Origin of the sequence: Methanobrevibacter boviskoreani JH1, assembly GCF_000320505.1 — an archaeon.
Taxonomy (GTDB): domain Archaea; phylum Methanobacteriota; class Methanobacteria; order Methanobacteriales; family Methanobacteriaceae; genus Methanarmilla; species Methanarmilla boviskoreani.
Genome location: NZ_BAGX02000010.1, coordinates 1 through 57,671, shown reverse-complemented (window position 1 = coordinate 57,671; position 57,671 = coordinate 1). Strand labels below are relative to the sequence as shown.

The 57,671-nt window shown below is 28.5% G+C and carries 50 protein-coding genes, 1 tRNA gene and 1 riboswitch; of the genes, 10 read left to right on the top strand and 41 right to left on the bottom strand.

The window, feature by feature from the left end:
- Positions 1–147: 147 nt before the first annotated feature.
- A complete protein-coding gene (gene aksF / locus ON24_RS01970; RefSeq protein WP_040681756.1) occupies positions 148–1,161 on the top strand; it encodes a homoisocitrate dehydrogenase in 1,014 nt (337 codons plus the stop codon).
- A 356-nt stretch (positions 1,162–1,517) separates the two neighbouring features.
- Positions 1,518–2,945 (top strand): class I adenylate-forming enzyme family protein, encoded by a 1,428-nt coding sequence (locus ON24_RS01965; protein ID WP_338093120.1) that lies wholly within the window; start codon positions 1,518–1,520, stop codon positions 2,943–2,945.
- A gap of 542 nt (positions 2,946–3,487) precedes the next feature.
- Here ON24_RS01965 and argB read toward each other — a convergent pair.
- On the bottom strand, positions 3,488–4,369 hold the full coding sequence (gene argB, locus ON24_RS01960; RefSeq protein ID WP_016358591.1) for an acetylglutamate kinase: 882 nt from the start codon (positions 4,367–4,369) through the stop codon (positions 3,488–3,490).
- Positions 4,370–4,714: 345 nt separating this feature from the next.
- Here argB and dptG (ON24_RS01955) point away from each other — a divergent pair, with 345 nt between their 5' ends.
- Complete coding sequence (gene dptG, locus ON24_RS01955; RefSeq protein WP_040681755.1) at positions 4,715–6,124, top strand: DNA phosphorothioation-dependent restriction protein DptG; 1,410 nt, start codon at positions 4,715–4,717, stop codon at positions 6,122–6,124.
- A 47-nt stretch (positions 6,125–6,171) separates the two neighbouring features.
- Here the strand turns inward: dptG (ON24_RS01955) and dptH are convergent, their stop codons facing one another.
- From dptH to ON24_RS01925, 6 genes are all read right to left on the bottom strand, one after another.
- Positions 6,172–12,105: a DNA phosphorothioation-dependent restriction protein DptH gene (gene dptH / locus ON24_RS01950; RefSeq protein ID WP_050553523.1), complete on the bottom strand. Its 5,934-nt coding sequence runs from the start codon at positions 12,103–12,105 to the stop codon at positions 6,172–6,174.
- The gene (dptG, locus tag ON24_RS01945) at positions 12,086–13,489 is read right to left on the bottom strand and encodes a DNA phosphorothioation-dependent restriction protein DptG (protein WP_040681754.1); all 1,404 of its coding nucleotides are present in this window, start codon (positions 13,487–13,489) and stop codon (positions 12,086–12,088) included. Before dptG (ON24_RS01945) ends, dptH begins: the two co-directional genes overlap by 20 nt.
- A 1-nt stretch (position 13,490) precedes the next feature.
- Positions 13,491–15,980, bottom strand: coding sequence for a DNA phosphorothioation-dependent restriction protein DptF (gene dptF, locus ON24_RS01940; RefSeq protein WP_040681753.1), 2,490 nt, complete (start codon positions 15,978–15,980; stop codon positions 13,491–13,493).
- Positions 15,981–16,413: 433 nt separating this feature from the next.
- Positions 16,414–17,433 carry an alcohol dehydrogenase catalytic domain-containing protein gene (locus tag ON24_RS01935; protein ID WP_016358592.1) on the bottom strand — a complete coding sequence of 340 codons (1,020 nt, stop codon included), beginning with the start codon at positions 17,431–17,433 and terminating at the stop codon, positions 16,414–16,416.
- A 218-nt stretch (positions 17,434–17,651) separates the two neighbouring features.
- Positions 17,652–18,368: an IspD/TarI family cytidylyltransferase gene (locus tag ON24_RS01930; RefSeq protein WP_016358593.1), complete on the bottom strand. Its 717-nt coding sequence runs from the start codon at positions 18,366–18,368 to the stop codon at positions 17,652–17,654.
- Between the two features lie 122 nt (positions 18,369–18,490).
- Positions 18,491–19,693, bottom strand: coding sequence for an AAA family ATPase (locus ON24_RS01925; RefSeq protein WP_040681752.1), 1,203 nt, complete (start codon positions 19,691–19,693; stop codon positions 18,491–18,493).
- Between the two features lie 264 nt (positions 19,694–19,957).
- A riboswitch (Fluoride riboswitch) is annotated at positions 19,958–20,025 on the top strand.
- Positions 20,026–20,212: 187 nt separating this feature from the next.
- Here ON24_RS01925 and ON24_RS01920 point away from each other — a divergent pair.
- Positions 20,213–21,301 carry a cation:proton antiporter gene (locus tag ON24_RS01920; protein ID WP_236254913.1) on the top strand — a complete coding sequence of 363 codons (1,089 nt, stop codon included), beginning with the start codon at positions 20,213–20,215 and terminating at the stop codon, positions 21,299–21,301.
- A 156-nt stretch (positions 21,302–21,457) separates the two neighbouring features.
- Here the strand turns inward: ON24_RS01920 and ON24_RS01915 are convergent, their stop codons facing one another.
- Positions 21,458–21,775 carry a zinc ribbon domain-containing protein gene (locus ON24_RS01915; RefSeq protein WP_016358596.1) on the bottom strand — a complete coding sequence of 106 codons (318 nt, stop codon included), beginning with the start codon at positions 21,773–21,775 and terminating at the stop codon, positions 21,458–21,460.
- Between the two features lie 113 nt (positions 21,776–21,888).
- On the opposite strand from ON24_RS01915, the gene ON24_RS01910 reads away from it, so the two are divergent.
- Both ON24_RS01910 and ON24_RS01905 read left to right on the top strand, forming a co-directional pair.
- A tRNA-Lys gene (locus tag ON24_RS01910) sits at positions 21,889–21,963 on the top strand.
- A gap of 845 nt (positions 21,964–22,808) precedes the next feature.
- A complete protein-coding gene (locus ON24_RS01905; RefSeq protein WP_040681750.1) occupies positions 22,809–23,069 on the top strand; it encodes a hypothetical protein in 261 nt (86 codons plus the stop codon).
- Positions 23,070–23,512: 443 nt separating this feature from the next.
- Here the strand turns inward: ON24_RS01905 and argJ are convergent, their stop codons facing one another.
- Together argJ and ON24_RS01895 are read right to left on the bottom strand one after the other, a co-directional pair.
- The gene (argJ, locus tag ON24_RS01900) at positions 23,513–24,769 is read right to left on the bottom strand and encodes a bifunctional ornithine acetyltransferase/N-acetylglutamate synthase (RefSeq protein WP_016358599.1); all 1,257 of its coding nucleotides are present in this window, start codon (positions 24,767–24,769) and stop codon (positions 23,513–23,515) included.
- Positions 24,770–25,057: 288 nt separating this feature from the next.
- Positions 25,058–25,375 carry a hypothetical protein gene (locus ON24_RS01895; protein ID WP_040681749.1) on the bottom strand — a complete coding sequence of 106 codons (318 nt, stop codon included), beginning with the start codon at positions 25,373–25,375 and terminating at the stop codon, positions 25,058–25,060.
- Positions 25,376–26,113: 738 nt separating this feature from the next.
- Between ON24_RS01895 and ON24_RS01890 the strand changes: the two genes are divergently transcribed.
- Positions 26,114–26,311 (top strand): hypothetical protein, encoded by a 198-nt coding sequence (locus tag ON24_RS01890; RefSeq protein ID WP_016358601.1) that lies wholly within the window; start codon positions 26,114–26,116, stop codon positions 26,309–26,311.
- A gap of 497 nt (positions 26,312–26,808) precedes the next feature.
- Here ON24_RS01890 and ON24_RS01885 read toward each other — a convergent pair whose 3' ends face one another.
- The 5 genes from ON24_RS01885 to tgtA all read right to left on the bottom strand — a co-directional run bounded on the left by ON24_RS01885 (position 26,809) and on the right by tgtA (position 32,763).
- Complete coding sequence (locus ON24_RS01885) at positions 26,809–28,020, bottom strand: hypothetical protein (RefSeq protein WP_152411881.1); 1,212 nt, start codon at positions 28,018–28,020, stop codon at positions 26,809–26,811.
- Positions 28,010–29,041 (bottom strand): NYN domain-containing protein, encoded by a 1,032-nt coding sequence (locus tag ON24_RS01880; RefSeq protein ID WP_016358604.1) that lies wholly within the window; start codon positions 29,039–29,041, stop codon positions 28,010–28,012. The genes ON24_RS01885 and ON24_RS01880 overlap by 11 nt, the downstream gene beginning before the upstream one ends.
- Positions 29,042–29,509: 468 nt before the next feature.
- Entirely contained in the window at positions 29,510–30,265 is a 756-nt protein-coding gene (locus ON24_RS01875; protein ID WP_016358607.1) for a metallophosphoesterase family protein, read from the bottom strand.
- 15 nt (positions 30,266–30,280) lie between these two features.
- Positions 30,281–30,631, bottom strand: coding sequence for a nascent polypeptide-associated complex protein (locus ON24_RS01870; RefSeq protein WP_016358608.1), 351 nt, complete (start codon positions 30,629–30,631; stop codon positions 30,281–30,283).
- 152 nt (positions 30,632–30,783) lie between these two features.
- Positions 30,784–32,763, bottom strand: a complete 1,980-nt coding sequence (gene tgtA, locus ON24_RS01865) for a tRNA guanosine(15) transglycosylase TgtA (RefSeq protein WP_040681748.1) — start codon at positions 32,761–32,763, stop codon at positions 30,784–30,786.
- A 597-nt stretch (positions 32,764–33,360) separates the two neighbouring features.
- Between tgtA and ON24_RS01860 the strand changes: the two genes are divergently transcribed.
- Entirely contained in the window at positions 33,361–33,717 is a 357-nt protein-coding gene (locus tag ON24_RS01860; protein ID WP_152411879.1) for a hypothetical protein, read from the top strand.
- A 320-nt stretch (positions 33,718–34,037) separates the two neighbouring features.
- Here the strand turns inward: ON24_RS01860 and ON24_RS01855 are convergent, their stop codons facing one another.
- From ON24_RS01855 to ON24_RS01830, 6 genes are all read right to left on the bottom strand, one after another.
- Entirely contained in the window at positions 34,038–34,358 is a 321-nt protein-coding gene (locus ON24_RS01855) for a transcription factor S (protein ID WP_040681746.1), read from the bottom strand.
- Positions 34,359–34,501: 143 nt separating this feature from the next.
- Positions 34,502–34,741 (bottom strand): hypothetical protein, encoded by a 240-nt coding sequence (locus ON24_RS01850; protein ID WP_040681745.1) that lies wholly within the window; start codon positions 34,739–34,741, stop codon positions 34,502–34,504.
- A gap of 165 nt (positions 34,742–34,906) precedes the next feature.
- Positions 34,907–36,133 carry an MnmC family methyltransferase gene (locus tag ON24_RS01845; RefSeq protein WP_040681744.1) on the bottom strand — a complete coding sequence of 409 codons (1,227 nt, stop codon included), beginning with the start codon at positions 36,131–36,133 and terminating at the stop codon, positions 34,907–34,909.
- Between the two features lie 78 nt (positions 36,134–36,211).
- A complete protein-coding gene (locus tag ON24_RS01840; RefSeq protein WP_040681743.1) occupies positions 36,212–36,856 on the bottom strand; it encodes an HAD family hydrolase in 645 nt (214 codons plus the stop codon).
- 143 nt (positions 36,857–36,999) lie between these two features.
- The gene (locus ON24_RS01835) at positions 37,000–39,921 is read right to left on the bottom strand and encodes a DEAD/DEAH box helicase (protein WP_040681742.1); all 2,922 of its coding nucleotides are present in this window, start codon (positions 39,919–39,921) and stop codon (positions 37,000–37,002) included.
- A gap of 15 nt (positions 39,922–39,936) precedes the next feature.
- Positions 39,937–40,320 (bottom strand): (deoxy)nucleoside triphosphate pyrophosphohydrolase, encoded by a 384-nt coding sequence (locus ON24_RS01830; RefSeq protein ID WP_040681741.1) that lies wholly within the window; start codon positions 40,318–40,320, stop codon positions 39,937–39,939.
- A 128-nt stretch (positions 40,321–40,448) separates the two neighbouring features.
- Between ON24_RS01830 and ON24_RS01825 the strand changes: the two genes are divergently transcribed.
- A complete protein-coding gene (locus ON24_RS01825) occupies positions 40,449–40,778 on the top strand; it encodes a hypothetical protein (RefSeq protein WP_040681740.1) in 330 nt (109 codons plus the stop codon).
- A 79-nt stretch (positions 40,779–40,857) separates the two neighbouring features.
- On the opposite strand, the gene ON24_RS01820 is transcribed toward ON24_RS01825, so the two are convergent.
- The 14 genes from ON24_RS01820 to ON24_RS01760 all read right to left on the bottom strand — a co-directional run bounded on the left by ON24_RS01820 (position 40,858) and on the right by ON24_RS01760 (position 50,068).
- A complete protein-coding gene (locus ON24_RS01820; protein ID WP_040681739.1) occupies positions 40,858–41,346 on the bottom strand; it encodes a flavodoxin in 489 nt (162 codons plus the stop codon).
- Between the two features lie 517 nt (positions 41,347–41,863).
- Positions 41,864–41,989 (bottom strand): hypothetical protein, encoded by a 126-nt coding sequence (locus ON24_RS09485; RefSeq protein WP_268869981.1) that lies wholly within the window; start codon positions 41,987–41,989, stop codon positions 41,864–41,866.
- A gap of 187 nt (positions 41,990–42,176) precedes the next feature.
- Positions 42,177–42,695: a hypothetical protein gene (locus tag ON24_RS01815; RefSeq protein ID WP_016358621.1), complete on the bottom strand. Its 519-nt coding sequence runs from the start codon at positions 42,693–42,695 to the stop codon at positions 42,177–42,179.
- A gap of 4 nt (positions 42,696–42,699) precedes the next feature.
- Positions 42,700–43,428, bottom strand: coding sequence for an ImmA/IrrE family metallo-endopeptidase (locus ON24_RS01810; protein WP_016358622.1), 729 nt, complete (start codon positions 43,426–43,428; stop codon positions 42,700–42,702).
- Position 43,429: 1 nt separating this feature from the next.
- Positions 43,430–43,777 (bottom strand): helix-turn-helix domain-containing protein, encoded by a 348-nt coding sequence (locus ON24_RS01805; RefSeq protein WP_232216514.1) that lies wholly within the window; start codon positions 43,775–43,777, stop codon positions 43,430–43,432.
- Positions 43,778–44,155: 378 nt separating this feature from the next.
- Entirely contained in the window at positions 44,156–44,527 is a 372-nt protein-coding gene (locus tag ON24_RS01800) for a hypothetical protein (RefSeq protein ID WP_016358624.1), read from the bottom strand.
- A gap of 364 nt (positions 44,528–44,891) precedes the next feature.
- Positions 44,892–45,767, bottom strand: coding sequence for an N-acyl homoserine lactonase family protein (locus ON24_RS01795; protein WP_050553522.1), 876 nt, complete (start codon positions 45,765–45,767; stop codon positions 44,892–44,894).
- Positions 45,768–45,946: 179 nt separating this feature from the next.
- Positions 45,947–46,453, bottom strand: coding sequence for a hypothetical protein (locus tag ON24_RS01790; protein ID WP_016358626.1), 507 nt, complete (start codon positions 46,451–46,453; stop codon positions 45,947–45,949).
- 270 nt (positions 46,454–46,723) lie between these two features.
- Positions 46,724–47,338: an HAD family hydrolase gene (locus ON24_RS01785; RefSeq protein WP_016358627.1), complete on the bottom strand. Its 615-nt coding sequence runs from the start codon at positions 47,336–47,338 to the stop codon at positions 46,724–46,726.
- A gap of 65 nt (positions 47,339–47,403) precedes the next feature.
- The gene (locus ON24_RS01780) at positions 47,404–47,790 is read right to left on the bottom strand and encodes a hypothetical protein (protein ID WP_040681738.1); all 387 of its coding nucleotides are present in this window, start codon (positions 47,788–47,790) and stop codon (positions 47,404–47,406) included.
- A 60-nt stretch (positions 47,791–47,850) separates the two neighbouring features.
- Entirely contained in the window at positions 47,851–48,207 is a 357-nt protein-coding gene (locus ON24_RS01775) for a hypothetical protein (protein WP_040681737.1), read from the bottom strand.
- A gap of 27 nt (positions 48,208–48,234) precedes the next feature.
- Positions 48,235–48,504 carry a hypothetical protein gene (locus ON24_RS01770; protein WP_016358630.1) on the bottom strand — a complete coding sequence of 90 codons (270 nt, stop codon included), beginning with the start codon at positions 48,502–48,504 and terminating at the stop codon, positions 48,235–48,237.
- 111 nt (positions 48,505–48,615) lie between these two features.
- Positions 48,616–49,254: an HAD family hydrolase gene (locus ON24_RS01765; RefSeq protein WP_040681736.1), complete on the bottom strand. Its 639-nt coding sequence runs from the start codon at positions 49,252–49,254 to the stop codon at positions 48,616–48,618.
- Positions 49,255–49,438: 184 nt separating this feature from the next.
- Positions 49,439–50,068 (bottom strand): HAD family hydrolase, encoded by a 630-nt coding sequence (locus ON24_RS01760; RefSeq protein ID WP_016358632.1) that lies wholly within the window; start codon positions 50,066–50,068, stop codon positions 49,439–49,441.
- Positions 50,069–50,477: 409 nt separating this feature from the next.
- Here ON24_RS01760 and ON24_RS01755 point away from each other — a divergent pair, with 409 nt between their 5' ends.
- Positions 50,478–51,434 (top strand): SseB family protein, encoded by a 957-nt coding sequence (locus ON24_RS01755; protein ID WP_040681734.1) that lies wholly within the window; start codon positions 50,478–50,480, stop codon positions 51,432–51,434.
- Positions 51,435–51,754: 320 nt separating this feature from the next.
- Here the strand turns inward: ON24_RS01755 and glf are convergent, their stop codons facing one another.
- The 6 genes from glf to ON24_RS01725 form a co-directional block, all read right to left on the bottom strand.
- Complete coding sequence (glf, locus tag ON24_RS01750) at positions 51,755–52,855, bottom strand: UDP-galactopyranose mutase (protein ID WP_040681733.1); 1,101 nt, start codon at positions 52,853–52,855, stop codon at positions 51,755–51,757.
- A 310-nt stretch (positions 52,856–53,165) separates the two neighbouring features.
- The gene (locus ON24_RS01745) at positions 53,166–53,543 is read right to left on the bottom strand and encodes a hypothetical protein (RefSeq protein ID WP_016358635.1); all 378 of its coding nucleotides are present in this window, start codon (positions 53,541–53,543) and stop codon (positions 53,166–53,168) included.
- A 254-nt stretch (positions 53,544–53,797) separates the two neighbouring features.
- Positions 53,798–55,369: an MBL fold metallo-hydrolase gene (locus tag ON24_RS01740; protein WP_040681731.1), complete on the bottom strand. Its 1,572-nt coding sequence runs from the start codon at positions 55,367–55,369 to the stop codon at positions 53,798–53,800.
- Positions 55,370–55,841: 472 nt separating this feature from the next.
- Positions 55,842–56,195 (bottom strand): hypothetical protein, encoded by a 354-nt coding sequence (locus ON24_RS01735; protein ID WP_016358637.1) that lies wholly within the window; start codon positions 56,193–56,195, stop codon positions 55,842–55,844.
- A 701-nt stretch (positions 56,196–56,896) separates the two neighbouring features.
- Positions 56,897–57,265, bottom strand: a complete 369-nt coding sequence (locus ON24_RS01730) for a hypothetical protein (protein WP_040681730.1) — start codon at positions 57,263–57,265, stop codon at positions 56,897–56,899.
- Positions 57,266–57,269: 4 nt separating this feature from the next.
- On the bottom strand, positions 57,270–57,539 hold the full coding sequence (locus ON24_RS01725) for a hypothetical protein (RefSeq protein WP_016358639.1): 270 nt from the start codon (positions 57,537–57,539) through the stop codon (positions 57,270–57,272).
- Between the last annotated feature and the right edge of the window lie 132 nt (positions 57,540–57,671).

The window sequence follows — 57,671 nt, the reverse complement described above, 5'->3', positions numbered from 1 at the left end:
TTAATTATATAAAATGAATTATAAAAAATTATATTCGTAACATATAATACTTATATCCAAATTATATTAAAGCAATTAATATATAATTATATAATATTATATAAATATGTTTCGATAACATACGAACAAATTTTTAGAGATTATAAAATGATTAACATTGCAACAATACCTGGTGATGGAATAGGTAAGGAAGTGTTGAAGGCCGGATTATATGTACTTGACTATTTTGATTTGAACTTCGAGTATACACCTGCACCTGCAGGTAGGGAATGCTTCAACAAAACAGGAGAGACGATTCCTGAGGAGACAATCAAGATAGCCAAGAATGCTGATGCAACATTGTTCGGAGCCATCACATCAACCCCAGGTGAAAAGAGTCCGATAGTAACCTTAAGAAAAGAACTAGATACATATGGAAATATTAGGCCAATAAAATCCTTTAAAGGTGTGGATTGCATATATGATGATTTAGACTTTGTGATTGTACGTGAAAATACCGAGGGATTATATTCACAGTCCGAGGAAATCATCGAAGAGGACGAGTATGTAATCGCAAACAAGATCATTACAAAAAAAGCGTCAGAAAGGATTTGTAAACTTGCATTTAATCTTGCCGTTAAGGAAGGAAGAAAAAGCGTGGTGGCATCCCATAAAGCGAATGTTTTAAGAAAAACCGACGGTCTGTTTAGGGACACCTTCTATGAAGTGGCAGAGGATTATCCGAATATAGAGACCAACGATTACTACGTGGATGCAACGAGCATGTTTCTTGTAACACAGCCACAGAACTTTGATGTGATCGTTGCGGGAAACCTTTATGGGGACATACTATCAGACGAGTCTGCAGGTCTTGTAGGTGGTCTTGGTCTTGCACCAAGCGGAAATATAGGAGACAAGCATGGCCTGTTTGAACCGGTACATGGTTCAGCACCGGACATTGCAGGTAAAGACATATCAAACCCGATAGCCATGCTGCTTTCAACAAGCATGATGTTGGACTACCTTAGCTTTGACTATGAGGCGGACCTACTTAAAAGGGCATGTGAGGAAGTCTTAAGAAAGGGTAATGTGCTAACACCTGATTTAGGCGGTACCGCCAAAACATATGAAATGGCGGATGCTGTTGTATGTAACATACGTGAACTAGAAAAATCAGATTAATTTTCCCTTAAATTTGAAGATTTGAAGTTAATTATAAATCCCGTTATATAGTTTTTCTTAGAATTTGAAAATCTGAAGTTAATTATAAATCCTATCATATAGTTATAATAATTATATATTGATTTTAAATTTATTCAATTTTAGAAATGACTTAATACAGTTTCAAACCTATTGAAACTTAAGTAAATTTAAATTAATCTAAAAGAAATTAAACATATCAATTAAAAAAANAAAAAAAAAATAAGGAGGGTTTTATATACTAAATGTAACTACTTTTTTTAGATGCAAATAGTAAAAGATTATCTAAGGATGTCTTTTATTCACCAGAACGTAACACAAGATATTCATCTAGTGAAATATTATCAATCATATCTGAGTTTGGAAGAATATTAAAAAGCAAGGGAATTGAAAAGGGGGATAGAGTTTTAATATACCTAAACAATAGTCCGGAATATTTATTCTCAATACTTGGACTATGGAGAATTGGAGCTATTGCAATACCTACCAATAGAATATTAACCAAGGATGAACTTCAATACATGATTAACAACTCTGAGGCCAAACTTATTATAAGTGATGATGAAGCAAAAGAGACCATTGAAAAATTAAACATCGATTCATTTATTCCACATCCTGAAGAGACCGAATCATATAGGGAAGCCGATCTTTTACCTGCCGAGACAACCGACTGGGATGATGTGTGTCAACTTCAATATACCTCAGGTACAACAGGTAAACCTAAGGGAACAATGTTGACACATGGTAACTGGTTTGCTGCCATCCATAATGAATGTGACGTGCTTCAATTAAGACAGAATGATGTGGCATTAATCATCTATCCAATGGCACATGTAGGTCTTTCATGGGCAATATCCGCACTCAGCAGTGGTGCGCTATACATCATGATGAGCCAATACAATATTGAAGATTACAGATACCTATGTGAAGAGGAAAGGGTAACGGTACTTGGTGGAATGCCACCAATCATACATACCCTTACAACACATCCAGAATATGTAAAACAGTTCAACTCAGTCCGTGAGATCATATCCGGTGGGGGACCACTCCATAAGAAGATATGGAAACAATTCCAGCACCTTTACGGAATACCTGTAATCAACTCATATGGTTTAAGTGAAACCATTGTAATCGGAACAGGAACAGTCATCAGACCTGAGGATTACTGGAGCGCAGACAGATATGAGAGTGTAGGCCATCCGGTATGTTTCTCCGAGGTGAAGATAGTGGACCCGAACGATGCAAGCAAAGAATTGCCTCTATATGAAAATGGTGAGATTGCATTGAGGGGACCGGCTGTGGCTAAAGGTTATTGGAACATGGAAAAGGAAACCAGGGAAACGTTCCTTGAGGACGGATGGTTCTTAACTGGGGATATCGGATATATAGACCAGGACAATCGTCTATTTATTACAGACCGTAAGAAAGATATGATTGTAATGAGCGGATGGAAGATTTATCCAACCGAGGTAGAGGAAATCTTGATTAAACATCCGGCAGTCGAAGACCTTGCTGTTTTCTCAATTGACGATTGTCATAAGGGCGAGCTTCCTGTTGTGGCAGTCATATGGAAGGACGATATCCTGACAGAGGACAATGAAGAGGAGTTAAAAGCAGACCTTGACAAGTATGCACGTGAACGCCTTGCAAGATACAAGGTTCCACATAAGATATTTACAACAAACAAGCTTCCAAGGGTAAACAATTGGAAACTACTTAGAAGGGAATTAAAGGAAGAATATAACATCTATGCAGACATGGATTAATTCTTCCCCACTTTTTTTATTTTTACTAGTTTTAATATTAACCTCATTTGAAAAATAATTTTTTTATAGATAGCTATTTTTATTAACAATTTCAAGATTATGATTTCTAAACTAGATTCATATTAACCTTATTTGAGAAATCATTTCCTACAAAAAACATGCAGTTTAATAACTTGATGTATATCATATAGTACAAAATCACTAATTTTATACTATCAATTTTTTTAATTGATTTTAAGCATGATAAGAATAGGTGAAAATACCACATTATGTTTTAATCATAAAAATTACTATAAAAATTAGATAATTTTCATATCACATCAACAGGTTGTAAAAATTATATCTAAAACAAAAATATTATAGATAAAAAAAAATAGTTAAAACAAAAAAGTAAAAAAAAAATTCATCAATTAATACTCCAACATAAAATAAAACATCACAGACTTTATGTTATGTAAATTTTCCTAATAAATTTATTATAAAAATAGTTATTATAAAATGTTTTAATTAAATTATAATAAAAAGATAAAAAATAAAGATATCTATTTTGTAACCATAGTTCCGATACCCTCTTTTGTAAAGATTTCAAGAAGGATTGTATGAGGAACCCTACCATCAAGAATGTGGGCTGATTTTACCCCACCCTTAACCGCGTCCACACAGGTTTCGATTTTAGGAATCATACCACCTGATATGATACCATCTTCAATTAACTGTGGGACCTCATCCACACGGATTCTTTGGATTAAAGTTGAAGGGTCATCAGGATCCCTTAAAACACCTGGAACATCGGTTAAGATAATGAGTTTTTCGGCTTTGACACTTTGTCCGATTTCACCTGCCGCGGTATCCGCATTAATGTTTAAGGTTGAACCATTATCAGCCATTCCGATAGGTGCAATTACAGGTATATAATCGTTTTCAGTGAACATGTCAAGGATACCATGGTTTACGGATACAACCTCACCTACCAAACCTAAATCAACCTTCTGAGATTCACCAGTATCTGAATCAGTGAATACTTGAAGAGGTCTTTTTTTAGCCCTAATAAGTTCACTGTCCTTACCAGAAATACCTATACCCTTTCCACCATGTAGATTAATCTGAGATACAATATTGGTACTGATCTTACCAACAAGAACCATCTTAATAATTTCCATGGTTTCCTCATCGGTTACACGAAGACCATTTACAAAATTAGCTTCCTTACCAAGTTTCTCCATAGACCTTGAAATCTCAGGCCCTCCACCATGAACTACTATAGGTTCCATACCTACGTATTTAAGTAAAACGGTGTCTCTTGCTGTTGAGGCCATAGCTTCTTTATTTACCATAGCATGACCTCCGTATTTAATTAATATCTTTTTACCGTAAAATTTTTTAATATATGGTAATGCTTCCACCAAAATATTTACATCTGTCATATAATCACTAATAATAAACTAATAAAATAGTTATAATCATAATAGATTTCTAAAATAAATAGATCAATATAAAACATATATTAATGTAAACTTTATTTTTTAATGCATATAAACATTAAGATATTTGAAAAATTTAGGAATAATTTATAAAATAAATTAAAAGAATAAGTTAAATTAAAATACAATAATAAATTAAAAGATAATCCAAAATAAAAATTAGTAATAAATCTTAAAATAGGATAAAATAACATTATTAATATTAAAAATGATATATATTAACACATCAAATCAATTTTGAAAAATTACAAACAGAAAACGAAAAATTATTAAAAAAAGGGAATGAATATGAACATGAAAGAAAATTATATTCAAATATTAAAATTGATGAATGTTAAAGTAGAAGAAAAAACTTTAAGAAATAATGCTAACAAGAATACAATATTATTTCCTTTTAATTCCAGAAAAGAATATAGGGCAAGATTTAATAATGAATTTTATTCTATACTTGGAGAATTCTCACGGATATTATTAAATAAAAAATTAGATAATACTCTTAGCATACCTTCCACATTAAATCAAATTAAATCCAACAAGGATAATTATTTTGATATTGAGGAGGGTAGTGAAGAATATTTAGAAAAATTGATTAAAGAATATCTTTTTAATAGAAAGGGAGAACTAAAAATATCAAACCCTTACTTATTTTTATATTTGCCTTTATCAAATGACAAACATTCCAATGGAGAAAAAGAAATTGCATTATTTTTAAGGGATGTATTTTTTAGAGACAATGATAACCTAAAAGAATTTTTTAAAACAAAAGAAAGTGATAATCTAATTATTAAACTAATTTTAAATAATATCCCTAAATTATATGAAAACGAAACACCCTACAAATACAATTGTTATTTGGATAATATTAAAAATGTTTTCAATGAAGATATTAATTTTATTACAAATTATAAGGAATATTTTATTGAAAATATAAATAAAATATTTGCATATTATTATTTCTTTTATATAAGTCAATTAATTTTAAAAATAAATAGGGGTTTTGATGATAATAAAGAAATTGATAACCTTTACTATTTATTAGATTGGGAAAGTGCAAGTAAAAATAGAAAAACAATCAATAAAGGATATAAATTTTTAAAAGATAAAACTAGCTCATTATATGCTCAATTAAGTTTAATTGATCAAATAAATACATTACTTGGTACATCAGGATTACTTGAAAAAGATTTATTGAATCAGTTTAACCAATTAAGCAACGAAAATCAAAATGAGGTAATTAAATACTTAAAAAAATGGATTAGTTTATACAAATTATATAGTAAATTTGATGATGAGAAAAACTCACAGGAGGAATATCTTGAGGAACTACCTAACAACTTTAAAGATTTAGTTAATGAACTATATAAATCCCTTAACAATAAAAAACATGGCATTGATGCTGCACAAAAATCAAGATATGCACAGAATCTAGAAGATATGGCTAAAAAATTCTTTCTCAAACGTAGAGGATCTTATGGTTATATTTTAAATCTTAACCGTGATATACTTTTAATAATGACTGCACTATGTGTTAAAGACAAAAAAATAAGACTTAATCAATTATTTGAAGAGTATGAAAAAAGAGGACTTTTCTTTGACAGATATTCTAAAGAGGAAATTATCAAATTATTAACTAAATTAAATCTAATTGATAAAAAAAGTGATAGCGGTGATGCACAATATGTTAAACCAATATTATAAAATTATCATATTATTTTTTTAACAAATAATAAAAAAATAGAAATGAATTAAAGAGGTATAGTTACCTCTAAATCATCACCAACAAATTTATAATTATTCAAATATTTTCTAGAATTATTATCAATTCTCATTCTAAATATTAAATTTAAATGTCCAACTACTTTTCTTCCATCAATTGTAAAATAGCATATATCTTCATAATTATTTTTAGGAACAAAATACTGAGAAATTTCCCTTGGAACTACAAAAGTTCCATTATTTTTTACTTGTTCTGTAAATGTAGTTTTAAAACTAATACGATTTTTAGGTTCTACTTTCTTTTCAATTTTATCATTTAAGAACAGCCTAATTTTAGTTTTATCCTCATTTCTCAGATGTTTCTCTTTCAAATAATTTTCAATTTCTTCGTCTTTATGATAAAATATACGTACTAAAGATGAGATTTTAACTTTGAACATCTTACCGTCAATATAAACAAATTTTTCTTCAAGATCACTTTTTGGAATTATTTTCTCTATATCTCCCCTTTTAATAGCCCATCCATGATTTTTATAGGATAAACCCGTTTTTACATTGAATTCAATATAATCTTCAAAATCGGCCTCATCAAATGTTTGTTCAGAATCATTTAAAATTGAATCATCAAATCTCTTTAAACTTTGAACCTCATTACCAGATGAAGATAAAGGCACAACCTTTCCTTTCTGATCATCAAAGTTTTGATTTGAAACTTTATTATTCTTTTCAATGTTTATTAAAACATCACCATCATAATCTGAAATATCTGTTCTAGTTTCTAAACGCCTGGGTTCATCACCAATAATCTCATCAACATTTACAATCACAGGTTCTGAAGATTTCAATTCATCATTTGAATTTAAGAATTCACCTTGAACAACACATTGACCTTTAGTAAGTTTAGTTAATTTCTTTTCCCAATCCTTCTTCCTATTATTATCTTTAGTTAAAATACCTGCAATTTTTGTAATAGAGTTATCCGTTGGATGAAAGTATATTTTCTCATCAACATTTTCTAATGCATCTAACTCCTCAGATTTAAAACTTTGAACTGATTGTGTTGCAAATATTCCGGACCATCCAAATTTCCTACCTTCCTTAAGTATTTTGGAAGAAGGTGAATCCTTTCCAAAGTCTAAATTTTGAGCTTCATCCAAAACAATTGCAAATGGATTTTTTTCATCACCATTAATTGTTTTATAATGCCATAAATCCCAAAGTATTAACTCGGTTATAACATTTTGAATATCAGAAGATAGACCTGTTAATTGAATAATTAAAATTTTTCCATCTTTTTTATCTAAAATGCTAGACCAATCAAAATCATCCGAGATAAATGGATTTATGTCTAATAATTCAGTTAACTTATTTAAAACGGAGCCTGCCACAGATGAGTCTTCATTCATCAATTCATCTTTAAGGTCTTCAAAGTCCATTTTATATCCATGCTTTTTAATACCCCTAATTACAGCATTATAAATTGTGTTTAATTGTTGATCTCCAAAGTTATATACAGAACCAACAAGGTTTTTAAATCTACTTGCCACCTTGATTTCATCTTCCAGCATAAATTCTCCTTCATCGATCTCAATTTTATAGCTTTTAAATGGATTTAATGAGAATTTATCCCTAACCACTGTACGAACATCCAAATTATTACCTACTGATTTTTTGAATTCCTCCTCCAATTTAGATTTTTTAAATCCATCAGTATAATCAATGATTATTGAAGGTATGTTCTGCTTGGATAATTCTTTAAGGACCCTTTGAATGAAATAAGTTTTTCCTTGACCAGATTTACCTTGAATTAACATGTGCCTATTAGGTAATTTGGAATTTCCATATTCCCAATATACTTTGTGGTCATAACCATCCTGTGTTCCAATCAATACCCTTACATTTTCAAGAGAGTCTTTTTGCATTGGAGGTTCAGGGGGACCTGGGGGATTTATTGGACCTTTAGGACCTTTATGAGTTTTAGGATGTTTTTCACCACCCCCATTACCATCATCACCAATAGGACCATCTGGTTTTTTCGGAATATCAAATTTACCTAAATCATTATCATTAAATAGCAAATCAGATGCCTCGATATCAGTTGAATTAGATTGTATTTTTTTTCTCATATCTTCAATCGTATCAACTAAACCAAGATATGCGTTTTCCATAGGCAATTCAATTATTTGAAGCCCATCTTCTTTAGCTATTGAAGCATTAAAGCAGTCCCTTTTAAATGAAACTAATGTACCCTTTCCAATTTTATCTTCTAAAATATAAGAAATAATGTAATCATCATTTAACAATTTAGATTTAAATTCTTCTATTCTACTGAAATCCTTTTCATCCCAAATATGATTAATATTTAATTTTTCAGCGTTTGAAATAAATATTTGTATAAAGAAGTTCCTAAAGAATTTGTTTTTAAATTCACTACCTTCATTATCAAATTGTTTTAGTTGATTTTTAAGAAGGTTATAAGTCTCATTTAATTGATTTTTACCTTTATTAATGGTTTGAAAGTCATTTCTTCCAGCTTTAACTTCTATAGGATAATATAAAATTTCAATAGTTCCGTCATCATTTGTCTTTAAACCAATTAAAAGTAAATCATCACTATAACTTCCCTTTTCAATATCTGATGAGAAAATTCCCTCATTTTTGCTTAATTTTACATTTCCCGCGATTCTCAAGATTTCCTCCATTGAAATTGGAATCCAAATAATATCTTTATGGTCATAAATAGCTAAAGAATATTTAATAGCAGATACAAGACTTAATTTCTCCATATCATAGTTTCCACTTTTACTTGAGATTAATCTAAGTAACCATTCACCATTTATACAGTTAAACATTTTAATGATTGAGATAATCTCATCTTTACTAATTTCAATATCTTCCTTATTTCTTAAGAAATCATTAATAATGTCTTCATATTGAACTGATTTATTTGTAACTGTAATTGTATCATATCTACTTGAAGAACTATATTGGTCACTGTAATGAATAATTATTAGATCATTATCTGTTTTATTAAAGTATTCAATTCCAAATGCAGGTTCTATAAAAGTTACCCAATGAGATTTATCGTATAATTGTTCAATATTATCTTCTTCTAATTCAACAGTTGTAATAATAGTTTTATTCTTAGAATAAGTATTTTTACCATAGTTTCTGCTATTTTCAACTAATTCATTCATGTTAATAGAAGTTTTAACTAATTGATTTTCTTTATCTAAAATATTTTTAGTACCGAAACCATTTCTATAATCCTTATGTTTTGTAGTTGAGGTAACTGAAGACAGTAATCCGTTTAATGACAATCCAGTTTCAATATCATCCATATTATCATTAGCTATTATACTGGCAGATTTTCCTTTATAAAATGAAATATGAGCATATTCATAATTTTCAACATCAAGAGGATGTTTAAAGTATTTTATATTATTCTGAACTAAATGTAAAATGTCAATTTCATCTAATGTTTTTGAGGACAATTTTAAGCCAAATTCCTCATCGAATTCCTCTTTGGTTCTACATCTGGAAAAGGTGTCAAAACTACTCTTATGGGAATCACTATAAATATGAACTTCTACAGGAATTACATCTTTAGTTTTTAATTTATCAGGTAATCTGGATCTTACAAAACTAAATACACCTTTAACTACTTCTTTATCATCATTAATATTAATCACATTAATTTTTAAAGCAGCCTTTGGATTGAATTCGAATAAATAATTAAAGTGTTTAATAAATTGATCTAGTTTCTCGGATACAACATTTTTAATAAAAATATTAGTAGTACCAATAGATACTTCTTTACTCTTTTTATAAATTACCCATTCATGAGCTGATTCCTGATAAATTGGCTTATACAAAGTTTTTCCATCATCAGAACATACATATGGAATTAAATTATTTGGAACTAAACGTTTAACCATATTGTTTTCTAACTTCTCATCACCACTCTGTTTTTTAATTTCAAGCTGATATGCGATATTTATTGGAGAGAAACTAGAATACATTATTTTATCTTTAGTATCAATACGACCTAACTTAAGTAAGTCTTTTTTAGTGTCATCATCATTTAAAAAGGAATTACTTTCAATAGATTCAATTTCTTCATTAAAAACATTGATAAAATTTTCATAAAGTTTTTCCAAATCATTATTCAAATAAATCAAACTTGGAAGATTATCTTCAGGTGAATCATCATAAGTTTTAAAATAATTTAAAATATCTTGATATGCATTTGTTAATCTTTCACTATATTGAACATCAACCTTAGATAATTTATTGTCTACATTTAAAGTTCCATAAAATACATTGTTATCGATTATTTCCCTTTCTAAATCTAAATATTTTTTAAACTCATCTTTTAAATAGAAACTATTAACCCCCAATATTGCTTTAGTTCCATTATATACAAAATCACCTTTATATTCTCTTTTAATTTCCCAAATACGAGATGAATCAACGGGATGAGTTTTTTCTTTCTTTTCAGTTATTTTAAAAGTAATATCATTATCATTATAATGTAAATCAAAGTTTAAATCACCTTCATTCCATGCAGGAGACTCCTCTGAAATGATTATACTCTCATTATCATAAAGATAAATTATTTCATTTTTATCCTCAATAGATTTTTCAGTTCTATTATTTGAAGAACCGAAGATTATTTCATAATCATCATCACTATTTTCAACATTAATATAATTTTTATCTGCTTTAACAGTGTATTTTGATTTAATTGAATCAAAAACTTCAGGATAAGCATTTAAAACAACAATATTAAAAATGAAATTAGACCTATTTTCATTATTATGTTTATATGTAATTTTTTTATATGTTGGCTCATCTAAAGAAACATCAAATTTAACATTTAATTTCTTTCCAGATGTTTTACAATATTTTAATGATTTTTTTCCAATAAAACCTTTTTTAAGCATCTGATCAAATTGGAATGTTAAAGAAACTTCCTTCTCTTTTCTTGTATTGAATACAATTATATGTCTTTTTCTTCTACCTGCAGCAGTATTATATTCTGGTTTTTCCCAATATTTTAAAGAATTATCGGTCAATTTTTTATTGCTTTCTTCATAGTTAAGGGGTTTATTTCCTGCTTTAAATTTCTCTCTGAAATTTTTAACATTTTTATAAGATTCATTTTCCCAATCATCTTTTTTTAATTTATTTACACCAGAATCAGTATATCTTTTTTCAAGTTCCTTATCTAAATCCTCATATAAATGAGCATTCTTTATAAATTCAAATTCAGCATGATTTTCTTTTAATCTCTGCTTCATTGTAGGTATTGTATGGTCTTTAAGATTTTCATCTTTAAATAATTCTAATTCTTTAAAATCCTCATCATCAATATGTCCTTTTTCTATAATACCCAATATATTTTCAAAATCCCATAAAGTAGGTTTTGCAGATGTTTCTTCATTAACATTATTTAATACAAATTTAGCTACCTCTTTTTCTGCTTTTGTAAGTTTTTTTGATTTATTAATTTCAGTTTCTAAATTTCTTGAAATAAAATTAATACTTAAAGGCATCCCTTCTTTCTTTAAGTTTCTCATACCATTATAAATACTATCCAAAGGCTCTGAACATATAATTAATAAAGCAGTATTTTCCCATTCTCCTTCCTGATTTGTTACTTGATTTCTTAAAGTAACTAAATAATCTGGCTTTACATTAGTGCTTTTGGCAAGAACTAAATTTACACCATCAATTAATAATGAAAATGACTTAAATTCATTCTTTGCATTTTTATGAATATAATTAAATGAATTGTAAATTCCCTCATCAATTCCTTTCTGTTTAAAACTATAATATAAATTATCCACTTGTTCAGCTTCATCTAATTCAATGAAAAACCTATCTCCTTTTTTTATGTTTTCTTTGTTAAAGTAATTTAATATTTTACTAGAAAGATAATTATAAAATTGGTTTGACATATTGAGCATCTCCACTATCACTTTTTTTATCTATTAAGTTTAATTGTGTAAGTAGTTTTATTATTTCTTCTTTAGATTGTATATCAAAATAAATTCCCCTTTTCTCGTATTCATCAAATAATTGGGTTAATCTAATCTTTTTATCTTTAACACATAATGCAGTCAGTACAATAAGAATTTCCCTATTCATATTTAATGTGTATCCATAGGAGCCTCTTCTTTTAATGAAATATTTTTTAGCAATATTTTTCAAATTAATTGCATATCTAGATTTAGGTTCCGGGTTGTTTCCATGTTCCTTATCATTAAGTGTAACGAATAATTCATTCATTAAATCCTTAAAATTATCAGATAAATCATAAAGATATTCTTCCTCTGAACTTTTTGTAAGATCAAAATCATTGTAATATTTATATACACAAATCCATTTTTTTAAATATTTTAAGAATTCCCTTTGTTCCGTATAATTCAATTTTTCATAATAAATTAACATGTCCTTTTCAAGCAAGTCATGAGTACCTAATAATGTATTCATTTGATCAATTAAACTTACTTTAGTAAATAAGGAAGCAGTTTTATCAGTTAAAAAACGATATCCTTTCTTAACCGCTTTACGATTTTTACTTGCACTTTCCCAATCCAGTAAATAATAAAGTTCATCAATTTCTTTATTGTCATTGAAGCCTCTATTAATTTTTAACACCAGTTGACTTATATAAAAAAAGTAGTAGTATGCAAAAACCTTATCAATATTTTTTATAAAATATTGTTCATATTTACAAAGGTAATCAATATCATCATTAAAAAGTTCAGAAATACTATCAATCATACAATCATATTTAAAATCAGTTTTATTATCTGTTAACTCAGGAATATTCTTTAAAACCAATTTTATAAGTAAATTATTAGTTTCTTTATTATTAAAAAAATTGATTAAGTTTTTATTATCCCTAAAGAATACATCCCTTAAAAATAATGCAATTGATTTTTCACCTTTTGATTTTTTATTATTAGATAAAGGCAAATATAAAAATAAATAAGGATTTATAATTTTTAACTCATCCTTTTCATTAAATAAATATTCCTTAACCAATTTCTCCAGATAATCCTCACTTTCAGTCTCAATATCAAAATTTTCATTATTTTTTGATTCAGCAATGATATCCTTTATATTTAGTGAATCATCTAGTTTTTTATTAAGGAGTATACGAGAAAATTCCCCTAAAACAGAGTAAAATCCATTTTCAAATGTAGCAGTATCTTCAGTCCTAGATTTAAATGGAAATAAAGGAGTATTTTTATCAATATTATTTTTTAATGATTTTTTTTCTGGATTAACATTCATCTGTTTTAAAAGATTATTATAATTCTTTTCAAAGTTCATATTATACCTCACTTCTAAATTCAAAGGTGTCAAAATCATCATTATACTCAAATAAAAATTCCTCATTAGATTCCAAATATTTGATTATTAAAGTTTTACTATTTTGTCCTTCAATTATTGACTCAACAAACTGGTTATAAACAGTTAATTTTTCTTTTTCATTAACATTTAACTTAAATCCATGATTAATTTTTGTAATGTACTTATATAATTGGAAATCAACAGTAATTGGAATTTTATTTTCATTAAAATCATCACTAACTTTAAAATAAAGTTCGATTTCATTTTTAAACCTATTTCCTAAAACATTATCTAAATTATTTTCATTGTTAATTTTAGAATTATTTTGTTTTACTGAACTAGGTTTTAAATATATCTTCTTTAAAATTTTAAAACTATCTAACTCATCAACACATACATAGTTTTTCTTTTCGGATTCCTTCCATTTAAAAATGGAATCTTTAACCTCGATAAATAATTGTTTATATCCATGAATATTCCCAATGTTATAATTATAAAGATATTTAAGATACCTCAAGTAAGTTTCATCTTTAAAGGCTTTTTTAATTGATGGTTTGCCATAAAATATTGCTAATCTAATTAAAGGACTTATTAACCCCGTTTTATAAGATTTTTTGTTAGTTTCAGTTTTAATAGTGTTATTAATATCAGCAAAATAAGGCTCTAAAAATGACATTTCTTCTTTGAAATAGTATTTATCTAAAACCTTGTTAATATCATCATTAATATACAAGTCAATGATAAATTTATCCAATTCTTCACTACGTTCGATAGTAGGATCTAAGTCATTAAACAATTCTAATAAACTTGAACGATTTGTATCATTGAACAATAAATTTGGAAGTAAATTATTTAAATTTAAATCCTCTTTATCTGTTTCTGGAGGTACAATAATTTCATAGACAAAGTTTAATAAATCCCTTGTAGAAATAATCTTTTTATATTTATTAAAAACCTTAATCAGATACTCAATTATTATTTCTTGATTATTCTCATTAGAGAAAAACTCATAATTATCAATAATAGAACTCTCAAGTCCATTCCTTTTATCTAAATTGTATGCTAAATAAAATGGATTATTATCGCTTTTATTTATAACATTATTAAATAGAGCACTTAAATAATTAGAAGAAACATAATTTGAATCTTCGTTATTATTTAATTCAAATAAATTATAATCACTGAAGGTTATAAAACTAACATGATTATAAAATCTATTTTCTGTAACAGTCTTGGAATCAAATAAATTAGCATCATCAATAATTTCCTTAAGTTTAGTATATTCATTTTTACAATAATCAGATTCTAAAAAATTATTTAAAACACCTAAATTAATTGCTAAAATAAATTTTTCGGAAGAATTTTCAATATTCTCATCATTAAATGATTTAAGAACATTAGCAAGAGTATCTATTGCTGTCTCTTCAGGATCTTGGCTTTCAGTTGCATCATTGTGTATGGTAAATTTATTAAATAATTCAGGTTCATATGTTTTTAAATATGCTAACATATGGGATTTACCATCACCTACACTACCACATAACATGACTAAATGACTTGAGGGTTTATCCTGAACTCTTTTAAGTTCTTTAATAAATTCATCTTGTATAGACCTATTTACATGAAGGTATTTTTTAAAATCATTTAAATTATCATCACTTTCAACTGCTTCCCTAGAGGAATCCTTGAGCTTTGTTAACTCATTTAATAAATAACTTCCATCATATTTCTGAAATGTATAATTTTTTAAATTAGAACCAACTTCCATATCAATAATATCCCCATCATACACTTCAGAATAAACTTCATTTATTGAATCATTAATCCTATTTTTTATCTCAGATAACTTTTGATCTTCTTGCTCAACATCCCTAAAAGTTTCAGTTGTTTGTTGTGCTACATCTTTGTTATTATCCGTTTCTGAAGAAGTTCCAACATCCTTATTCTCAGTATTTTCGATTGTTTCCGGAATTTCTTGCCCAGTAGGTAAAACACCAGAATTTGTTTCATTACCCAACTCCCCATTGGATGTATTTATACTTTTATTTCTAAAGATAAGTCCATTATAGTCGGGTGCTTCAAAATTTTCATCACCATATTTCTTATAAAACCAAACAGCTATTTCATATAATTTTTTGTGAACTTCACTAGCTCTTACACCTAAATCATTAATATTTCTATGAGCTGCATTATTACGTGCCCTACGAACAAATTCAAAATTTCCTTCTAATTTAACGGGAATTACCTTTATATCAACTAATCCCTTAATTTTTCTTTTTTGATTTTGACGGGATAAATAGTCCAGATTTTCAATTTCACATATAAGAGTTACAATTTTCTCGGCAGCGGTACCTGCTCTAAAAATAGAATCTTTATAATCTTTATTTACTAAATGTTTTTCACAATAAAAACATTCCTCTGAAATTTCACCAAACCCGTCATCTAAAAAATTAAAACAATTTTCTTCCATACATTAAACCTCATTTATTTAACTGTATTCTAATTTTAGATCTAAATCAAATTAATAATATATCTTTAATTTATAGAATATAAAAGTTTTTAAATGCTTTTTTAAACAAAATAAGCAAGTTATCAGTAGAAAAATAAACAAATTTTAAGGATTTATTCATAAAATTAGATCTTAAAATTTTTACACATAAAGAATATAACTATTAAAATAGTTTTTAGATCTTTAAAGCTTTTAAAAAGTTAAATAATAAAAAATTATTTAATAACCAGATCACATTTAAAAAAAAAAAATAGTATTTACATTACAATCTTAAAATTTCAAAAAAATAGCAATAATAAAAAAAAATAGATCATATAAATATTTTAACATGCTTTTAATAAAAATATTACTTTAAAAAATATAACAAAAATAGAGAGAAAAACCAAAATAAAAGCTATTTTTCCCATTTCATTATTGTTTTTCCAAATCTAAGGTTGGTATCCCTATTAAATGCATAATGAATATCCTCAAGGCTTCTTACTGTAATTACCTCACCTATAATACTTTCAAGATAGGATAAAAACCTGGTATTTCCATATAATTCAACTGTTTTTAGAAAGTCGTCCCTTCCACTACGGCTTGCGCCAATAACGGATAAACCCTTAGACAATACATCACGTGTGTTTATTGGTATTGGATATTCACTTACACCCATCAATAAGATAGTACCTTCAGGATTTATTAAATCGATAATCTGATTGATAGCTGACTGGGAGCCTTGTCCTCCAACACACTCAAATCCATGGTCTATTCTTACATCCTCCGGAACATCATCCACCAGGAATCTTTTGTCTGCAAATGTAAAAAGATTCAATTTATCGAGATGTGGTCCAAATACATATATTTTAGATTGGGGCATGGCTATCTTTAAGACCAATGCCACAACATATCCGAGGTTACCGTCACCCCATACACCAATGGTGTCTCTTCTTTTATGCGCATATCTATTGAATCTTCTAATTCCATGAACCGCCACGGATATGAATTCTGTAAAAGAGGCAATTTCAGGATTTAAGTCATCAGGTACCTTGACAACCCTATCGGGATTTACTACAATATAATCCTCCATAAATCCATCGGAACCACTTGAGGAAAACTTGGAGCTTGAAAGATAGTTTTCACTTATTATATCATCCTTTTCAACTGGCGTGTTTGGAATTACCACGACCTTATCCCCTACATTAAAATGTCCTGTTAAATCTTTAACAACCACTCCAGTTGCCTCATGTGTTAATGCCATCGGCAATTTTTTAGACAATACAGATGCAGAGCGCTTACCCTGATAATATCTTTGATCAGCACGACAAATTGACAGATAGCTAGGCCTTATTATAACCTTATCCCTAATGTCAACCTCTATGTATATCTCCTCAAATAATTTTGGAGAAACCAATCTACAAACTGTATTAATCATATCAACACCAATTAGTTAAAAAAATAATCTTGAATATAATCTATTATCCATATAAACCCTAATGGTTAAATAAACCTAATAGCTAGAATACAACTTCGATAGTTAATAGCTAGAATTATAAACTATAACAAACTTAATAGCTAGAATACAACTTCCATAGTTAATAGCTAGAATAATTCACTTAAATATCCAAATATCAACTTAAAATCTTAAACAACTTAATCCCTATTTAGATTATTATCTAAAATACTATTTGCAACCTTCAAATCATATAAATAGGTAATCTTGATATTGGTTACATCACCTTTAACCAATTTAACATCCTGACCTTTAAGAACAAATATCTTAGCTGCATCGGTCAATATGGATTTTTCCTCTTCTGTAAGTTCATTGAAGAACCTTTTAAGTTTTAGAATATTAAAAGACTGGGGAGTCTGACCCTGATACATGAATGCCCTATTGGGCATGTTAGTAATTTTTTTACCGTCACGGCTTTCGACGATTGTATCGGATGCTGGAAAAACAGTGTCACATGCATCATATTTTAATGCGGTTTCAATGTTATCCTCGATAATCCTGTGAGATACAAATGGCCTTACAGAATCATGGGTAAGTATTATGTCATCCTCATTTAATCCATAGTTGTTTTCAATATAATCTATTGCAGCCATTATTGTATCGTTTCTTTCTAGTCCACCTTCGATTACAACAATATTATCGCTGTCAGGAATATACTCCTCGACCAATGATTTGGTATAGTTAATCCACTCGGAAGGTGTCAATACAATAACCTTCTCAAACCTACTGTTTACATAGAATTTTTCAATGGTATGGATTATAATAGGTTTGGTTCCTAATTTTAAAAATTGTTTAGGCTTTTCAGTTTGACCCATTCTCTTACCTACTCCACCTGCTAGAATAGCTGCAAATATCAAAAATAAACTCTCCTAAAATATTTAATATGATAATTTTTATATTTCATTTAGTATTTATTATTTTTTAAATATATTTTGAGAAAGTAGACCAAGAAAAAAATAGAAAAAAAGTTATAATAAGATTAAAGATTCCTTTCATTAATAGTTAGAATAAAGAAATATATTGGAAATAGATGATTAGTAAATTGATATTCTCCTCGTTTTTTAGAACCAGCTAATTCAATAATCCCTAAATCTTTAGCACGCCTAATAAAACCATTAAATACTTGAAATTCAGATTCATCTAAAATATTTTCAAATTCTTTTTTAGTAAAAGGACTATCAGGACTAATTACTAATTGTTTTCCGATTTTTTTAAATAAGGATAGATATTCTGCACTTCTAATCTTTTTATCAAGTAAAGGTTGCAAATATTTCAATCCTATTCTTTGACCGGCTTCAATAATACCTCTAAATGCATCATCAATATCAATACAATCATCAGTATTAATCCAAAAAGTTGCATCACCAATCTCTTGCATCATAGTAGGCATACCTGATGAATATAAAATCATCTCTTCCAATGCATCGTCATTAATTGAAATATTATAAAATGAAAAAATATCCTCATAGAAAAGTTCAATATCTTTATCAGATAACGCTTTCAACTCATGAACATGAAATATTCTATTAACAGAGGGATTTTGCTCATATAATCTATTATATTTTTCGGGATATCCTGTTAACATGAAACAAATACGAGGATTATCAACAGAGGTAGCTAAAGTATCTGCAAAACTTTTATACCAATTAGCAAACTCTGGAGTTTCAGATAAACCATTGATATCATCAATAACAATGAATAGACCTTTTTTATCCTCAAATCTATTTACAATATCATTTAAATAAAATGCAAAATTATCTTTAATGTTTTCTAATTCCTCATCTTTTGGTTTAAATTTTATATTAATTCCACCGAAACCAATACGTTCTATACGATCACCTAAGATATCAAATATCTTCTCAGACCAGGCTTCAGATTTTATGGAATTTAATATTCTTTCAATGATTTGAGTAGTTAATTCATTAACATTATGAAAACTATCATTCATAATATGGGCTGTAATCATTGAGTAATTCTTCTCTGCAAAATCCCTTACAAAATTTGCTAATGATGTTTTTCCCATTCCCCTTTTACCTGTGATAAAAAAATGTTGAGGATTACCATTTATAACCCCTGGAAAATATTTTAATATTTCTTCCAAGATTTGTTTTCTGCCTTTAAATCTTTCAGGACTAACTGGTTGACCTGGTTGAAATAATGACTCTTTTGATGCAATCTCCATATTATAATCTCCATTCAGTCATAATGATTTAATCATTAATTTATTATATTTTCTTATTTTATAAATAATTATTTTTTATATTATATCCCTTACTATAATAGGTTTAAATAATTATTTAAAATTATATTGTTCAGTGAACTTTAAAAAACATGAGAATTCTTAACAAGTAATTAAATTCCCTGTTAAAACTATTCTTATAACTTAAAGAAATTAAAATAAACTTAATCAAATAATAAAAGTTTATATAAAAAAAATCTTAAAGTATAACATTAAGGTGATGAGGTTCCACCTTTAACCGTCAGTGATTACTGAATGATGACTTCTATTTTTCAAAAAGGTAATAAGATTAACCTAATCTATAAATCATGATTTAATCACTGAAGTGGAGTTTAAATTAGATACTGTTTTTTATAGAGAAGATTGATTTTTATTATCTTAGATTTAACTTTAAGGAGATTTTAAAAATTGATTAGTGATTTCTATCCTGTAGTACTGGCTGTTTTAATAGTGATTGCCAGCATGATTTCAATTAAATGGGGAATTTCCATATCCATTGTGGAGATTGTACTGGGAATTGTTGCGGGAAATTTAGGTCTGCTTGAACCTGAATCATGGATGATATACGTTGCAGGTTTAGGCGGTATGGTTTTAACATTTCTTGCTGGTACTGAAATAGATATAGACGTAATGAGAAAGAATTTGTCCGAATGTATTGGCATTGGTGTTGGATCTTTTCTGATATCCTTTGTTTTAGTATTTATAGCATGTAATTATCTACTAAACTGGCCACTTAAATCCGCACTGCTTGTTGCAACCGCATTATCCGAAACTTCCATTGCAATAGTTTATTCAATAATTCTCGATATGGAATTTTCAGGACGTAAGATAGGGACAATACTTATGGGTTCCACATTTATAACAAACATCTGCACTGCAACGGCATTAAGTGTTCTATTTATGAGGCCAGGTTATGAAACATTGATCTTTATAATCGCATCAATACTCATACTCCTATTTTCATACAAATATTCAAACACACTGTTTGAAAGCAAAACCTTCAGCATGACAAGTAATGAGCTTGAGCTCAAATATATATTCCTACTGATAGTATTGTTAATATTCTTTGCAGCATTAGGTGGCGGACAGGCATTGCTTCCTGTATTCATTCTTGGAACCATTCTCTCAAAGCCATTCAGCCACACCAACAAGAATGATATGTTACAGAGGTTACAAACCGTTGCATTCAGTATAATTACACCAATATTCTTTATAGTTGGAGGAGCCAAAGTTTCAATACCTGTCATTATCGGTTCAATCGGAATATTCCTACTAATATTTATTATCCGTCAGGTTGGAAAGTTCATAGGAGTATACACAATTGTAAGGGCAACGTTAAGCAGATATCACATGTATGTTACCCTGATAATGAGTACCGGTTTGACATTTGGTCTTGTTGCCGCGGCCTATGGTTTAAATAACAATCTGATATCCACAAACATCTACAGTATCCTAACTGGAGTTTTAGTTCTAAGTGCGATTATTCCAAGCATTATTGGAAACAAATACTTTGCGCCAACAGAGGAGGATTTAGCAAGGTCCTCCCAATGAAATTTGATATTAAATGAACAGTATTTAAAAAATATAGATATAGTAGGGTAAAAACTGTTTTATTCTACTTTTTTTAGTTTTCATAGACTCAAAATGAATAGAAAAAAGAATATTTAAAAAAAGAAGGGAATTATTAAATATGTTCCGGCACTAAAGCTAAATTGAAATGATATACAAAGTAACCAAAATAATAACAGCAATAATTACGGCTGTAACCCCGACTATAATCAGGTTATCACTATCGGATTGATTACTGTTATTAACGTTATTGTTAAATGTTGGTGACGGAGAACTTACAGTAGAACCTACTGGCTTTCCACATTTGGGACAGAATTTGGAATCCTTGTTCTCAATAACAGATCCGCAGTTGTTACAAAAAACCATATTGGAACTTAGTTCCTCTCCACATTTAGGACAAAACTTAAACATATCATTATCCACTTTTGCTCCACATTTCTTACAATATCTAACCATAGTTAATAATATAAAATTTATAATTTAAATTCTTTTTCAAAAATTTACCCTGTTTTATATACTAAAAACATATATTTAAATAATATGAAAAACAGAAATTGTTAATATCATGTGGGCTTGTAGCTCAGTCTGGCTAGAGCGCTTGGCTCTTAACCTTGTTGCCGCGGGTTCAAATCCCGTCAGGCCCGCTTAACTATTTTTAAAGATTTTACTTATTTTATACACTTTTTTAAATCATTTTAACTATTTAATTCTTATTTTGGGACTTTATTCAACTAGTTTTTGATATGGAAAATAAGACTCTAAATTATACATCCAAATTCCAATGATCCATCCATAATTCTTATCCAAAATAAGTTAAAAATAAAACAACCATAGAAAGAAAAAAAACCAGAAAATCAAATAAATAATAATCCAAAAAACATAAGGCAATAAACAAAAAAACAATAAAACCAAACTAAAAACAAAATAAACAATAAAGTAATATAAAAAAAATAAGACAATAAAAAAATAAGACTAAGCTAAAAACAAAATAAGTAATTAAAAATTCATAAAATTGTATAAAAAGAAGTAAAAAAATATTTAGATTTAAACAAACCTATCGTTTTTTCCAGGTTTGCTTAGCTCCTCTACCATGTTTACTTCCAGGTTTTTTATAACCAGATTTAGGTCTAGTTCTTTTATTAGTACCTCTAACTTTTGCCATAATTTCACCTTGTAATATTGATTTAATAAAAAAATGTATAATACTTATAGTTAAGTACTACGGATTATAATAAAATCTAATTTATAGTATTTCTAATAAAAAATTCTAAAAGAAATAGAATGTATTATATAACATAAAGATATTTCTTTTATGTAGTATATAATAGTTTCTATTATTTGGATTTTTAAATTAAAAAAATACTTTTTTTCTCAATGTTTAATAATAATAAAATCTTTTATCCAATAAATTCCAATAAGAAATAATTTAAAAAGAAAAAATTTTATTTACTTAAAACATAGTATTATTAATGTTTAAGTAGGTGGTAATATGGATTTTGAAAAGATTTTACAGGACTTTGGTAGATACTGGCAGATACTTATCAAAAAGTTAGAAGCCTATAACAATAAAAGAAAGAAGAGAAATGCCATTAATAAACGTGAAAAACAACGTCAAAAGGTAATTAAAGCCCAAATAAAAGCAAGGGAACAAGCAGAATATCAAAAATACCTTCAATCCGATGAGTACCAGGAAAGGATTCGGGAAGCAGAAAGACGTAGAAAAGAACAAGAGAAGACGACGAGCTATTAGACGATTTATATCTATTAGGTTTCTGGCACTAAAAATAGAAAAAAAACAATCCTAATTTAATAAAATTAAAATAAAAATACTTTTAAAAAAGATTAATAAAATAATTTTATTAGTTTTTATACTATTTTTTTAATCATATTGTAATCGTTTGGATTCCAATAATGAAATATTATCTTAATAAGAGATTATCCGGATTTACTTAATTTTCCGCATTAATTCAATATTTTCAATTAACTATTTTTATCACATACATATATTGAATATTTAATTAAAACAATTCTAATAGTTTTATAAATTAAATAATCTATTAAATTAAAGTATTATACTCATTTTAAAAAAAAGACTGATAAAATAGCAAATAAGATAATAAAAGAGATAAATAAAGATTAAAAAGACATCATATAAAAATAAAGATAAAAAAGTAAAATAAAGATCAAAAAAGATTATGTGGTATATTCACCATTAATTTTAACATAATCATAACTTAAATCACAGCCCCAGGCAGTTGCCTCACCATCAGACATGTTAAGGTTAATATCAACTACAATATCCTCGGAAGCCATTAGTTTTTCAGCCTTATTAAGATTTTCAGTTCCGTCAAATGCTAAGATTTCCCCATCCTTTACAAGATAAACGGATTTATCAGTGTCTTTATTTCTAAATAAACTCTCACATCCAATAGCTATTGAAACTATATCAGGGTCAAATTCACAGCCGGAATATCCTACCGCTGAGACGATTCTACCCCAATTCGGATCCTCACCAAACACTGCAGCTTTAAATAGCATACTACTTACAACTGCCTTTGCCGCAAGTTTTGCATCCTCAGGAGATCTTCCGCCTTCAACATTGACCTCTAAAAATTTAGTCTCTCCCTCACCATCACGTGCCATCTGTTTTGCAAGTGACATGCAAAGGTAGGTTAGGGCATTTTGGAAATCCTTATTAATAACGCCTTTTGGTGCTACATCAACACCGGATCGACCATTAGCCATCAATATTGCAGTATCGTTAGTACTCTGGTCTCCGTCAACAACAACCATATTAAAGCTTACGTCAACTGCATTTCTAATTGCGATTTGAATCTCCCTGGAATCAATCTCTGCATCGGTTGCGATAAAACATAACATTGTACCCATATTAGGTGCAATCATTCCACTACCCTTACAGATACCACCAATCTTAACAGGTTTTCCATTAATCTCGACTTCTACAGCACCCTGTTTAACATGCATATCAGTAGTCATCATACCCTTGGTTGCATCAGTAGAAGCTTCCATTGAATGATCTAGATTTGGATAGACCTTGTCAATCAAAGGCAATATTATATCCATAGGCATCTTTCTTCCGATTACACCTGTTGAAGAGGATGCAATCTCAGAGGAAGGTATTCCTAAAAGTTCACTTGCATGTGATACTATTGTATCACAGTCTTCAATACCTTGCTCGCCTGTAAAACAATTTGCATTACCACTATTAATTACAATTGCTGAAAGTCTACCATCCTTCAAGACTTCTTTTGTATGGGTAATAGGTGCAGCTACCACTTTATTGGATGTGAATACTCCTGCAGCTTTACTATTTGGGGACACTATAATTGATACCCCATATTTACCTTCTTTAAATCCTGCAGCCTGTACATCACTTACGGCACATATTCCTCCATCAATGAGTTTAACTTTATCAGATTTCTCAAACATTTATATCATCAAAATAGTATTATAAAAAAAATAATAATTTACTAATTAGATATTGGTTTAAGAAGTTTAAAAACTTTACTTAATTAAAGTAAAATCAGGATAATATTCAATCTCTAATTAGAAACCTTCTAAATATAGTTTAGATGTATGTTAAAAAAATAAATCGAAATTCAAAAATTAAATAAGAAAAAAAAGACCTTAGGAAAATCTAAATTAAAATTAGTAAAAAAATATCTTAAAATGAGAAAAATAAAAAAATATTTTGGGAATTATTAATAGTGGGAGTGTTTAATAATATTGAGATCCATTGACATCCGTTGTCTGATAATAGGAATCTGATGAGTTATGTGACTGATAATCCACCACACCTTCACTTGATGTAGATGCATTCAAGTTCTCATTAGTATCATCTGAGTGATTTTCATATGCACTGATGTTATGGGTTACATCCACTGGAACATGTGTTGTATTATTCTGCACAACATTATCGTCACCGCTATTAAATCCCATTGAGATACCTATAGTAGATCCTATACCAAATGCAACAATCAATAAAATAAAACCGAGAAATATTCTCTGTTGTTTTCGTCTTCTTCTAGAACTCATTTTTCCCAAATACCTTAATTTTTATTTTTGCCATAAATCAATAACATCCTGATAAAAGAATATTGTTAAACTTGTTTCAATAAGACTGCTTTTCAATATGATTATAATTGTATATTAAAAAATTACAATCAATCCACATTGAAATCTATACAATTAACAATAGATATTCAAAATCACATTCCCGTATGGGACTGTGAAAACCAGAATGTTATACTAATTATATACTATTATATTAAAATCTATTTATATACTTTGTTATGTGTGTATGTGTGTACACACATAAACAGTTAATATTGATTTGACAGATTTTTACTAAAAAATTGGAAATGGATAAATCAATGCAAAACGATATAAATAAGGATAATTTAAATAACATAAGTGAAAATTTAGAAAAATAGGTATTAGATTTTAAAAAATAAAAACATAATTTAATATATTTTAAAAAAATGTCTTTACTAATAATAGATATAAAATCCATAAAATATTTACATTTATTTAACAAAACAAATCATTTAAAATTTAATAAAAACCTGAGATTTAATGTATTAAATTTAAGAAAATATAAGTTTGTGTGTACATACACACATACACACATTTATAAAGAATTTTATAAAACATTACACTTGATTATAATTACATATATTTTACATTATATTTGTAATCATAAGTACACATATTGAAATATTTATATAAATAATGAGAAAATAATATATATATGATTATAAAAACTATACTATAATGGCAAATAAAGAAGAAGTGGATAGGATTTGGAAACTATCCGAAAAATCACGAATGAATATTTCTCTTCCAAAAGACTTGGCTAATTGGTTAGACAATAATGCGTCTGAGAATTGGAAATTAGATAAAGGTGCAAGGTCTAAAGAAGTCACCCGTATCTTACTTGAGGCTAAACGTCGAAGTGAGGAAGAACTTTAGATTTTTTTTAAAACACAACATTTTTTATACTTTAACAATCATTTTACTGCTTTTTACACATTTATATTAATAATAAACGTTTTATATCCATTTAAAAAAATTAAAATTTTAACTTATTCTAATTAGATATTTTAGATATCTGAAGGCTGAAATCACTTTAAATAAACTTTCAACTATTTTTAATTATATACAAGAAAAACAATCATTAACTTACTATTTTTAAATGTTTTAAATAACACATAATTGACTTAGTATTTTTAAATAAATTTAAAGAGTTTATAAATAGAATAAAGAATAATCAAAGGGCATTTTTAGAAAATAATAAAAAAATGATAGTTTATAATCAAACAAATGATAAATAATTAATGAAAATAAAAAAAGAAGCGTTAATTAAATGTTTTAAAAAAAGATATAACTAAATGTTTTAATAAAATAAAAAAAAGATCAATTAAGAGCTTTGATTAATGTTTTAAATAAAAAAATAGAGATGTCTTAAATTAAGACAATGCACCATATATCAATACAAGAACCAATATAGCAAGTATAAATCCAGGATGACCAATTGCAGTAACAAAATAAGCCAAGAAAGCCACAACAACTAATAATCCAACTAGTTTACCTTTCTGATTAGTCAATAAATCTATAATTGTTCTTGAAAACTCTGAAGGTATGTTATATGCATAGATACCGTTTGCAAGTTCAAATACTACAAGTGATAATGGATTCCCCATTACAAATATCTGATCTGCAAGTTGAGCCCTTTCACCTGCCTCCCTTCTACTTCTTCCAATACCTGCCCTAACTTTTGCACCATTGTTTAGAATGTACCAGGCAGTATCAAGTCCAGCACGGATTGCCAAATCCTTACTTGGGAATCTTGCAATAAAGTCATCTCCACCTTCACGATAACCTTCAATTTGACCTTGACATTGAGTCTCAATAAAGTTATTAACACCTGTCATTAACTCTAAAAGTTTATCCCTTCCATGTTTTGAGATAAAACCTGTTGAATCGATAATATCAATAAATAGGTAGTTATCGTAAACTGGTTTATGAGATTCGCCAATCTCAAATGGACCGTCTATTACAATGGCATACTCCCCTCCAAGTTTGGTAAATGCCACACCTGAAAACTCACCAACCTCATGGGTATAGTCAATGGATCTCTCAAGTGCCGCAGCACCTGTCATTCCCACTGCACCTACAACTTTAATGTTGAATTTATAACCTAAACTGATCATCTGAAGGGCAACCTTAATTGCCATATTCTTACTGACCATTCTTGCTATAATCTCTGTGGCGGACTGCTCCACAATCTCACCATGGGAGTTTATAATCATTCTACTAAATTCGTTAATGATATTGTTAGGATAAGGTATCTCAACATATAAATAACGGTCGTTACCCATTATGATATCACTTACAAGTGCATACTCCTCTACCCTTTGCTCTGCAGGTTTAAATTCATAGAAACTATGATTAGGAGGTATATTTTCCTTACCTACATCACGAATCAGATTATAGAAAATACTGTCAGTTGTAATCTGTGCTTCCTGAATCTCAAGTAATACGGTTTCTGTATAATTAAAGAGATCCACATATTCTGTTTCTGTTTCATTTGTAGGATAAAATTTAGTTCCGATACTTAAAGCTTTATGATGAGTAAAAAGAGAGATTAAATACCTTGTGATTGGGTGATCAGACATCATCATAGCCTCCCTTTTCAAGGAATATCTCAAAATCTCCAGGATTTTCAAGCATTATGTCCGGTTTTACTGTAACAAATGGGAATTTCCATGACCCTAACCTGGATGCAACAGTACTTGCAATGTTTCTTGAATTTTTCTTAATGAATGTCTCATCAAAGCTGTCAATATGAATCTCTATATTAAATGGAGGATAGTCCATGACCTCATCACTATATAGAGTGTTTAAATTAAAGGTTCCCGGTTTTGTAAACAAATCATTACGAACTGCTATTAAAGGTTTTTTAGGTAATCTTAACCTTTCAGATACCGCATTAGAAATGGAACCTGCGTTTTTAACGGTAACCTTGTAATCCCTAGGATGTACAAGTACAAATATTATAAATGGAGCTGCAGTTTCAACACCATCCACCATATTCATAACTTCCTTAAACATAGGAATCTTAGATAGGACACCCTCAATCTTATTATCCAAACCTGAATTCTGAGCGTCGTCAAGTTGAATAATGGCCTCCTTTGCAATATTTAAAGGTGTAAGTTCAATACCGTTTTTAACCCTAAATGTTTCCCAACGTTTGGATTCCAATTGATCTAAAATATTATCACAGATATGCTGTAGAATGTTCTTGTCCTTTTTAGGTGATTTGGATTTACCCATAACAAGTCTACTGCCGTCAAAGGAAAATGGAATTCTCATTGAATCAATATTTAAGAACTCATCCTTGAAATCCCTAAACTTATCATTGGACAATATTCTAGCATTGTTTTCCTCTGCTATTTTTAAAATGTAATGATCCGCATTATTTCCGGTAGGAACCTCTTCAATACTCTCATCAGCAACTAATTTATGATAGTCTTCTTTATTATCAATATCATGAGATAATGATGCATCTGCTATAACCATAAATTCATCATTTTTAGCTTCCAAAGCATCTACAGCAGCCAAAATATTAGCTAGCATCGGCTCATCATTTTCATTTTTTCTAAAATGTGCAACATTAGATGCATCAACAATAACTTTCATTATATATTCCCCATTTCTTTAATAATTATAATTTGTTTCTAATCCTGTCGATAAAAGCATTGAAATACTTTTAAAAATTATTTTTTTGAAACTAAAAAATAAATCATAATATTATATACTTCTTATCACATATTTAAATTTTATTAGTATTATATAGTTTAATTTTAATACTTAAAAACTTATTTAAAAATTAGTTTCTAAATTAGAAAACAAAATAGACAATCATCAAAAACAGAAAAAAATAAGCCATTTAAATTCAAAATACAATCAAATAAAATAGATAAAAAATATTTTCATAATGAAAAAATACCTGAACTAAATTAAATTGATGTATAAACAGAAAACTATAAAAATGTACTAAATATATGTATATGAATTGTTAAAAATAGATAAGTTTTTACAAAATAAATTATAAAAAATAGATTTTAAAAAAAAGTTAAAAAAAGTGGAAAAGAATAAAAATATTGATTATAAATCAACAGCATCCCTACGTTTGAAGTTACCAAGTAATATTTTGTTTCCATCTAATTTATTTAAATAAATTTCAATATCCCTATCAGTGACTTCTATAGTATTATAGGAGTTAACGTCTTTACCTCTCAATTTGTAAGAAGATAAGGATCCTGCATTAACAAATAAAGTACCTTGCATTTTCCAAAGATTCGGAACATGTTTATGTCCACCTATAACTATGTCAACATCATGACTAATTACAGACTGTAAAATATCACCTGCATCAAATAATATATTACGTTCCCTACCTGTTCTTGGTATAGGAATTGCATGGTGATGCATTGCAACAATGGAGAATTTATTCTCAAGAATACACTTGTCTAATTCATTCTCCATCCATAACTGCTGTAGTTTACCGATATTTCCATCATCCAAATCTGGAGTGGTACTATCTAATCCCAAAACCACAACATCCTCATCGTCTTTTGTAAGTTTCCAACTACAATCCCCTATCAAATCTTCAAATGATTGTTTTCCAATATTCCTTGCATCATGATTTCCAGGTATTGCAAAGAGATTAGACTCAAACATTTTCAAGTATTCTTTAGCTTCTTCAAACTGTGCATAATAACCATTTTCTGTCAAGTCACCAGTTAAAATAATCATATCGGGATTCAATGCATTTATCTCATCAACTGCCCTCAGGAATGCAGATTCATTGAAACCCACATGACTTACATGTAAATCTGAAATATGAGCTATTAATACCATAATATCAATCAAACTTTATTGATTTAATTTGAGGATCGCTTCCGCTAGATCTCCTTTTGCTTCAATCAAAGCGTTTTCTGCATCTTCAGCAGAGACACCTGCCTGGTTAGCTACAAGTTCAATATCTTCCTGATTGATTTCGATTTCAACTTCCTTTTCTATTTCTTGAGCATCACCAGTAATCTGATAGGTATCACTACCCATTACAGTCATGACATTTACTTCAGGATTGGAAATGACAATGTCCTTATCTTCACATTTAATGACGACTTCCTCAACGCCTTCAATGTCTTCCATTTTCATTCCCATTTTTTTCATTTGTCTTTCCATTTGTTTCATTTGTTTAGGATTCATACCAGGTATCATTTTATAAAACCTCTGTTAACATATAAATTATATTATAAATATTAGTACTCATTTTATTTAATATTTTTTTATAAGGATTCCACTAAAAAATTATTTTTTAAAAGATTATACAATTTTAATAACCTGACCATTATTAAAACTTTGGCTAAAAACTATTTTTTAAAACCCTTTCTGGTTTTAATAGCCTGACCATTATTAAAGCTTTCAATCTCTCTTTTATTAAGTAGCGCTTTACCAATTGCAAGTAAATCATCGTCTTCATTTACAATAAGCACCTCATCATTTGCACGTATATTATCATCACAGTCCACTACAAATTGACAGAAAACGCTTTTTCCATCCCTTGTAAATGGTTCGGAATCCTGATTTACAACTACCCTATTTTGAGGATATTCTGTAGCTGCATGTAATTTTCTTCCACCATCTTTTGTAAGTACTAAAAATGAATCAGATGCCCTCATGTTAGCAACAAGTTTGCCATCTGATGAGATATGTCTTATTTTACCAGTTTTTTTAGACTTTTCAATCTTGATTTTACCATCAAATAAAGCATCCCCTGCACCTACTCCAAATTGATAATCAGCAATAGCTTTAATCTTTCTAATATCATCTTTAACATATTTTATCTCGTCTGATTGTGGATGGATAATACTAAAATCAAAGCCATAATGGTTTGCAATACTCTGATGTATTAAAACCTGATTATAGTATTCAGAAAATTCCGCAAGGCAATCCTCAATAAATTCAATTGAATCCGTATCCATATTTCTTGGTGCATCGTTTTGACTTAAAGGGTACACCTCATCCATATCAAGAGGTATAAGACCAAAGGGAATATCCAAAACCATAAAGTCACAATCATCTAAGTCTATTTCCTTTTCCTCCCCATAAACATAGAATCTTCCTAACTTTCCAGATAGATTCTTAGAATAGGGTTTTCTTGTGGGCGGAACCAATACCAATGTGGATTTTTTAGGCATTTGACGAATTTTTTGAATATGACGTCTTATCTCAGGTCTCTGAAGTGATTCAGGACCAGTATAAAAGAATGCTGAATTTTTACTACTTGGATTATAATATTCTAAATCCTCTGTATAGTTACCTAATTGTCTTAAACCATCCAATAATGCAGGATGAACTCTACAACGCTCTTCAACAAGTTCCATTAAACTTCCTTCTGAGATAGCTTGACGAACAGTTCTAAGTTCACCTAAAGATACTGCAAGATTATGCTGTGCAATTAATTGTACACGTTCCTCTTTAGGTAATGCCCTTAACTCATCAGGGGTATATTTACAACATACTTCACATGAACATGGCATTTCAGTTAAATTTTCAAGTTTATATGTTCCTCTTGTGGACAAAAGCCTATCATCCTCAGCATATAAAACATATGCTGCAGAATCAAATAAATCACAACCCATTGCAGCACATAATGCAAAAATCATTGGATGACCTGCACCCATCAAATGTCTAGGTACATCATCAGGCAAATGCTCCATGGAATGCATTACAACATCCACCAAATCCGCATACTTATACATTTCCATTAAAGGAACAACAGCACCAATCGGATATAAATCCGCATCTAACTTTGTAAGTTCATCTGCACATTTCTCTCTTAAATCTAAAAATGTGGATCCCTGAACAACAGAGTTTAAAAGCATGGAAATATCATTATCTTTTTTGTATTGAACAGCCTCTTTAGCCCTTTCAATAGTGATTTCCATATCCTCTTCAGCTTTTTTACGTGTAACATAAGGTGCAGTTGGAATATCTAGGCTTGTTCCAATGTCTGTACCGATAGCTTCTTGAAAATCAATAACCTCTTTATTAGTAACATCAATATCACCATAAACAGATAACTGAAAAGATCCAGAATCAGTCATAATAGGTCCATCAAAATTGATTAATTTATGAACCCCTTCCTTTAATGCTTTTCGTTTTAACTCATCATCTTTAAATATAATATATGAGTTTGTAATAACAATATCCGCACCATATTTACTAACATCAATAGTTTGTCTTCCGGGATGTATAACGGGCATTAATGCAGGAGTCGGTACATCACCATGTTGGGTATGAAGTACTCCAACCCTTGCCCTATTGTCTTTAGCTTTAATTTCAAACATTAATTTTCCTCATTAAAAATTATAAAAAAATAGTTAAAATAAAAATTAGTATTTATTATAAGAATGTTTTGTATAATAAATTATTTAATGGTTTGTAGTATTTAGATATGGAATAAAAAAATAGTTTGAACTAATCAATAATTTAATGATAAATAGAAAATTAAAAATCAAAACCATATCCTAAAAGATAATCAAATGAATGTCATATACAAGTATCACATCCACCAGTTAAGAATTAATAAATTTATCAGTTATTCATATAAATTTAAAATATTAATTGGGACATTAAAGATTCTCAAATGTCTAATAAAGTAAAAATCTACTTATTATTTCTACTTTCATAACCAGATATCAATTTCGTTTAATTATTATATATACTATTTAAATAAATTATTTCTAGAAAAATATCTTGAAAAAAATTTTATAGAGATATTGCAAAATTATAAGATTTTATAAATTCTTTTTGCAAAAATTATATAAATATTAAAAAAGATAGTTAATTAAACAAGCAAATCAAATAAATTTTAAAAATTGAATATTATTTAAAAATCACTTATTTTAAGAGATTTAGATAATGTTCTAATAGTTATTAAAGAGGTGATTAATATAGCAAGCAAATCATTTACACTAATATTGATTGTATTAATTGTAGGATTAGCACTTGGTTTAGTTGTTACAAGCGGAATAATTACCACCGACAACACAAATAATAATACAACATTAGAAAACAATTCAACTAATGCTACAATTAATTTAACTGATAATACAAGTGATTTAAATAATAGTAATGGAACTGCTGATGTTAATATAGAAGGTGGTGACTTGAATAATAATGATACATACTATGAAATGGTAAATGGTGAAAAAAGGTATATGAGTGAAGAAGAATATGCTGAAAAATATCCTGAAATTTACCAACAAAGAAAAAACGGCAATTTTGAAAACGTAGCATAAAAAAGTGTAAATAAACATGTTTACACTTACATTTTTTTAATTCTTTAATTTTTTTAAACCAAAGACTATTTTTCAAATAAAAATGTATTTTTTTAAGACTTTTAACCTAAGCCTATTTTTAAATTAAAATTCTATTTTTAAAGATCCATGCCTTAAATCTTAATTTGATATTAAAACCCTATTTTTTAAAATTAATAACTTAAAGCTTTTTATCTTAAAAGTTGTTTTTTAAAATAATATTGCACTGTTTTTTATAGATTAATACAATTAATAATTCAATTTAAAGAAAAATAGATAGAATATAATTAAAAAAAGAGTAATTAATTACTTTGACGCCAGGTGTTTCCACATTTAGCACATCTGATAAAGTAAGTAGGAGCCTCATCAGCAGATCTTGTTTGAAGAGTCCACCAATATCCCACAGTACCTCCACATTTATAACATGTAATTTTAGTAGTTGGAAGTACAACATCATCTGGAGTGGTAACTACCACTTTTTGTTCTTCGTTTTTCTCTCCCTCAAAACTGTATTCATCTTTAACTTCTTCTTTAGTTAAACTTTCTTCATAACCACATTTACATTTCAATTTACCATCAGCAGATGGAAGAATCATTGCACCACACTTTGGACAGAATTTCATTTAATTAAAACCTCTTATATCGTTTTGTTTTATTCCTTTGTTTATTATCTCTTAGACTAATTTTATTTTACAATTATTAAAATAATTCATAATGATTAATTCATTACCATAAATTAAAATAAATAATTGTTTTAAATTTCCCTTTAGATTTTATCTTCTTTTAATTGTTCATTTGCAGATTTTAATAACATTTCCTTCCATGAATCAAATTGAGTCGTTTTTTTAACAAACTTATCCCATCTCTTGTTATCAAATAGATCTGCTGTTTTTACATTTGACAATGGAGATTCCCTTTTCATCTGGTCAAATGATGAAAATTTTGTGTATTTTTCCATAAACTCATCTGAAAAAACTCCAACCATACATACATCATTATCTGCCATAATAATCACTTCAATACGATATATTTACATTACTTTTTAATACTTTTAAATTTAACTAATTTGAACTTTTAAGAAGTAAACATTTTAAATCGAAAAGTTAATAAATAGATAAATTAAATAAAAACTTTAATTTTAAGTTCATAAAAAAAAAATAATTAATTATTTCTAATTACCATTAAATTTACCATTGATTACATCATCTAATCTTTTAGACATGTCTAATATCCTATCTCTTGAGTTATGTTTTAAATTTGAATCTTCACTGTAACCATTTTGAGGTTCTATAATATAGTAAGCCTCATCAGATTTTACACCCGGAATATTAACTTTTGCTAAATTCCTTTCGACTCTCCTTTTAAGTGGAGCATCATCTATATCTTCACCTAAAAATATTGGTGTTTTTACAGCTGAGGATATTTTACTTACATGTCTTTTCTCATGTCTTTCTTCTGTCCTAACCTGATTGATTCCATCACTTGAACTATTAAGGTTAATATCCCTAAATGGTATACCAACATCTGATAATGCAATACGTCGTTCATCAAGGATATTTAAAGATTTACCTAAAGTTTCAGGATTTGGACTAGCTATAGTGCCACCTTGGAAACGACCAAAAACTGGTCCTTCACCAACATGAAAACCTGCTTCAATAAACCCGCCTCTTACAGGTGCTGATGAGGTATATGTTGCAACAATTCCGTTATCCTTAATGACCCTTTTAAACTCCTTAAACAAGTCACATGTAAATAACTCAGGTGCCATGGTCTGTGAGAAAGGATCCAGAAATATTGCATCATAGGTATTATCCTCTAATCTCTGAACAGTTTGTCTTGCATCCTCAATAAAAACTGAGATATCAATGTTGTCTGGGATTTCAAATGACCCAAGGTGAAGTGATGCAAAATTAGAACGAACTAACTCATCTTCAATAGCCTTTTTAACAATATCATGTTCCGCAATTGGAGAAGGTACAATCATTCCACAGGCCAATGTCTCGGGGGATATTTCAACCATATCCACTTTAAGACTGGTTGTATTATCTGTATGTTGCATAAAATCAAAAACCGCTGCTGAAGTATTATAACCTAGACCTGCACAGATATCCAAAATAGCTATATCCCTTGAATAGTCAAGTTTTAACGGATCTATAAATTTTTTAAAGCTTTCTGATATTGCACCTGATTTGGTGTGTAATGTCTCAACCTTATTGTTAATTGGTCTTGATTTTATTGAATAGGAACCATCATCCGTTTTAACAAAATAATCCTTTATTTGATTAAATAGATTTTCCCTATATTTTGAATCATTTGTTTCTACTTCCTTGTCAAATGCTTCCTTGATAATCTCAAATACATCATTGTCTATAACTACAGCATCATCTTGATATGTCATGTTATCAGCTTAATTTGAAAAATTAGTTTAAAAAAAATTAAAAATAAAATATAAGTATATTTTAGATAAAACTAGTATTTATATATTTAAATTAGCAATTTCAATAGGATTTTTTACAAATTTTAATGGATAATCACTTAAATAGTCTTTTTCCGTAGATTGACCCCATGTTACAAGCAGCATATCCAAATTGGCATTCTTTGCTGTTAATATATCAGTATTCTTATCACCAATATATAAAACCTCATCTCTGTTATAACTAGAATTGTTTATGATTTCATTTAATCTATATGGATCTGGCTTATCTGGTTTTTCCACAACAGAACCGGATATGTCAATGAATTCATAGTCCTTAAAGAATTCATCAACAAGATCAATGAGATTTGGCCCATATTTATTAGAACAAATAGCTAAGTCTATATTTTTAGCTTTTAGAGAATCTAACATCTGATAAATACCATCATAAACATGAGTATGAGGCTTTTCAATTTTATTATAATCTGTATCAAACTTTAAAAAGAAATCTGAGACACTGATATCACTATGTTGTTTATGTAAATCCTTTAAAAACTTTAAAAAATCATCATAAACAATATTTGAATAATCATCAACAGAATATCTTGGTAAGCCATATGAACTTAAAACATTATTAAAACATTCCATTGAGTCTACAATTGTATTAAGCAAAGTGCCATCAAAATCAAAGATATATAATTTTTTCATTGTTTTTATTCCTATAATTAAATATTTCACTATAAAAAATATTTTATATACTTATTTCTAAATACAATTAAGAATTTTATATTTAAGATATGTATAGTTTACTATGTTACATTAATGTTTAATTATTAAAAATTAAATCATAACTATTCAATATTATCCATGAAATAATTATATAAATCTTCTTTAACAGTAGTATGTAATTTAAGTTTAAAATTAACAATAGGTAACTCTTTACCTTTATCGTTTCTAATTGTTGTTTCAGTCCACATATCTTTAATTGGATCTACTTGCCCCATATAATAAAAACTGTTTCCTTCATCATCACTTTTATTAATGAATAAATGGATTTTAAGGTTTTGATTATTTATTATTTCCTGAGACTCCTTACTAGTTAATTTAACTTTACTTCTTGTCATCCAACTAAAAATATCCCTTGATTCAAATGCATCTTCATACTTTGTACTACTTGAAATATCTTCCTTCTTTTTATATGTTACAAAGATAGGGCAGGTATCATACTTAATAGAGTACCCATAAATAGTTGAACTTTCATTTTCCGGCCAATTTAATAAACGACAAACATCTTTTCTAGAATATTTCTCAAATAGCTTTAAATTTTCTCCTTCTGTTTGCTCATTATACCTTGTTTTATACCTTAAAAGGGCATAGTCAACTAAATCATTAAAATGTTTTTTATAAACATCTGAACTTAAAAATCTTTTAAAATCATCTGATATATCATATTTTTTATCTTTAAGATTTTCTAAATTATCTAAATCACTGTCATTAAAGTCAAAGTAATTTATTCCAGAATATTTTTCCTTATCTCCACCTTTAAAGAAACTTAAAATAAACATTCTAAATGAATGTTTTATAGATTTAAAATCATTGAAAATATTATAGTCTTTTAAAGCTTTTTCCACTAATTCAATTGTAAAATAATGGTTTAAGGACAATATTTTTAGAATTAAAAGTTCATGTGGTCTTTTACCATCAGCAAAATTATCAGTAATAAATTTTAATGATTTAACCTCTTCATCAGATAAATACTCATCATAATCTTTATCATATTTCTTTAAGAAGTTATAATAAGAGTCAAAACTATTATGACTTATTATTAAATAAGGATCTAAATCACCATTTTCATAAAAATCAACTAAATAAGGAATTCTTCCTAATTTATATTTTAGATTCAGATATTTATCTTTAAATAATGCAGTCTTAAAGGTTGCCTTATTAATTGCATTATATATTCTCTTTTTAGATATCTCATCAAAACTTATAGAAGATGAGCCTTTAATTATTTTGTTTCCCTCCATAAGATATTTTCGGATAATATCCTTATCATATGATTTATCTCCAGATAATGCAATAGGAATTAAGAAATTGTTTTTATAGTTTCCAATAAAGTCAATAATAACTACATATTCCTTATTTTTAAATTTACGTAAACCCCTTCCCAATTGTTGAATAAAAATAATTGATGATTGAGTAGGCCTTACAAGTAATACCTGATTAATTTCTGGAATATCTACTCCCTCATTAAATATATCTACAGTAATAATATACTCTAATTTATCCTCTACATCATCACCAGTTAATCTTCTTATTGCATCTTCCCTTTCCTCTTGAGAATTTTCACCAGTAAGTGCAACTGTAGGATGACCTTTATTATTAAATCCTTTAGCTAGTTCTTTAGCTTCTTTTTTAGTACTACAGAATACAAGTGCTTTAAGTCTATCTCCAGAATATCCATAGTATTCAGATTGTTCAAGTATATAATTGATTCTATCATCAGATACCAAATATTGAAAATCAGAGTTATCATCTAAAACTTTACCATTAACAGTTAAATCAGTAATTCCAAAATAATGGAATGGACAAAGTAAATCCTCTTCAAGAGCATCCTGAAGTCTAATATTAAGTGCCACATTATAATCAAATAATTCATAAATATTATAACCATCTGTTCTCTCAGGAGATGCTGACATTCCAAGACAGAATTTAGGTGTAAAATAATTCAATATTTTCTGATAACTAGCTGCACCTGCCTTATGTACCTCATCTATAATGATATAGTCAAATTCATCTCTTCTAAACTTACTGTAAACATCATCTTTAGACATAGTTTGAATAGTTGAGAAGAGATAATACTTATCATATTGTTTGGAATTACCTGATAATAATCCAAACTTATAATCTTCATCTTTAAAAACCTTTTTAAAGGTTTTCATTGCTTGTTTTGCAATTTGTTCCCTGTGAACTAAAAATAAGAATTTATCTGGATTAAATTTTTTAACTGCAAAAGCAGATGCATATGTTTTACCTGTACCTGTTGCAGATACTAAAAGAGCTTTATTTTCTCCTTTACTAATCAAATCATCAATATTATTTAAAAAATCAATTTGCATTGAATTTGGTGTTAAATTCTTCCCATCAATTTTATCATCTAAAATCTCTTTATTTGTCTCTAAAGCCCTTTTATTTTCATTATAAATTTTTTCATATTCATCAATAATATCTATAAGATCCTTTGACTCATCCCATAAGATTTTAAATTCATCAAATAAATTCTTAATAATTTCACCATTATTTAAAGATGAAAAACCAATATTCCATTCTTTATTAATGGTTAATGCATTTAAAGTAATATTAGAACTTCCAATAATTCCCTTATAAACATTTTTATCCTTAAAAATATAACCTTTAGTATGAAAACCCTCTTCTTGAGAGAATTTAACCTCAATGTTTTCAAATTCATTAAGTTTCTTTAAAGCAGCAGGTTCTGTAAAATTCAGGTAATTTGTAGTAATGATTTTTCCTTTAATATTCTTAGCTTCAAGCTCTTTAAAATCCTGTAATAAAGGAGTTATACCCCCCATAGTAATAAATGCAACACTAATATAAAATTCTTCACATCTATGTAACTCTTCTTTAATTGAATTTATAACCTTATTACCATCATTATTTACAATTAATTTAGGTTTTAAACCATCATAAGATTGGAGGTCCTTATCAACAAAAGCAATTTTTGCCCCTTCCAAAATCTCTTCACCATTAGACATCTACAAACCTCTTTTCTAAAGATTTTCCTTCAAGTAATTTACAACTTTTATATCCGCTTCAATCCATTGAACTGAATCTAATTCATCTTTACTTAACCATTTTCCATCCATATGTTCTAGAAGCTTTAAATCGCTTTCTAAACTACATTCATAACAAGACATATATAAATAAAAATCAGGATATTGCCATTTTATATCTAAAGCAAATTTATCAATTTTAATATCTGCATTTAACTCTTCTTTGATTTCCCTAATTAAAGCTTCCTTCTTGGATTCACCATTTTCAATTTTTCCACCAGGAAACTCCCAAAGACCTTTAAATTCACCATATCCACGTTGAGTAGCTAAAATTTTATCATCTTTTTTAATAATTGCTGCTACTACATGTAACTTCTTCATTAAATCCCTCTAATTTATAATTAAAATATTATTTGTTTTTAAATATAATTAAAGATTATTATAATTTTTTTAAAACTTAAATTTAAAACAAAAAAATTATGATAAAATAAAATTAATAAATTAATAATATGAAAAGTAGGATTGAGATTCAAAAAAGATGTAATACTGCAGAAGAGAGATTAAATAAACTTGAAGTTAAAACAACCGAGGACAAATATTATGAACTTAGTTATATCATTACCATTAAAACCTTAAAATCAATACTTGATGAGAATAAAGATGAGGCAAAAGTATCAGCAGAACTAGACAAGGTTAAAGCTAAGGTTTATAGACTTCAAAAAAGTGGCAATCAGTTAGAAATTTTAAAAAATAATCTTGAAATGAGAACCTATAATTGGGTTTTGAATGATTCCAATAATGTTGAAATAGAATGGGCACCACTTAAATTTAAAAAATAAATAAATGGATTCATTAAATAGATGGAAACTACTTAAATTTAAAATTAAATAAAAAATAAAATTAAAAATATATTTTTAATTATAAACTATTTATCCATGATTTAATATCCCCATTAGATGTAACTAAATCATTTGCATCATGATCTGTTGTAAATTGGATTTCTATTGGATTTTTCACATTTGCACCATTTGCCTCTGCAAGTTTGTTTGCCTCTTTAATAGCAGATCTTGGCCATCCAGCATGAGTTACAAATGGTATAACAGTTTTTCCTGTAAAATCATTTGAGGATAAGAATGTTCTAATAGGTGGAGCTATGGTATACCACCATACAGGACTTCCAACTACAATTGTATCATAATTAGATATTTCTTTATCCAATAGTTGTAATTCCGGCTTGGTTTGACTTTTTAAATTATCTACAGTCTCATCTACAAGCATGTCATAATCATCTGTATAATCCTCAACAGTTTCAATTTCACATAAATCAAAACCTGTAATCTCACTAATTTTTTCTGCAATCAGTCTCGTATGATTTTTATATGAATAATAAACAATTAATCCGCTCATTTTATCACTTTAAACAATTTTTAAAAATAAATTTATAAAACTTAATTAGGTTAATATTATTATATATAAAGTAATATATATATTTTATTTAAAAAAAATTTATATATACATATAAAGATATTATAGAAAATAATGATAGATAAAAATATAAAATTCTTTATAAAAAAAAGACGTTTAATACTTAGTTTTATCTTTATTATTTAAGAATGTGTAAATTGATTTTAAATAAGTTTAAATCTTGAAAAAAAAGTTTAAAAAGAATATGATTCCATTAAAAAAATAATGGAACCATTAAATCATAATTTCCACTAAATTAAGGAATATATTACATGGTTATTAATTGGAAATTATGATATTTTTATAAATTGCAAGTTCCATACATACGGATCTTACAACTATAAAGTTAATAGTAAAAGTAATTACGGAAATCAACCTAAGATTTGTAATTACAAAGTGAATTGAAAAAATAATTACAGAAATCAAATTCAAGGATTCTGCAATTAAAAAAACAAATTAATTAATAATTGTAGGCTCCACACCCCCATAGACCTACAATTATAAAATTAACAGTGAAAAAATAATCATAGGTTCTACACCCCCATAGACCTACAATTATAAGACTCATGGTATATGATAATTGCAAAAATCTACCCCCATAAGATTCTGCAATTATATATGATAAAAAATATAAAAAGTTATTTTTACTTAAATAAACTTTTTACACCTTCCTGTAAAGGAATTGCATATATTCACCATTAACCTATGTTTTTTAGTAAGTATATTAACATGAATTGTAATTTTCTAATTTGTATTCCAACTGATAGTTTAGATTAATAATCCTCTATCCTATTTTTTATTTTAATTAATATTTCACCAGATATTGGAGTTTTTGAAGCGGATATCTTAAGCAATAGTTCCATTGCCTCCTCACTGCTCATAATGCCTTTTTCAATACTATTTACAAAAATATCCTCCAATGAGATATAATTGATTTGGAACCTATCTAAATACTCCTTCATTTCATTAGGATCCTCCACAAGAATAACTCCATTATTTACCTTTGCCATAGCCATCAACATAGCCTCGTTATCACTTACATATTTACTTGAAGTTAAATCCATAAAGACTTTAAACTCTTCAGAATAAACTTTAATATCTTTAAGTTGGATAATCTTATTTTCAACCAAAGGTTTTAACCTCTTTTCCATTTTTATTGAACGGCAAAGATCATTATAAGTTTTTGGAGTGGTAACAATCTTATTGAATTGTCTATTTAACAAGTCAATATTATCAACTCTAACAAATGTAAAAAGAATATTGTTGTTTAGGTAGAGAGTTTTAGATTCCATTTAGTCACCTTTTATATTTATATACAATCTCATCTTGGAATCCATCTAACAACATTCCATTTCTTTTATCCTCGGATATAAGATTAGAATTGTAAGCATCCTCAACTAGACGAACATAATTACCAATCACTCTTTTGCTATTATATTCCGGAACCTGATAAATTGATTTATCAAAACCCCTTAACTTCGCTTCATGACTAATCTTAACATTAGATAAATTGTCAAATTCTCTTTCATCAATAAATCCATCTTGAAGAAGCCTTGTAATTAAAGCCTGATGTGAAATTTGGAAATATTGTTCACACACTATGGCATCATCCAAGGTCCATTTTTTAATACCTCTAGATTTGATAAATTTCTTTAAACCCTCATAGGGAATCAATACATATGAACCGAAGAGCTCAGCCTCCTGCTCTGAATCACTTTTATCATTATAATTACAGACAACAATATCCTCATTGAAGTTATCGTCATATAATAAATGATATAATTCATGGGCAAGTGTAAACCTTTGTCTACCTAAAGAGGAATTGGAATTTATACCTATAATACTATTGGTACCATTCTTTACACACATACCACTAGTATTTGATGACATTGGATGGAATATTATAGTATAATCTGTAAAACAGGTCGGGACCATGTGAAATAAATCTATAGGAATATAAGGATTCATATTCAATTCATCCCTAAGCTCAACAGCAAATGAATTCAATTCTATTGGACTTTTCACATCAATCATCCTCCTTTAGATTATCTAAAAATTCAATATTCAAAACAATCTTGTTTATAACAGCGATTGCCTCTAAATCTTCAACACTAACTTTTTTAGATCTGAACGCAAAATTTAAAGGAGTATACTTGTCGGTTTTTCCAATAACATAATCCCTAGAACAGCCATATAATTCACAAAGCTTGTTTAGGGACGTTAAATTTAATGAACGTTTCCCGGATTCAATCTTAGCTAGAGTACTTTGGTCAATGCCCAAATAATTAGCTATACTAGACTGATTAATATTCTGGGAAGTTCTTAACTCTTTTAATCTTTTACCCATCTCAATATTTTTTTCGCTTTCTGCCAAAGAAATGCCTCCAAAGTAGACATGAATATATTTGTCATAATACTATTTAAATGTTTTTAAGAAAATATGACATATCAATAAAAATGAATATAATCACCCTTGATTAAAACAGACACAAATTGGTAAAAAAGATAGATAAACCTTAAAAATCCTTTAAAAATTTATATGATGTGAATCAGTTAAGTTTAATTAAAATAAACCTTAAAGATACATAATTTTTATATCATTGTAGATTATTTATCAAATAAAATAGATGTAAGGATTATATGACAACAATCCAACAAAAAATAGCCTGATAAGATTAATAAAAAAATAAAAGTTTGGAATATAATCCGTTTAAATAAACCAGATAATAATTAAATATTTAAAAACATTGATTTAAGATTTGATTTTCTTTGTATGAGGAACGAATGCAATATAATTTAATATTGATGCAATAACCATTAATCCTAAAACTAATGAATTTACCTTATAAAAGAAATAGATTCCTGCAAATAATGTTGCAGTATTGATAAATATCCCCACAAAAGCATCGGATCTATTATAAACTGACTCGGTTCTTGTTATAAGATATAAGAATATTAATATAAAACATAGAATTGTAACATAAAATCTAATATCAGTAATGTTTTTAAAAGCAAAGTATTCTAAAATCAATGAAATGGCCAATAATACTATGGATATAATAACTAAAACTCTCTGAAACATATTATATCCAGGTTTACTTCTAAAAAATTTATCATTATTCATAAAAAACTATTTAATTTAAGAAATATTTATAACTTTTTACAGGTTTTAGTGATTCTGTCATAAAAATTCAGTGAAACAAATTAAAAATCCATTAAAATTTATGCCAAAATATTATGACCGATTATTTATAGGAACATATGAATTTTAGAATTGTCATAAAAATCTAGTGAAAAAAATTAAAAACCTATCAAATTTTATGCCAAAGTTATTATCCACTTGAAAAAAAGTGAAAAATAAGAGGTAAGTCTAAATGAAAAAATAGCTAAAAGTTAAAATTGGATTAAATTGAAAAAAATAAAAATCAAATAAACTCCAAAAACGGAAAAAAACTAAAAAAAAACATAATAGATAGAGAGCATTATGGTTATAATTCTATAATATGCGGTTTAATATCGGGATCATGGTTTGCAAGGCTCTCAATGCAATTCTCATTTAGACTTGTCTGTCTAATCCATTTAAGAGATTCGATAGCCTGATCTAGATTATCCGCAATACCCGGTAGAATCATCTCCCTCCATGATTTTTCAGCATAACCACCATCGGAGAAAAGTAAAACATATTTACCGGTATAGGTATTGATAATCTTTAATGCGACTAAACCTGGAGTATGTCCAGGTATATTAATTAATTGGAATTTCCCATCACCAAACAGATCATAGACCCTTCCAACAGGACTGTTTTCAAAGATTTCCTCCTCGGTACCATGTGGCCTGTCCTCAAACTCGAAGGTATCCAAATCGACACCTTTCCACATGTTCCCAACATATCTAATCTTATTCTTATTTGCAAAATCAAGTTCGTCCCTGCTTACCATAATCTTTTTGGCATCCCCAACATGTTTAAGACCGGAGGCATGATCCACATCAAGGTGACTTAATACCACATAGTCCAGGTCGGATGTTTTAATGTTTAAAGATTCCAATTGTTCATTTATGGCCTGACCTTCCGGCACTAGTCCCTGATTGGTCAAATAGTCCTTTAAGGTTTGATGTCTAATCTGGGATAGTTTTTCATATTTTCCATTTGGTGAAATATCCCTATGCCAGCCGGTATCATATAGAATCAGATAATCATCATATTCTATTAGATATGCTGATACAGGAAACCATTTCCTGTTTTTTCTACCATAAGAACTTAGAACCGTAAGTTTCGGTAATGAGGGATTTACCTCCTCATCACGAAAAGCTAGTGACTCGGATATATTTACCTGCCCTGTCTGTAAAACATGTATCTTCATCATTTACATCACTGAGAATTTTATATAGATAATAACTATAAACCTATTATACTCTTTATTTATACCTAGAAATATAAGATTTAAGATTTAACGAAATATCTCTAAAAAAAATTAAATCTTAATAAATAAAAAAAATCAAACTTGTAAAAAAAAAAAGAATAAATAAATGGATAATCAGGAATCTAATCGTCTTCCTTTGTAAAGGCGTCCTTGAGATTCCTGTTATAATCATGTATTAAAGAGTAATGCTCAAAGTTTTTATATTCCAATATAAACATCAGATAATTATCCTGGAAATTCTCATATACGTTAAAGAATTCTTTTATAATGTCTGAGTTGAATTTTGTAAATGAATCAAAATTCCCTTCCTCAACCATTTTAAATTTAAAATCCGCTACCTTTAAAAGGTCCTTTAATGCAAACTCCAATAAGGTCAATAGATATTTATAGATTACATCATTTTGAAATACCTCATACAAATAGCCGGATAACTCTTTAAAATCTTCGTATTCGGCATTTACAACATATTCTGTTTCAAGAAAGCTCAATATATATTTAACATTATCCTCTACATCTTGACGGATATTATCATCACAGAGTACAAAGGCCTCCTCTGTTGTATCAATCATGTTGGAGTTAATTTCTATCAAGTTAATAATTGATTCCTTATACTTTTCACCATAATCCATAATACCACATCATTTTTTTAGATTAATAACTTATCTGCATCAAGTAAATAATTATTTTAATTAAAATACATTTTTACTTTTCAATATTAAAATAGATTAGTTATTTGATTTTATTGTTAATTTATATAAAGTCACTGAATTAAGTTATTGATTTTTTTATTATTTAAACCCTATTAAATTCCAAATAGGGTTTGATTCTATTGGTTACTGAATTCCAAATTAAGTTGTTTTCTTGTTTAATATGGATTAATGTAATAACCATGAGGATACTCAGAGATCCAGAATCTCTGATGGTTTATCTACAACCTTTATAGGATAATCATCAAGGTATGCATCATCGGAACCCTGACCCCATTTTACCACAATAACATCAACATCAACATTCTTTCCCGTTTGAATATCGGTATACCTATCTCCAATATACACAATCTCCTCCTTTAAAAAGTCCTCGGACTTGATTATCTTGTTAATTAAAAATGGATCAGGTTTGAATGGCTCATCCCTTATATGGCCTATCACATATTTGAAATCTATATTAGGAAATAGCTTCAATACAAGCATCCTTAATAGGTCATCCATACGATTAGAACATACCGCCAGGGTTATGTCCGGATTGCTGTTAAGTTCAGCAAGTGTTTCCAAAATGCCATCGTATGGTTTTGTATGGTCCTTAGGACTCCTTATGTAGATATCCATATATTCCTCCAGAATATCCTCATCGGAGCCCATGAATGATATGAACTCCTCAAAGTTGATGTCATCTGCAGTTTTAAATGGAAATATCGGTTGATTAAATTTTTCCAAAGCCTTATTATATGCACTTACGGAATCGTATAATGTATCCACAAGCGTTCCGTCAAAATCAAAAATATACAGTTTTTTCATTATACCACTTATCAATGTGATTATACATAGTTTCTAAAGTATACCGGAATATTTAAAAAAAATAATCATAATTCTAATTTTAATTTTTTTATAACATATTCCATGTTTTTAAAACAATTTTCAACATCTTTATCAGTTATATCATGAAACATCTCATAATCAGCAATATTCCTAATTCTCTTACATTCCATCAACTTGTTAGAACAAGTAAACTGTTTTTTATATTTTAATTCATCAATAACTTGCCTATGCTCCGATTTATATTGCTCATTATCATTTATAAAATCCCAAGATTTCTTAACCTTAAAATTATATTTATTATTTAACCATAAAGAGGAATAAGAATAAGCACTATAATAAGATCTATTAATAATCGTACTATTAATACACCTATCATCACAAGAATCAGGAATTAAATCCTCCTTATTTTCATAAAGAAGTTTAGTAAACAAATATAATTGGTACTGGGGATAATTTTTAATTTTTAAAATATTAATCACCTGGAAAAATAATTAATATTCGCAAATTATATTTGAATTTAAAAAAAGAGACTCCCTATTTTTATTAGTTTTAGAGTATTGCCACATTTCATTGATTATTTTTTCAAAATTTTTAGTGTATTCTTCCCAACCCATATTTTTAGGCACATGAATAACAAACAAATCCTCAGGAACTCCGCAATCATATTCCCTTTTAAACTCCACATCGCCTAAGTCATATTGGTTAGATAATTCTTGAAGCCTATTTAAAAACTCTCTTTTATAATTATGATAAAAATAACTTTCTTTAAAATATAAATCATCATTAGTAAATGACTTTTTAGGATTTCCTGGGAAAATCTCCATTTCTTTATTAACTATAGATTCCATAGTAACCCCCCAACAAGAATAATAATTTTATAAACTGTCAGACATTTTATCAATATTGTCAGGATTATTAGAAACACTGATAACAACAGTATTATTACTTAAGTCATCATCATTTCGATAGCCTACAGTAACATTATCATTTTCAATATCATCTTTCTCTACTGAAAATCCAATTACCACAGGTGAAATCTTCAAATCCTTAAAATTAGAATTTAATTTGTCTAAAAATTCTTGATTAAATAATTTTTTAAGATCCACATCCTCTTGGAGTATCCTTAAAACTTTTTTTTCAGTCATCTTAAAAAACCTTCCCTATCAATAATTAATTAATATTATATTATTATTTATAATAAATATTTCCAAAACTATTTCTTAAAGCGAAATTATTATAAAAAATATTAAAATTAATTACAAATCCAAAAGGTCATAAGCGTTATCAATCATCTTTAAAGGATAATTACAGTGCATGGAGATATCATCCTTCTGACCCCAGGTTACAAAAGCCATATCAACATTGGCATTCTCTGCAGTCAGGATATCGGCACTTCTATCCCCAACATACAACACATTGTCCTTATCCAGATTTGACTTTTCAATTATCCTATTAAGTTTATATGGATCTGGTTTTCCAGGTAGACCTTCCCTATATCCAACAACGCAGTCAAATGCGATATCACCCAACAGGTAATCAACCAAACTATCAAGCAATATCTGATCACGGTTGGAGCATATTGATATAGAAACACCATTATCCTTTAATGTTTTCAGGACATCACGAATACCAGGATATAGTTCCGTATGATACCTTTTGGATTCAAGTGAGTTCCTCCTGTATGCCAGCTGGATATCCTTAATGGGCAGGTTATCTGCATTGTCTTCCAGCCTATGTGCAAAGTTTCTAAAATCCACATAGCTAACATTTTCCAAATCGTTTATGTGAAACGTGTCCACATCATATTCAATCAATGATTTGTTGAATGCAATCAAAGAATCCAGGAAAGTGTCCGCCAATGTTCCATCAAAATCAAAAATATATCCCTTTCTCATCAAATAGCCCCTTTACTAAAGGTTTAAATACATATCATTTAATGTTTAAATTCCAGTCCATGACAATGGATTAAAACCTAAAATTCAAATGATTATAATAAACCCCAACAATCAAATCAAAAATCCAAATCTAATCCAGATAATAATAGTAATAATAATAATAATAAAAAATCTAACAACCAAATCAAAAATCCAAATCCAATATATCATAAGGTGAGTCAATGATTCTTAAAGGATAATCGCTTGAATAATCCTCATCATTGCCCTGACCATATGTCACCAAAACCATATCCATGGAGGCATTCTCTGCAGCTGCAATATCAGCATCCTTATCACCGAAATACAATACTTCATCCTTGCTGCAGCCTTCCATTTCGACTATCTCATTTAGTCTGTATGGATTAGGCTTGTCAGGTATGCCTTTCCTATAGCCTGAGATATACTTAAAATTGATATCCTTGAAAAGCTCCTTAGAAAATTCATTCAAATATTTCTCATCCCTGTTTGAGCATATCGCCAATGTTTTTCCCCGATTGGACAACTCTTCTAGAACCTCTTTAACACCGTCATATGGACGGGTGTGGACTTTCGGATAATCCTTATATAAATCAATATATGCAGGATACACGTCTGTTTCCTTACCTGCATCGATATCTTTTAGAAACTGTCTAAAATCCTTATAATATAATGTTTTCAGATCTTTATCATAAGTTGGTTTATCAAATCTTTTTAAAACCTCGTTAACACATGCAATGGAATCCACTATAGAATCCACCAAAGTTCCATCAAAGTCAAAGATATACAATTCTTTCATAATATTATATTATGGTATATTATATTAAAATATTTTTTAAGGTCATGAGCGATTGGTATTTTTATAAAACTGGAATTTAAATTTCCTATGGACATACCTAGAAGAAAATCCGATTCTACATTAAACACTAATGGAAATTTTTTTATAACTAGTGAATGATATAATTAAATGATTGTTAAAGGTTTAATCATATTTAATAATGATACTTTATAAAGATATTTTCTAGAAAGGTCCAATCAGACCTAATAAAAATATTATTTAAAAATATCTTATAAGAATGTTTAATCAAGCTTATAAGGATATTCTTTAAAAACTCTTTCAAAAGCTGATTGGAAATATCTTTATTAGATTCCAGATCTATAAAGGATTGACCTAAAATTTTAATAAAAAAGTTAATTTGGGGATAAATATGTCTGATGAGGTTAACAACAAACGTTTAGACGATTTAATTAATGTAAGTGCAGAGAAGAGAACACGTGAATATGAGAAGATGCTTATTGAAGAGTTGAAAAAAGCGTCCTTACTTTTGCCCATTGAGTTTACAAGAAACAAAGATGCACTGGAAAATGTGAAGGTAGGGGAAACCTATACAACCAAGGAACCCCTTGGATTTAAACCCTTGACCTATGTGGATGAAAATGGAAACGTGCATCTATTTGTATTTACAAACGAAAAGGAGTTAATCAACGTTAACTGCGACAACATATTACTAATAGATAGTGCGGATATTGCTGAAAAATTTAAAACAGCAAACTTTATAGACATTGTCATTAATCCGTTTAATGAGAATGGTTTTTCAATAGCGTTTAAAGATTTTTTACGTTTATTTGATGATAAAAAGCATTCAGGTAAGTTAAGTCAGAAGGAGAAGGTTAACATGGCCTATGACCAGGTAGGTTTCTTTGTCAGAGACCTAGATCTATCCAAAGATCTAATCAACAAATATGAAATCGGCCAGATAATTCAGGAAAGGGCATTTGTAGATTCAAGTAATAAAATCGGTAAAATTGTTACAAACTGTCGTTTTGCCATCATATCCAATCATTGCATTGACTGTTCAGAGTTTGAAGAGGAGACTAATTGGAATTTATTTACCTGTGGCCCTAATTCATTGTTTAAGGTTTTAGATATTTATGAATATAAGGGCAAAGTACAGATTGTTCTTTTACATCTATTTAAAGACAATTGGAAAGCATTCATTGGTAATGATACAATTAACCCATCACTTGTTAACGATTCAAGAAGAATATTTAGACAGACTTTTAACACTGCCCCTATTCCAGAACTTACAACCGATAGATGGTTGGAAAGATGCGGATTTCCAGTCGGTTTAGATAATGACGGTAATTTCTGGGAGATCGAATAAACTGTTTTAGAAGATTTAACAAACATTTTAAAACCAGTTAATTCCTGATTTAATATTTTTAATTGTTTTAGAATGGAATTGTAGACTTTATGTCCTTAAATGATGAAAAATTGGTAATTGATCATCCAATTTACTGAAAAAACAATTAAAAATTATATTTTAAAATCAGGTAAAAAAAAACATAAAAAAAGCAATGAATAGAGATTCTACTTTAAATCAACTAAAAAAAAGTCCGAACTTAAAATCCAATAAAAAAACAATTGAGAAATCCAATCCCAGAATTCAATGAAAAAAAGTGTAAAAAAAGTAATTAATGAAATCTAATTACTTTCAGCATCAACCAAAGCCAAAGCCTCCTCAATGATCTTATCCATATTATAATATTTATATAGACCTAGACGACCACCGAAGATAACCTTGTCCTCCTTATCCGCTAATTTTTGGTATTTTGCAAATAGGTTATTGTTTGCCTCGTTATTTACAGGATAGTATGCCTCCATGCCCCTTTTCCAGGTCTGTGGATATTCATGGGTAATGATGGTGACATCTGATTCGGCAGATTCAAAGTGCTTATGTTCGATGATTCTTGTAAATGGAGTTTCAGCATCGGTATAGTTTACAACAGCGTTACCCTGATAGTTATCGGTATCCTTCAATTCAGTCTCAAACTTAAGGCCCCTATATTCAAGTTCACCATAACAGTAATCGTAGAACTGGTCTATCATACCGGTAAATATCACCTTGTCCGCAACATTCATCCATTTCTCCTTATCGTCAAAGAAATCGCAGTTAATCTTAACATCAATGCCGTCCAAAAGCTTTTCAATAATCTGGGTATATCCACCAATAGGTATTCCCTGGTATAAATCGTTGAAATAGTTATTGTCATAGATTAGTCTTACAGGCAAACGTTTAATAATAAATGCAGGAAGTTCACTACATTTCCTTCCCCACTGTTTTTCGGTATATCCCTTAACCAACTTCTCGTAAATATCCTTACCTACAAGACTGATAGCCTGTTCCTCAAGGTTCTTAGGTTCTGTAATATTTGCCTCGGCCTTTTGAGATTCAATAATTTCAACAGCCTCCTGAGGGGTTTTGATTCCCCACATCTCATGGAAGGTATTCATATTGAAAGGAAGATTGTATAGTTCACCCTTATAGTTTGCAATAGGTGAGTTTGTAAAACGGTTAAAATCAGCATATTTATTTACATATTCCCAGACCTCTTTATTGTCTGTGTGGAATATATGTGCACCATACATATGAACATTTATACCATGGTCCTCCTTAGTGTAAACGTTACCTCCTATATGATCCCTTCTTTCAATAACTAAACATTTCTTACCTTTATCTGTCATTTCACGTGCAAATACAGAACCAAAAAGTCCTGAACCAACTATTAAATAATCATATTCCATATAAATCACAATATTTTTATAAAATTTATAAAACTAATTATAATAATAAATTATATATGTTTCCTGATTAAATAAATTTTAGCCTTTCTATATTAGAATCTAAAAAAAGTGGAAACTAGAAAAAGTAGATGAAAAAACAATACCCCATAACCAAATAGATTTCAGCATTTATTATAAAATCTTTAAAATAGTGGAAATTAAAAAAAAGGTAAATTAAAAAGCAATGCATCCTAATTAAATGGATTTCAGCATTTATTCTAAAATCTTAAAAAATAGAGTAAAATAAAAAAAAGTAATTTAATAATAGTCTTCAGGATAGGGCATGTGGAATGAAAACCACCAGGTTAACAATGGATGATGCCAAAACAAATGAAACGTTAAGCAGGCTAGTGTTCCAATAAACCGCCACAACAACCATAAGCAAGACTATGGTCATGATAAGTGCAAATATGGCCTCGGATTTACTGTTTGAATTTGGAATCAATCTTTCATCCTTGGATACAATGTAGATAAAGAAAATTAAAAAAACTCCAATGGCTACAGCAAAATTAAAGTTATATTGATTTACATCTATCCAGAACTGTAGAAACATACAGATGAAAAGTAGTGCACATGAAAAATAGATTAAATACTTCTGAAGCCTTGAATATCCAGAATCCCCTTTCATCAATTCCTCTTTAAAATTCATATTAGTACTTTATTTAAAGTGATATATAATTTTTATCAAATCTACTTAAATAGAATATTAAAAAAGCAATATAAAAACCTGACAAAAATGAAATCCGATTAAATACAATATTAAAAAACCCATTTAGAAGCCTAGTAAAAATGAAATCTACTTAAATACACTATTAAAAAAACCCCAATTAGAAGCATAGTAAAGATAAAAAATTAAAATAAAAAAAGTCGATTAAATAATCATTTTACAAGAAATATTAATTTCTATTTGGACAAGCTGGGATGAATAACCTTTATGCCATCATCCTTTAGCACGTCATATAACTCGGCATGCTCCGTATGGACAGGATATAAAACATCGGGATGAATCTCCCTTACCATCTCAAGAAGTTCAGGACCCTTCGCATGACCTGATACATGGAAGTGGTTATAGATTGGAATATCAAAATGGTTCAGCCAATTTTCGGTTATCTCATAATTCATCTCCATCTCCTCATTAAATGGTTCGGTTGTACTGTGAAGATAGATCGCATTTTCAGGTTTAATATCGATCAGCTCCATGAATGAAAAATTATCAAGGCGTATGATAAAGCCCGATTCATTATCCTGGATATCCCTATAGGTGTATGCGTTATCATAGTCCAGAAATTCCCTTTCCCATTTTTCATATTCCTTTATATAGATGTCCTCATCTGCATTAACCCAATTATTATCCTTTGAAACATAGAAATCACTTGAATGGCCATCACCATTTCTCAGGGAGGATACAAGTCCGTCGCCCTTACGCCTTATATATATTCCAATATTCTCATCATGGATACTTGGATAGATGGTCTTCTCCTCGTTTTCCTCCTCAATGAGCTTTAACATATATGCCTGTTTAGTGGAAACGAGCAATGTTCTGTCGGTCTCCTTTGCAATGTTATGGAAGGTAATCAGCCTGTCAAGATCCCTGAGGGGGAAATTGGCGATGACAAGGCCCTTGAAGTCACCTATTAGATTATAGACCCTCTCCTCGATATCCTCCTCCAGTTCAAGATACTCGATTCTGTTTCCTTCATCGTCGAATTCCTTTCTATATTCCTCACTGTTGATTCTTGTACCCTCACATATCATGACATTAGGTGAGAATCTTCTGGCATGTTTTACAAAGTCCCTGGTCAAATCCCTGTTTCTACCGTGGAAACGTAGGTCCCCAGTATATACAACGTTTTCCTGGCTCCCCTCAATTAGAAAACCTGCGGCACCTGGAAGTGAGTGATCAACAGGCGCAAGCTGAACGTTTAAGTCCCCGATAGCTTGAACATCATAAGGCTCAAGTATTCGAATATCCCTCGGATGTTTGGCCTCATCACCTGTAAGCTTCTTGAAACCGCTGCCGGTTTTTTTGGGAACATAGGTAAACTGTGTTTTATATTGATAGATATCCTTGAAACCGGAGTTGAGACCTGTCTCACCAATAACCTGCAGTATTATCTTGGAGTTCCGGGTCATGTAAATCGGAATGTCACTTCTAAGATGTGATATGTAATCCGCATGGTCCGCATGTGCATGTGATAGAAGCAGACCGTCCACGGCAGGTTTTTCCTCCTGTGGGATTCCCATATGACCTAGAAAATCAGACCTGTATATTCCCTTAACATCAGGTATAAGTCCCAGTTCAATAAAGTCCCCGATACCGTTAGCCTTTCTAGGATTAATGAATTCTGAGAAAAACTTACCGTATTGCTTAAAGCTCATTCCAAAATCAAGTAAAAGTGATGTGGAATCCATATCCAATTTGATCTTGTTTCCACCAATCTCATCTACTCCGCCATAAAAACTAATATCACTCATATAAACCCCTTAAATTACATTCTAAAAAATAATTATTTTATAATAATTCGACACCGACTTATAAAGGATATTGGGATATCCTTTTATAGTTGGAATTACTATAATAATTATTGAAAAACATTATAAATCATGAAAAACATATTATAGTAATAGTATTAATTTAATGATTTATATAAATTAATAAATTAGTTTTATTGTTTTTTATAGTTCCTTAGTGTAATGGCAATCATACGAGACCCTGGATCTTGTGATGGCGGTTCGACTCCGCCAGGAACTATCTACATTTTTGTATGTATTCCCTTTTTTTCTTATATAATAACATGTATTATTAAAACTGATTTTTATAATTTTTTAATGAAATCTTCAATTGAATTTAATAAAAAAATAAGGGTTTATTATTAATATTCATTTTTATAGAAAGCGTTATTAATTTTGAAAAAAAAATGAGAACAAGAGGATAATAATATTTTTTTTATTTTAAGTAGTGGTAATAAATGCAATCTACTTCGTCTGTGTTTGGTATCATGAAGCGGATTAAACAACCATAGTTATCATTAAATAATATTGTTGCTTCCATTAAGTCAGTGCTCCATGTTTTGCCATTATCGGATTTTTTAAGCATACTGTAACTTATGGGTAAATTCTCTTTAGATCCTTTTAGTGTGAATGCTGGTGGTTCGCGGTTGAATTGGTATTCCTCGTTTACTGCATTTGGTATTAGTTTTTCTATTACCTCATTTAATGATGCAAGATTGTTTTCTTCTTTTAATATTTTTAGTTCATCTGCAAGATTTGAATTTATTTTAATTGAAGTATATTTTCCCATATCCTATTTCCCCTTTTTAAAAAAATAAAAGAAATATATTGTTATATCTCTTTTATAATATCAAATATTCTATTATTATGCCGAATATTATTATTACAACAAATATTATGTAAAAATATTGGTTTTTGTTTAATTTTTTATTTTCTTTGAAATTTTTATATATTAAATATATTAAGAGTATTAATAAAATTAATTCTATTATATTTATAATATAATTCATTTTTCTCACCCCATTATTTTTTTGGAAATTTTTATATATTAAGAAAAAGAATATATTACCATAAAAGTTATTAGGGATTTCTCCCTTAATATTTTATTAGTAATATCTTAACTATTTGTAATAGTAGGATAATAATAGTTAAGATTTTTTCATCTTTTTCTTTAATTTTTTCCACCTCCTATTTGTTTTTACAATATTATATTGTACTACATACTATATAAATATTTTTATTTTCTTCTTTAAAAGTAGTATATATTATTAAAAAAAATAAAAAAAGTAATAATAATTTTTAAAAAAAATAGCACTAAATCATATTTCCCTTATTAATCTGTGGGTAAAAAAAAGAGAACATGTGATTTACTGCTAAAACATTTTTCCTTCATAATTTCCAGAATATAATTGAAACTTTAATTTAAATGTTTATGATTACATCCTACTATTACACTATTTTTTATACAAAAATAATTATTGTAATTAGTAGTTAATTACAACCGGTACCGAAACGGAATATAATATAATCATCAGAACCTACAGCATGAATATCAGACTCCAACTGCTTAACACCAATATCAACAACATATACTTTTTCAACACCTAACTGTCCAGTAGAATTAACTTTAGCCTCCTCAAAGAAGTCAGTGATAATTTTAACATCAGATGAATCAGAACCTAATGATTTAATAACTGATTGACTATTAGTGTAACTTTCAATACTAATATTTTCTACTTCATGATTACTGCCTACTATGAAAACAGGTATTTCTGCACCAACACCATCAAGTGAAAGATAATTAGTATTGTCATTAACAACAATTCGTGGTCTATTTTTCAATGCTTCATAAGTTACCATATTTTTATATCTCCTTATTTTTATATTGGATTAATTTTTTTCTAAATTCTGATAAGGTAATACTTGGCATAATTTTATCTTCTTGAAAAGAGTTTAATAATTTTTTTTCTTCCTCAAATTGAGAAGTTAATTTATTATATGCAAGCATACCCATATGTAGTGAGTTATTCTCATCTACAAGACTAATTAAGGTTAATTTAGATTTTTTATTTTTAGAATTATTCTTCACGTCCTTTTTAATTTCTTCATTTTGATTATCTTTATTTTCTGTCATGATTTAAACCTAAAAATTAATTTTTTTATAAAACTAAATAATTATCTGGATTCCATCTGCGACCGCCGATAAGATGCTTTTTATAATAATCTACATTGAGTTTGATAATTCTACGATACAAGATAGGATTAC

What these genes read in the sequence shown, in the direction of transcription:
- aksF (WP_040681756.1), top strand. Translation starts at nt 148, where the DNA reads ATGATTAACATTGCAACAATACCTGGTGATGGAATAGGTAAGGAAGTG.
- argB (WP_016358591.1), bottom strand. Translation starts at nt 4,369, where the DNA reads ATGACAGATGTAAATATTTTGGTGGAAGCATTACCATATATTAAAAAA.
- dptG (WP_040681755.1), top strand. Translation starts at nt 4,715, where the DNA reads ATGAACATGAAAGAAAATTATATTCAAATATTAAAATTGATGAATGTT.
- dptH (WP_050553523.1), bottom strand. Translation starts at nt 12,105, where the DNA reads ATGTCAAACCAATTTTATAATTATCTTTCTAGTAAAATATTAAATTAC.
- dptG (WP_040681754.1), bottom strand. Translation starts at nt 13,489, where the DNA reads ATGAACTTTGAAAAGAATTATAATAATCTTTTAAAACAGATGAATGTT.
- dptF (WP_040681753.1), bottom strand. Translation starts at nt 15,980, where the DNA reads ATGGAAGAAAATTGTTTTAATTTTTTAGATGACGGGTTTGGTGAAATT.
- ON24_RS01935 (WP_016358592.1), bottom strand. Translation starts at nt 17,433, where the DNA reads ATGATTAATACAGTTTGTAGATTGGTTTCTCCAAAATTATTTGAGGAG.
- ON24_RS01925 (WP_040681752.1), bottom strand. Translation starts at nt 19,693, where the DNA reads ATGGAGATTGCATCAAAAGAGTCATTATTTCAACCAGGTCAACCAGTT.
- ON24_RS01920 (WP_236254913.1), top strand. Translation starts at nt 20,213, where the DNA reads ATGATTTCAATTAAATGGGGAATTTCCATATCCATTGTGGAGATTGTA.
- ON24_RS01915 (WP_016358596.1), bottom strand. Translation starts at nt 21,775, where the DNA reads ATGGTTAGATATTGTAAGAAATGTGGAGCAAAAGTGGATAATGATATG.
- ON24_RS01905 (WP_040681750.1), top strand. Translation starts at nt 22,809, where the DNA reads ATGGATTTTGAAAAGATTTTACAGGACTTTGGTAGATACTGGCAGATA.
- argJ (WP_016358599.1), bottom strand. Translation starts at nt 24,769, where the DNA reads ATGTTTGAGAAATCTGATAAAGTTAAACTCATTGATGGAGGAATATGT.
- ON24_RS01895 (WP_040681749.1), bottom strand. Translation starts at nt 25,375, where the DNA reads ATGAGTTCTAGAAGAAGACGAAAACAACAGAGAATATTTCTCGGTTTT.
- ON24_RS01890 (WP_016358601.1), top strand. Translation starts at nt 26,114, where the DNA reads ATGGCAAATAAAGAAGAAGTGGATAGGATTTGGAAACTATCCGAAAAA.
- ON24_RS01885 (WP_152411881.1), bottom strand. Translation starts at nt 28,020, where the DNA reads ATGATGTCTGATCACCCAATCACAAGGTATTTAATCTCTCTTTTTACT.
- ON24_RS01880 (WP_016358604.1), bottom strand. Translation starts at nt 29,041, where the DNA reads ATGAAAGTTATTGTTGATGCATCTAATGTTGCACATTTTAGAAAAAAT.
- ON24_RS01875 (WP_016358607.1), bottom strand. Translation starts at nt 30,265, where the DNA reads ATGGTATTAATAGCTCATATTTCAGATTTACATGTAAGTCATGTGGGT.
- ON24_RS01870 (WP_016358608.1), bottom strand. Translation starts at nt 30,631, where the DNA reads ATGATACCTGGTATGAATCCTAAACAAATGAAACAAATGGAAAGACAA.
- tgtA (WP_040681748.1), bottom strand. Translation starts at nt 32,763, where the DNA reads ATGTTTGAAATTAAAGCTAAAGACAATAGGGCAAGGGTTGGAGTACTT.
- ON24_RS01855 (WP_040681746.1), bottom strand. Translation starts at nt 34,358, where the DNA reads ATGAAATTCTGTCCAAAGTGTGGTGCAATGATTCTTCCATCTGCTGAT.
- ON24_RS01850 (WP_040681745.1), bottom strand. Translation starts at nt 34,741, where the DNA reads ATGGCAGATAATGATGTATGTATGGTTGGAGTTTTTTCAGATGAGTTT.
- ON24_RS01845 (WP_040681744.1), bottom strand. Translation starts at nt 36,133, where the DNA reads ATGACATATCAAGATGATGCTGTAGTTATAGACAATGATGTATTTGAG.
- ON24_RS01840 (WP_040681743.1), bottom strand. Translation starts at nt 36,856, where the DNA reads ATGAAAAAATTATATATCTTTGATTTTGATGGCACTTTGCTTAATACA.
- ON24_RS01835 (WP_040681742.1), bottom strand. Translation starts at nt 39,921, where the DNA reads ATGTCTAATGGTGAAGAGATTTTGGAAGGGGCAAAAATTGCTTTTGTT.
- ON24_RS01830 (WP_040681741.1), bottom strand. Translation starts at nt 40,320, where the DNA reads ATGAAGAAGTTACATGTAGTAGCAGCAATTATTAAAAAAGATGATAAA.
- ON24_RS01825 (WP_040681740.1), top strand. Translation starts at nt 40,449, where the DNA reads ATGAAAAGTAGGATTGAGATTCAAAAAAGATGTAATACTGCAGAAGAG.
- ON24_RS01820 (WP_040681739.1), bottom strand. Translation starts at nt 41,346, where the DNA reads ATGAGCGGATTAATTGTTTATTATTCATATAAAAATCATACGAGACTG.
- ON24_RS01815 (WP_016358621.1), bottom strand. Translation starts at nt 42,695, where the DNA reads ATGGAATCTAAAACTCTCTACCTAAACAACAATATTCTTTTTACATTT.
- ON24_RS01800 (WP_016358624.1), bottom strand. Translation starts at nt 44,527, where the DNA reads ATGAATAATGATAAATTTTTTAGAAGTAAACCTGGATATAATATGTTT.
- ON24_RS01795 (WP_050553522.1), bottom strand. Translation starts at nt 45,767, where the DNA reads ATGATGAAGATACATGTTTTACAGACAGGGCAGGTAAATATATCCGAG.
- ON24_RS01790 (WP_016358626.1), bottom strand. Translation starts at nt 46,453, where the DNA reads ATGGATTATGGTGAAAAGTATAAGGAATCAATTATTAACTTGATAGAA.
- ON24_RS01785 (WP_016358627.1), bottom strand. Translation starts at nt 47,338, where the DNA reads ATGAAAAAACTGTATATTTTTGATTTTGACGGAACGCTTGTGGATACA.
- ON24_RS01775 (WP_040681737.1), bottom strand. Translation starts at nt 48,207, where the DNA reads ATGGAATCTATAGTTAATAAAGAAATGGAGATTTTCCCAGGAAATCCT.
- ON24_RS01770 (WP_016358630.1), bottom strand. Translation starts at nt 48,504, where the DNA reads ATGACTGAAAAAAAAGTTTTAAGGATACTCCAAGAGGATGTGGATCTT.
- ON24_RS01765 (WP_040681736.1), bottom strand. Translation starts at nt 49,254, where the DNA reads ATGAGAAAGGGATATATTTTTGATTTTGATGGAACATTGGCGGACACT.
- ON24_RS01760 (WP_016358632.1), bottom strand. Translation starts at nt 50,068, where the DNA reads ATGAAAGAATTGTATATCTTTGACTTTGATGGAACTTTGGTGGATTCT.
- ON24_RS01755 (WP_040681734.1), top strand. Translation starts at nt 50,478, where the DNA reads ATGTCTGATGAGGTTAACAACAAACGTTTAGACGATTTAATTAATGTA.
- glf (WP_040681733.1), bottom strand. Translation starts at nt 52,855, where the DNA reads ATGGAATATGATTATTTAATAGTTGGTTCAGGACTTTTTGGTTCTGTA.
- ON24_RS01745 (WP_016358635.1), bottom strand. Translation starts at nt 53,543, where the DNA reads ATGAATTTTAAAGAGGAATTGATGAAAGGGGATTCTGGATATTCAAGG.
- ON24_RS01740 (WP_040681731.1), bottom strand. Translation starts at nt 55,369, where the DNA reads ATGAGTGATATTAGTTTTTATGGCGGAGTAGATGAGATTGGTGGAAAC.
- ON24_RS01735 (WP_016358637.1), bottom strand. Translation starts at nt 56,195, where the DNA reads ATGGGAAAATATACTTCAATTAAAATAAATTCAAATCTTGCAGATGAA.
- ON24_RS01730 (WP_040681730.1), bottom strand. Translation starts at nt 57,265, where the DNA reads ATGGTAACTTATGAAGCATTGAAAAATAGACCACGAATTGTTGTTAAT.
- ON24_RS01725 (WP_016358639.1), bottom strand. Translation starts at nt 57,539, where the DNA reads ATGACAGAAAATAAAGATAATCAAAATGAAGAAATTAAAAAGGACGTG.